This is a genomic window from Tritonibacter aquimaris (assembly GCF_009617595.1).
In the GTDB taxonomy this organism is placed as follows: Bacteria; Pseudomonadota; Alphaproteobacteria; order Rhodobacterales; family Rhodobacteraceae; genus Epibacterium; species Epibacterium aquimaris.
In genome coordinates, this window is sequence record NZ_WIXK01000001.1 from 394,605 (window position 1) to 451,836 (window position 57,232).

Consider the following 57,232-nt stretch of genomic DNA (forward strand, 5'->3'; position numbering starts at 1 on the left):
TTCCTGCCCTGGTGCGCGGCTGCGCGTATTCGCTCTACTGTGCCCACAGGTGATGATGTGGTGATGGAGGCGGATCTGGTGATTTCGTTCAAAGTGTTTCGTGAGCGTTTTGGCAGCCGGGTGGTGTTGCACCCGAATAAGCATGAAATCGACACCGAATATCTGGATGGGCCGTTTCGCTATATGAAGTCGAACTGGGCGTTTTCGGACCGCGAAGATGGCGGTTGTGATGTGTCGTTCTTTGTTGATTTTGAGTTTAAAAACGCGGTGTTACAGGGCATAATTGGTGTGGTGTTCAATGAGGCGATGCAACGGATCGTGCGTGCCTTTGAACGTCGCGCGGCTGAACTTTATAGCTGAAGAAAGCGCTTGACCTCATCCGGGCTTTAAGTGGCATCACTTGGGGCAAAGAGACCTTTTATGGAGGCCCGTATGGAAGAGGCATTTTGGCAGGCCCGCTGGAGCGAAGGCCGGATTGGTTTTCACCAGCGCGCAGTAAACCCTCATCTGCAGTGGTATTTTGAACAGTTCTTGCCGGGCGACACTGCGCGCGGCGGGCATGTGTTTGTGCCGCTGTGTGGCAAGAGCCTGGATCTGGATTGGCTGCTGGCGCAGGGGATGCAGGTCACGGGGATCGAATTTCACGAGGCCGCTGTGGCTGAGGTATTTGCCCGCCTGGAGCGCACGCCTGAGATCACCGATCTTGGTGGTTTAAAACGCTACCGTGCGGGTAAGCTCACGCTTTATGTTGGGGATTTTTACGCGCTGGCGGCGGCAGAGCTTGGCCGCGTGGATCTGGTTTATGATCGCGCGGCTATGGTTGCGGTGGATCCCAAGACGCGGCAGGCCTATGGCAACCAGATCGCGGCATTGGCTGCGGGCGCGCAACAGCTGATTATCAGCTATGACTATGATCAGGCGCAAAAAGATGGCCCGCCGTTTTCGCTGCCAGAGGGGGCGATCCGAACGGTTTACGATGGGCGCTACCTTGTTGAATTGCTTGTAGAAGGCGCGGCTGGGGGATCATTGGGCCAGCAGGTTGCGGCGAAAGAACAGGTCTGGCTGTTACAGCCCAAATGAAAAACGGGCCCCAGTTGGGGCCCGTTGCGTTTTTAAGGGGTGAATCCTGTTTTAGCTTGTCAGCTCATAGGCGCGTTCACCGTGCGACGACAGATCGAGCCCGTTGGTTTCCGCCTCGTCGTCCACCCGGATCGGGGTGAAGGCTGCAACCAGTTTGACCAGTACAAGCGTGACCACAAAGGTGAAGACACCCACAACAGCCAGCCCGCCAAGTTGCGCAAGCCAGGTGCCCTGACCAAAGACCGCAATCATGATGGTGCCAAAGATGCCGCCAACGCCGTGCACCGCAAACACATCCAGCGTGTCGTCGATTTTTAGCATATTGCGCACAACATTCACCGCTTCCTGACACAGGATGCCAGCGATGGAGCCGATGATCAGCGCTTCAACCGGGCCAACAAAGCCAGACGCAGGGGTGATAGAGGCAAGACCTGCAATGGTGCCGGTGACCAGCCCCACAACCGAGGCTTTGCCGTATTTGATCCGCTCCCACAGAACCCAGGTGAGCGATGCAGCCGCCGCTGAGATATGGGTGACGGTGATTGCCAGTGCTGCACCACCATCGGCCGCCAGCTGTGAGCCGCCGTTAAAGCCAAACCAGCCCACCCACAAGAGCGACGCGCCAATCACCACATAGCCAGGATTGTGCGGCGGTTTGTTTTGCACTTTGCGCGGGCCAAGCACCACAGCAATGATCAAAGCAGCAAGTCCCGCGGTTTCATGCACCACAATACCACCGGCAAAGTCACGCACGCCCGTTTCGCCAAAGATACCACCATCGGCCAGCATACCGCCGCCCCAGATCCAATGCACCACGGGCGCATAGCACAAGAGCATCCACAGGCCGGAAAACACCATGACAAAGCCAAAGCCAACCCGCTCCACATAGGCGCCAACGATCAGCGCCGGGGTGATGATGGCAAAGGTCATCTGGAAGGCAAAGAACAGGATCTCGGGCAGGGTGCCTGAGAGGCTTTCGGTGGTGACACCAGAGAGCATCACCTTATCAAAGCCGCCCCAGTAACCGCTTTCACCGCTGCCAAAGGCAATGGAGTAGCCAAAGGCGAGCCAGAGAATGCTCATCAGGCAGGCAATGGCGTAGCAATGCATAAAGACGCTGAGCACGTTGCGGGCGCGCACAAGCCCACCGTAAAACAATGCCAGACCGGGCAGGGTCATTAGCAGGACCAGCGCAGTTGCGGTGATGATCCAGGCGGTATCCGCTCCATTCATCGGGGAGTTCCTCCAAACGATTGATGTTTGGGAGCCCAAAGAAACTGAATTTCGGGATTAAAAAAGGAGCAAGCGGGTTTCGGGCGCTTAAAATCGGTGCAAAACACAAACTGCGTAAAAAATATGCAGCTTTGATGGGGGCGTGTTTAAAAACTGATCACCCTGCGGACAGCGCCTGTTTGATGAGCGCAAGTGCATGTGATTTGGTCGCTTTGCGCACATTGTCCCGCCCGATTGCGCCAAATTCCACCGTTTCAACCTGTGTGACGTGCCCGCGCCGTGCGAGGCCAAAACACACCCGGCCTTCGGGTTTGAATTCAGATCCACCGGGGCCTGCAATGCCGGTAACAGAAACGGCAATCGCTGCGTTTGAGCGGCTGAGCGCACCTTCGGCCATTTGCACCGCCACCTCTTCGCTGACGGCGCCCACCGCATCAAGCGTGGCTTTCTGAATGCCCAGCATCTCCATCTTGGCGGCGTTGGAATAGGTGACAAAGCCACGGTCGAACACCGCAGAGCTGCCCGCGATTTCTGTCAGCGCCGCAGCGATCATGCCTCCGGTGCAGCTTTCGGCGGTGGTGAGCATGATGTTTTGCGCCTGTGCGTCCTGGATCAGCTGGCTCAAATCGATGTCAGGGCTATCCATTAAATATGTGCTCCGTCTTTACAGGCTCAGATTGGGGCAGGGTGGGTTGCCAAAGGCCCTTATAGCCCAAGCACACCATGCCAGATCCCGGCAAAGATCATAGTGCCAATGGCTGCAAACACACCTGCAATAACATCATCCAGCATCACCCCCAACGCATCCCCACGTCGATCCGCCCAGCCGATTGGGCCGGGTTTGGTGATGTCAAACAGCCGAAACAGCAAAAACGCAGTGATCCAGCCGGGATAAAGCGCAAGAGCTGGGATGTCGTGAATATGCGCAGCATAAAGCGTTGGCAGCAGCGCGATCCACTGACCGGCAAGTTCATCGATGACAATTTCAGAAGGGTCATGATCATCCTGACCCTGGGTGGCAACAGATGTGGCCCACCAGCCCAGAGCAAAAGCAATCAGCGTGCCAAGCACCAGCGCCCAGAAACCTCCTGCGATATAAACAGCATAGGCCAGCGGCAGCGAAACCAGCGAACCCCAGGTTCCGGGGGCAGGGCGCAGGTGGCCAGCACCAGCAACGGTGGCAATGAAATTCGCAATCGGGCGCATCGTGATCTTCCTTATTGGTGCAGTGCGCGGGCAGCCTACATGTTGGGGCAGCAAGCGTGAGATTTAGCCGGGCGCAGGTGGCAATGTTTTTATGAGGTGATGCGAAAGGAGGCAATGACCCCTGTATAAGTGATTAAAAAATAGGCATAAGCATTTTTTCGAGGCGTTTTTCACGGGGCTTTCGTTGTGGGCGCGAGTCGCTTTCGGCTAATTTGGCCCCAATTGCACAAGGATTATGCAGTTGTCGTTTGACATTGGATCTACATCACTCAACCCGCCGATTGCTTTGGCACCGATGGCCGGTATTACCGATCGCCCGTTTCGCGATCTGGTGCGCTCCTTTGGGGTGGGGCTGATGGTGAGCGAGATGGTGGCAAGCCAGGAAATGGTTCAGGCCAAGCCCGGCGTGCGTGAACGCGCCGAGTTGAGCGCGGATGTGGAAAACACCAGCGTGCAGATTGCAGGGCGTGACGCCCAATGGATGGCTGAGGCCACGCGGCAGCTGGTAGACAATGGCGCGCGGTTGATCGACATCAATATGGGCTGCCCGGCCAAGAAAGTGACCAATGGCTATTCCGGCTCGGCGTTGTTGAAAACGCCCGATCACGCGCTGAGCCTGATTGAAGCGGTTGTTGCTGCTTCAAGTGTACCGGTGACGCTGAAAACCCGGCTGGGCTGGGATGAAGACAGTCTGAATGCGGCAGATGTGGCGCGCCGCGCCGAGGATGCGGGCATTCAGATGGTGACAATCCATGGCCGCACCCGCTGTCAGTTTTACAAAGGCAGCGCAGATTGGGCCGCGATCCGGACCATTAAGGGCGCGGTCACGATCCCGGTTCTGGCCAATGGCGATATTGTTGACACCAACACTGCGCGCAGCGCTTTGGCGCAATCTGGTGCGGATGGGGTGATGATTGGCCGCGGCAGTCAGGGGCGGCCCTGGGTTCTGGCCGAGGTGGCCCATGATATCTGGGGCACGGATGCGCCCGAGGTGCCCCAGGGCGCCGATCTGGTGGATCTGGTGGCACGCCACTATGAGGCAATGCTTGCGTTTTACGGGCTTGATCTGGGGCTGCGTGTCGCGCGCAAACATCTGGGCTGGTACGCCGAGGGCGGCGATCCCGTTTTGCGCAAACGCCTGCTTACGGCAAAAACACCCGCTGAGGTTTTGCAAATTTTACCGGATGCACTGGAGCCCTATGAGGAGCGCGCCGCATGACCCTGAGTGATAGCGCCATTTGGTCTGCTTTGCCTGTGCCGATCTTTGTTGTGGATGGCGACAATGCCATCCTTGAGGCAAATGCAGCGGCAGAAGGTTTTACCAACGCGTCCAACAAAGCGTTGCGCGGCAAGGGGTTGTGGCAGATCCTGGCGGTGGATTCTTCAATTCACGACGCGTTTGAACGGGCGCGGGCCCATACCAGCACCTTGTTTGTGAACGATCTGGATGTGGGCACCCGCGAGCGTGCACCATTGCAATGCGGGGTGCAGGTGGCGCCGGTACAAGGGGATCAGCCGGGGGGGATGCTGTTGATGCTGTCCCCGCGTGAACTGGCGGGGCGGATGACCCAGAACCATTCGGCAAAATCGGCGGCGCAATCGGCGATTGGCATGGCGGAAATGCTGGCCCATGAGATCAAGAACCCGCTGGCCGGGATCACCGGCGCGGCGCAATTGCTCAGCATGAACCTTGGTCCGGAAGATCTGGAAATGGCAGAGCTGATCGTGTCTGAAAGCCGCCGGATCGTGAAGCTGCTGGAGCAGGTGGAACAGTTCGGCAATCTGACTGAACCTGCGTTTAAGCCTGTGAACCTGCACGATATTCTGGATCGTGCCCGTCGTTCGGCCCTGTTGGGGTTTGGCGCGCATATGAAGATCATAGAGGAATACGATCCATCTTTGCCCCCAGCCTGGGGCGATGGGGATCAGCTTTTGCAGGTGGTGTTGAACCTGCTCAAGAACGCCTCTGAAGCCTGTATCATGGGCGGCACCATTCGCATTCGCACCTTTTATGAACATTCTTTCAACCTACGCCGCCGCGATGGATCCGGTGGGGCGCTGCCTTTGCAGGTTGAGATTATCGATGATGGCCCGGGGCTGCCCGCCAAGATCAAGGATGACATCTTTGATCCCTTTGTATCGGGTCGTGAAAACGGCACCGGGCTGGGGCTGGCACTGGTGAGCAAGATCATCGCTGAACACAACGGCTGGATTTCGGTGAAATCCAAGCCAGGCGAAACCCGATTTAGACTGTCGCTACCGCGCGAGCCGCGTGGGCGCAAACCCAAGCAGGAGTAACACCATGGACGGCACCGTACTTGTTGCAGATGATGATCGCACCATCCGCACGGTTCTGACGCAGGCTTTGACGCGGGCCGGATGTAAGGTGCATGCGACCTCGTCGCTGACCACGCTGATGCGCTGGGTTGGCGAAGGAAAGGGCGATGTCGTCATCTCGGATGTGATGATGCCCGATGGTAATGGTTTGGAAATGCTGCCAAAAATCGCAGAAGATCGCCCCGGCCTGCCGGTGATCGTGATTTCGGCGCAAAACACCATTATGACCGCAATCAAAGCGGCCGAGGCGGATGCTTATGATTATCTGCCCAAACCCTTTGATCTGCCTGAGTTGATGAAGCGCACCTCTAAGGCGTTGAATGAAAAACGTCTGGTGTCTCAGGTGAATGCGGCGGATGCGCAGGAGCGCCCGGAAGAGCTGCCGCTGGTGGGGCGCACAGAGGTGATGCAGGCGCTGTATCGTCTGATCGCGCGGGTGATGAATTCTGAAATTCCATTACTGATCACTGGCGAAAGCGGAACCGGTAAATCGTTGATTGCGCGCGCAATTCATGATTTTTCCGACCGCCGCACCCTGCCGTTTGTGACCGCCGGTCCCGCCAAGATGAACGCAATCGATGGCCCGTCAGAGCTGTTGCGCCAGGCCAAAGGTGGCACCATTCTCGTGGATGCGGTTGAGGATCTGCCAGACACGGTGCAGGCGCGTCTGGTGCGGATGATTGATGCGCCGGGTGAACATGCGCCGCGTTTCATGGCGACCTGTCAGGACAATGTAAGCAACCTGCTTGAAAGCGGTCAGCTGCGTCAGGATCTTTATTACCGGATCTGCGGTACCGAGTTGCATGTGCCAGCCCTGCGCGAGCGGGTGGAAGATATTGTGCTGCTGGCCAACCACTTTTTGACCCGCGCCGAGCAGGATGGCGCGCCGATGCGCAGCCTTGAAGATGACGCGGCCGAGATGCTGCGCCATTTCTCATGGCCGGGCAATGTGCGCCAGCTGGAAAACATGGTGCGTTCACTGGCGCTGACGGCGCGTGGCGAAGAGATCACCAAGGCTGAGGTGGCGCAGGCGCTTGGGCCGCAGGCGGGCGTCGAACCCGTAAGCGGTGGCACGATCAGCAACGAAAAACTGTCAGAATCAGTTGCGCGCCATATGCAGCGTTATTTCGACCTGCATGGGGATATGTTGCCGCCTCCGGGCCTGTATGGGCGCATTTTGCGCGAAGTTGAGGCCCCGTTGATCGAGATTGCACTGGCTGCAACTGGCGGGAATCAGGCGCGATGTGCCGAACTTTTGGGAATCAACCGCAATACGCTCCGGAAAAAAATTACAGATCTCGATATTCAGGTGACACGTCGCCGTAAACTGATGTAATATCGCCACAGAGCAGTGGCCGCCCATTGGGGTCGCTACCAGATATGGCGGTTGGGTTCAGAAGAATCCACATCAGTACGAGGGGATCACGTGGCGTATAAGTCACAACTGCGGTCGGCCTATGGCTTGTTCTTGGCACTGGACCAGTGGCGCCGCAGTCGGCGCGCGCGCAATATGTCTACCTTCGGTTTGGTGTTGCTGGGTCCGGTTCTGGCGATTCTGACTTATCTGATCACCGGGCCGCTGCGACTTGATTCCGCGTCGCCCTCGCTCAGATTGGTGCTGCTGGCGGATCTGATCTACATCCTGACCATTGCGGTTCTGGTGCTGACGCAGATTGTGCGGCTGCGCTCGGCGCGGCGTTCAAAATCTGCGGGCTCAAGGTTGCACTTGCGTCTGACCGGAACCTTTGCGTTTTTGGCGCTGGTGCCTGCGGTTATTGTCGCCGTCTTTGCGGTTTTGTCCGTAAACGTCGGGATGGAGGGATGGTTTTCCAGCCGGGTGCGGGATGCGGTGGGCAGTTCACTGTCGGCGGCTGAGGCCTATCACGAGGTGCAGCGTGTTGATCTGACTGATGATGCCCGCGCTTTGGCGCGGTTTGTGGAAAACAGCCGCCAGCGCAGTTTCTTTATCAGCGACGCAGAACTGCGAGAGGTGCTGACACAGGGGCAGCTTCTGGTGCAGCGTGGATTGCGCGAAGCCTATATTGTTGATGGGATCGGCGCGATCCGGGTGCGCGGTGAACGCTCATATGAGTTTGATTTTGAAGCGCCGTCGCGCGCGGATATTGCCGCAGCCGAATCTGACGGGCTGCTGATCATCGAGGATTGGGACAACAGCGAGCTGCGCGCGCTGGTGCCGCTGGCCAATTTTGTTGATCGCTTCCTTTATATTAGCCGTGATGTGGAAGGTGATCTGCTGAAACTGCTGGATGAGACCCAGAAAACTGCAGATCTGTACAACCAGCTGGAAAATGACCGCGGCCGGGTGCTGTTTGAATTTGGGCTGCTGTATCTGGGGTTTGTTCTGATCCTGGTGCTGGCGGCGATGTGGCTGGGCATGTGGTTTGCTGAACGGCTGTCGCGCCCGGTGGGTCGTCTGACGGTCGCGGCGCAACGGGTTGGTAGCGGCGATTTGAACGCCAAGGTGCCGCCTTCGGATGGTGGTGATGAGATCGCCCAATTGGGGCAGTATTTCAACCAGATGACGCGCAAGCTTAAGGTGCAGCGCGACGAGCTTTTGCAAAATACCCGCCAGATCGAAAGCCGCCGTCGCCTGTTTGATTCTGTTTTGAGCTCTGTCACCTCGGGGGTTGTTGGGCTGGATTCCGAGGGGCGCGTGACCTTTGTGAACCGCTCTGCTGAACGGCTGCTGGATTGGACACAAACGCGCAACGCGGTGGCGATTTCGGTTGCCGTGCCTGAGTTTGGCCCCCTGTTTGAGCGTCTTTTGGACGGAAAACATGAGGTGCTGCAGGAAGAGGTCAAAGTCACCCGTCAGGGGCGGCTGGAAAACCTGCTGGTGCGCATGTCGCTTAGAACCTCGGAAGAGGGCGATCTTGAGGGCTATGTGGTGGCCTTTGATGATGTGACCGATCTGGTCAGCGCGCAGCGTATGGCGGCCTGGGGCGATGTGGCGCGCCGGATTGCCCATGAAATCAAAAACCCGCTGACCCCGATCCAGCTGAGCGCGGAGCGGATCAAACGCAAATTTGCGCCCAAGCTTGGCGAAGAAAACAGCGATCAGTTGCAAAACATGACTGATGTTATTGTACGCCAAACCAATGATTTGCGGCGTATTGTGGATGAGTTCTCTAAATTTGCCCGCATGCCGGAGCCCAAGTGCCGCCAGGAAGATCTGGTGCAATTGGTGCAGGGCGCGGTGCTGTTGCAGCAGGCAGGGCAGCCGGATCTGAAGATTTCGGCCGATCTGCCGAAGGTGCCAATGCTGGCGGATCTGGATGCAACTATGATAGGGCAGGCGTTGACAAATCTGATCAAAAACGCGGGCGAAGCGGTGGAAAGCGCCAAAGGCACCGAACGTGCTGCCGGGCTTGTGCCGGAAATCCGTATCAATGTTTGGCAGGAGGGCGAGATGCATCACATCACCATTGCGGACAATGGCATTGGCCTGCCAGAAGACCGCGCCCGATTGTTTGAGCCCTATGTGACCACGCGCGACGAGGGCACCGGATTGGGGTTGCCGATTGTGAAAAAGATCATCGAGGAGCATGGCGGCAGCCTTGCCCTAGAAGATGCGCCGGTGTTTGCCGGGCAGAGCCATTATGGCGCAATGGCAGTTATTAAGCTGCCTGCGCAGGTGGAGAATATGAATACTGAGAAAAATTTAGTAATGACGGGTCTGACATGAGCGATATTCTGATTGTAGACGATGAGCGTGACATTCGGGAGCTGATCTCGGATATCCTCGAAGACGAAGGCTTTGCGACCCGAAAGGCAGGCAATTCCGATGAATGTATGGCGCAGCTGTCTGAGGCGCTGCCATCCTTGCTGATCCTCGATATCTGGCTGAAAGACAGTCAGATGGATGGCATCGACATTCTGAAAACGGTGAAACGCGACACGCCTGAGGTGCCTGTAGTGATCATCTCTGGTCACGGCAATATTGAAATTGCGGTGGCGGCGATCAAACAGGGTGCCTATGATTTCATCGAAAAACCCTTTAATATCGACCAGTTGATGGTGGTTATTCGCCGCGCGATGGAGACGTCGCGCCTGCGTCGGGAAAACACCACGCTGAAACGTAAAGAATCTGGCGCCAGCGAGATGATCGGCAATTCCTCTGCCTATCGTGCGATGGTCAGCCATCTGGAAAAGGTCACCAAATCCAACGGTCGGGTGATGCTGTCGGGGCCTGCGGGCAGCGGCAAGGAAATTGCGGCGCGTTATATCCACGCCCATTCCAACCGCGCATCGGCCCCATTTGTGACGGTGAACTGCGCCAATATCGATCCGGATCGGATGGAAGAGGTGTTGTTTGGCAAGGAAAGTGCTGAGCGCGGGATTGAGCCGGGGCTGCTGGAGCAGGCCAATGGCGGGGTGATCTTTTTTGATGAGGTCGCCGATATGCCGATGGGCACCCAATCCAAGATCCTGCGGGTACTGGTGGATCAGCGCTTTCAGCGGGTAGGCGGCGGTGAAAACATCGAGGTCGATCTGCGGGTTATTTCCTCAACCAACAAAGACTTGGACCGTGAAATTGCCAAGGATAATTTTCGTCAGGAGCTGTATCACCGTTTGAATGTGGTGCCGATCCACGTGCCATCGCTGGCAGATCGTCGCGAAGATATTCCAACGCTGGCGGCGCATTTCCTGAAGCATTTCAACGATACCCAGGGCCTGCCGCTGCGCAGCCTGTCAGAAGATGCAGAAGCGCTGCTGCAGACCATGATCTGGCCCGGTAATGTGCGTCAGTTGAAAAACATGATGGAGCGGGTGCTGATCCTTGGTGATGGCAACGGTCTGATTGAGGCAAAAGACCTGCCGCGCGAAGATGAAAAGGCCAGTTCGGATGGGCGTACGGGCCTGTCTGGCGGGCTTGCAACCCTGCCGCTGCGTGAGGCGCGTGAAGCCTTTGAACGTGAGTATCTGCTGACCCAGATCAATCGCTTTGGCGGCAATATCAGCCGTACCGCCTCATTTGTTGGGATGGAACGGTCTGCATTGCACCGGAAGTTGAAATCGCTGGGGGTTGTGACCTCAAACAAAGCGGGCGCGCGTATCGCCCATGTCGAGGAAGAAGACAGCCCGGCATAGGCTTGATTTTCAGTCGGTTTCTATAGATGCGTCCCATGTGATTGGGGCGCATTTTTCATGTGATGGCCGTTGTATCACAAGGGTTGCAGCACCCGTGGGCCGTTTTGCACCGCTACGGCGCATTCATTGCCTGTGGGTGTTACCAGCCTGCCGAGATTGCCGCCATTAGGGCGGGGCGTGCCTGCGGGGCAACGCCGGGCTTCAATCTCGCTGTAGCCGCGATCACGCATACAGCTGCTCTGAAGCCGCAGCCGCAACGTGCGGTTTACATCAACGGTGTAGATATTGCCGGGCACCCAGTGGCCACTTGTGTGATAGCAATTGCCATCTTCGCAGATGCGTCGCCCCGGTCGAAAGTAAGACGGAGACTGGCGGATTTCATTGGCGACCGGTGCCTGTTTCAAGGCGCTGGTCTGACATTCCAAAACATCCCGGTCTAGCTGCGCAAAGCTTGCGTCTGGCTTGTGATATACGGTGACGGGTCCGCATCCTGCGAGCACAGCCGCAAGCGCGAACACGATATGTGCAGTTCGCTGTTTGACCATGCCCATAGTATGCTGGGTTTTGCAGGTGTTTACAATTGGATTGACCGGTGGGGCCGCTTCTGTCATTCAATTCAGGCAGTTTTGCGCCAAGGGATTAAAAACATGAAGGTAATCATCTGCGGCGCGGGTCAGGTGGGGTGGCAGATCGCCCGTCATTTGTCCGGCGAACACAACGATGTGACCGTCGTCGATAGCAACCCCGAGCTGGTCCGTCTGGCCACTGATACGCTGGATGTTCAAGGGATTGCGGGCTTTGCTTCATACCCGGATGTCTTGGATCGTGCGGGCGCGCGGGATGCGGATATGGTGATTGCCGCCACCCATTCCGATGAGGTCAATATGGTGGTGTGCCAGGTGGCGCATTCGGTGTTTTCAATCCAGCGCAAGATCGCGCGGTTGCGGGCCAAAAGCTATCTGCATGCAATTTATACCGATCTGTATCGCCGCGATCACCTGCCGATTGATGTGGTGATCAGCCCCGAGCGCGAAGTTGCTGCGGCCGCGATGCTGCGTCTGTCGGCGCCCGCGGCCTTTGATATTGAGACCTTCATGGAAGGCAAAGCGCAGCTGCTGGGGATCCAGATCGAAGAGGATTGCCCCATTGTCAACACGCCGCTGCGTCAGCTGAGCGATCTGTTTTCCACCCTGCGTGCAATTGTGGTGGGGATCCGCCGCGACGGCAGCCTGTTTGCGCCAGAGCCGGGCGATCAGGTGTTTGTGGGCGATGCCTGCTATGTGTTTTGCCATTCAGATGACGTGAGCCGCACCATCGAAGTGTTTGGTAAGAAAGAAAAACGTCAAGATCGCGTTGTGCTTGTTGGCGGCGGCAACGTGGGGCTTGAAGTGGCCAAGGCGCTGGAAGGACGTGAATCGCGCGTCCGCGCCAAGGTGATTGAGAAGAACCGTAAATCCGCGGAACACGCGGCTGAGGCGCTGGAGCGTACCATTGTTTTGAATGGTGACGGGCTTGATCGTAATCTGATGTCTGAGGCGGGGATTGAACGCGCCGATGCCATGCTTGCGGTGACGGACGACGATAAAACCAACCTGCTGGCGGCGGTGCGGGCCAAGGCGCAGGGCTGTCCATTTGCCATAGCGCTGATCAATGATCCAACCCTGGTGCCGCTGACCAATCACCTGGGTATTGACGCCTATATTAACCCGCGCGCAACCACCGTAAGTTCGATCCTACGCCATATTCGTTATGGCCGGGTGCGTCAGGTCTATTCGCTCGGCGATGCCGAAGCCGAGATGATCGAGGCGCAGGTGCTATCGACCTCACCGATTGCGGGCAAAGCCATTCGTGAGATCGACTTCCCCGAAGGGGCATTGGTGGGGGGCATTGTCAAAGGTGATAAGCTGTTGCGCCCACGTGGCGATCTGCGCATCGAAGAAGGGGATGTGATCGCGATTTTTGCCGTGTCCAGCGACGTGCCCGAAGTCGAACGGCTGCTGCAAGTTTCAATCGACTATTTCTAGCATGAAACGGCGGGTCCCCAAAAAAACGCGTGGTATTTTGCGACTGCCGCTGTTTCTGCTGATCTGGGGCATTGCCTCATTGGCGATGTGGGTGCCTGCTGTTCATGCGCTGGTTCTGAATGATCACCCCAGCTCGCAGAGCTTTTTTTACGCAGGCGTTGTGGGGCTGATGCTGGTCACAATGATTGGCCTGTCGATGGGCAACCGGGTGCCACAATATGGCATGCCGGGGCAGTTGCTTTCCTTGCTTGCAACCTTTGTTGTGCTGCCGGTTTTTCTGGCTATTCCCGTGTCAGATGCGCTGGGTAATACTCGGTTTTTGAACGCTTATTTTGATATGGTGAGTTCGGTCACCACCACCGGGGCTGCGATTTTTGGCGATGGCGACCGGCTGCCGCCAAGCGTGCATCTGTGGCGGGGGCTTGTGGCCTGGCTGGGGGGGCTGTTGATGCTGATTGCGGCAGCGGCCGTGCTGGCGCCCTTGTCGCTTGGTGGCTTTGAGGTGACGGCACGCGGTGCTCAGGGCAGCGGCACAATCTCGCGCCAGATGGAACGCAGTGATCCGCGCAGGCATCTGGTGTTTGTTTTCAAAAATATCGCGCCGATCTATGTGGGGCTGACGGCGGCCCTATGGGTGCTGTTGCTGATCACCGGAGGCGGGCTGACCACCTCTGCCATTCACGCCATGTCGGTGATGTCGACCTCGGGGATTTCGCCCGTGGGCGGGGTGGAAAACGCCCAAAGCGGCCTTGGCGGTGAGATGATCATGTTTTTGTTCATGTTCTTTGCGCTGTCCCGGCTGACGTTTTCCTCTGACACCTTGAGCAGTGAAACCCGCCATCTGGAAGAGGATCCAGAATTTCGCATGGGGGTTATGCTGGTGATTGCGGTGCCTTTGATGCTATTTTTGCGCCATTGGGTTGCCGCGCTTGAGGTGGATGCAAGTGCCGATCTCTACAGCGCGATTGGTGCGCTTTGGGGCAGCGTGTTCACGGTCTTGTCGTTTCTGAGCACAACCGGGTTTGAAAGCGCCCATTGGGGGGCAGCGCAGGATTGGTCGGGCCTGGAAACACCGGGCATGATCCTGATGGGGATGGCGATGATTGGTGGAGGTGTTGCCACCACAGCCGGCGGGGTGAAACTTTTGCGGGTTTTTGCGCTTTATCTCAATGGGGTTAGGGAGATGGAACGCCTTGTTCATCCGTCATCTCTGAGCGGTGCAAACCGGTTTACCAAGCGGATCCAGCGTGATGGGGCCTATGTGGCCTGGATCTTTTTCATGCTGTTTGCGCTGTCTCTGGCCGTGATTGCCACCGCGTTTTCGGCGGTTGGATCGGATTTCGAAGAGGCGATGATCCTTGCGGTTGCGAGCCTGTCAACCACCGGCCCGCTGACCCAGATTGCGGGCGGTGAGGCGATTGAACTGGTGCTGTTGTCACCCGCGGCAAAATTGATCCTATGTGTTGCCATGGTGCTTGGCCGGCTGGAAACTTTGGCTTTCATCGCGCTTTTGTCACCCAAGCTCTGGCGCGGCTAAACAATCATGGTTAACCATATGGTGTATGAGACATTTTCTGGTGGAAACTCCTGCCGTCTGCGTCCATACTAGCTAGAAACCAGGCGCGTTGGTCCGCAGCGCGTGGCACAAGAACAAAAGCGAGATAATAAAAATGGCTTCGGACAGACAGAATCTTCAGGACGCATTCCTGAATCATGTTCGCAAAACCAAAGTTCCCGTGACAATCTTTCTTATCAACGGTGTGAAGCTTCAGGGAGTGATCACCTGGTTTGATAATTTCTGCGTGTTGCTGCGCCGGGATGGTCAATCGCAGCTTGTTTATAAACATGCGATTTCGACCATTATGCCATCGCAGCCGATCAGCCTGTATGAAGGTGAAGACGCCTCTTGATGGAACACGACAGGAAGCGCACCCGGGCCTGGGTGCTGCATCCGGATATCAAATCTGAACAGGCGCGGCGGGATCCTGCCGCTGCGCTCGAAGAAGCAGTTTCCCTTGCCAAGGCTTTGCCCGATCTTGATGTGATCGGCTCTCAAGTTGTGCGCTTGCCCAAGGCACAGCCAGGGATGCTGTTTGGCTCCGGTAAAATCGAAGAGCTGGCGCAGCAGCTTAAGGGTGATGAGATCGAGCTGGTGCTGATCGACGGCCCGGTGACACCCGTGCAGCAGCGCAATCTGGAAAAAGCCTGGAAAGTAAAGATCCTGGACCGCACCGGGCTGATTTTGGAGATCTTTTCCGATCGCGCCCGCACCCGTGAAGGGGTGCTGCAGGTTGAGATGGCCGCGCTTAGCTATCAGCGGACCCGGCTGGTACGAGCCTGGACCCACCTGGAACGGCAACGGGGTGGTCTTGGCTTTGTTGGGGGTCCCGGTGAGACTCAGATCGAAGCAGACCGTCGCGCCATTGATGATCAATTGGTGCGTCTGCGCCGTCAGCTGGAAAAAGTGGTAAAAACCCGCACGCTGCACCGCGCCGCCCGTGCCAAAGTGCCTTATCCAATTGTGGCGCTGGTGGGTTATACCAACGCTGGAAAATCCACATTGTTCAACCGGTTGACCGGGGCGGACGTGATGGCAAAAGACATGCTTTTTGCCACGCTGGATCCCACCATGCGCCGGGTTGAGCTGGTTGATGGGCCTGAAATCATCCTGTCTGACACCGTGGGTTTCATATCTGATCTGCCAACCGAGCTGGTGGCGTCGTTTCGTGCCACACTCGAAGAGGTGCTGGCGGCTGATGTGATCTTGCACGTGCGCGACATCAGCCATGAAGAGACGGTCACCCAATCTGAGGATGTTCACGCGATCCTGAATTCGCTTGGTGTGGATGAAAACCGCACCATGATCGAGGTCTGGAACAAGATCGATCAACTGGATCCGGATGAGCGCGACGCGCGTCGTGATCGCGCGGCGCGTGAAGAGGGTATTCATGCGATTTCGGCGATCACCGGCGAGGGGCTGCAAGGGCTTCTGGATGAGATTGCGCTGCATTTGCAGGGAAAACGTTTCGAGGAGACCCTCGAACTTGCATTTTCGCAAGGTCGCGCCCGCGCCTGGCTGTTTGAACAGGATGTTGTGCAATCTGAAGAGCAGGGTGAAAACGGGTTTTCTGTGACGGTCCATTGGACCGAAAAGCAAAAAGCCCAGTTCAAAAAGCTTTAACGCGGCAGCTGGTCGAACCAACGCCAGCTGTCGTGGGCAATCTGCGGCCCGATTTCATAAAACCAATGGGTGTGATTGGGGATCACATTGACTGTGACCACATGGCCTGCGCGGGCCATGGCACGGCCAGTGGCTTCGGCGTTTTCGACAGAAAAGATGTGATCCTGATCACCCAGATAGATGCGGAAGGGTTTGCCCTGCGCATTGGGGAGAATATCTGAGGCTTGCGCATTGCCGCCATGTACCGCGGCGGCGCGCCAGGGCCCCTCCAGCCGATTATTCATCCAGTTTGCCATCAATGCTCCGCTGGAATGGCCAAACAGATAGATCCGGTTGCGATCGACCGGTCGGTTCCGCTCCAGCGCGGCGAGCATGATGTCAAAATCCAGTTGGTCAAAATCCTGAAGTTGCCAGTTTTTGCCGCCAGTGTTTGGCGCTAGCAGCAAAATGTCGTTTTGCTGCGCAACTTCTTTCCACATATCAATCATCGACAGGCCAGAGCGGCCCGCGCCGTGAAACAGGATCACCAAAGGTGCAGCTGTACTGCCAGAGGGCGCGAATTGATACCAATTTCGGCTGCCGGACGCCTGGCGTTTTGCAATGGATCGCGCGGCTTTTGAGGGTTCATAGGCATATTCACGCAAAACCTTGCCGCGCAGTGTGTTGCGCGAAACTGTGGCATAGCCGCCTTCGGGAACGGGGCTTGTTGGGGCTACAGCAAAGGGCTGGCGGGCCTCAGGTTCTCCCAAGAAAACAGCAATCCCGATCAAACCAATCAGCAGCAAAACCACAAGGACAAGACGCGACATGTTCAGACCTCAGGGAGAACGTGGCGCGATTTGCACCACTATTGCGGGAGTATCCGTGTAATACCAACTGCCGCTGCGCGTGCAAGTTCTTCGTCAAGTGACATTGGAATATATTCACCGCGGCGCCAGAGCTGGGCCTGATCGTCATAATAGCGCGACAGGAAATGGCCGGACTGCCCCGTGGAAATCACAAAAACAGAGCTGTCGGGATCGGCAAAATCATAAACACCGCGATAGCCAGAGGCGTGGATGTTGGTGAACGGATCGCGCCCCTCAGCAGAGGTGAGCCCGCGTTGCAGAGTATTGTCACCGCCGCTGGTGGATTGGCGAATATTGACAAAATAGCGCAGGATCGGAATGCCGCCGAGGGCCTCGTGCCGGTGAAGCGCCTGATGGGCATCGCCCCAGCGCAGGGATTCCAACGCGGTGCCGTAACGCTCTTCGATCCAGAGGATGGCATCATCCAGCGCCAGACGGGAAATATCGGCGCAGCTTTCTTTCAGCGCGCTTTGGTGAATGTCGCACCAGGCCGATGCCCCATCAATATCGCGGAACACCCGTTCTAGAAACAGGGGCTCAACCCGAGAATATTCAAAGGCCAACGGGCCAAGATCATCTTCGATCAGGCGTTTTTGCAAAGCACGCACCCAAGCCGCATAAAGCAGCGGTTCGGGTAGGTGTTCGTTCATTTCGCCATTCCATTGCGCCAGCAGATCAAGCGCAATTCTGCGCTGGCGGGCGGGGGTGCCTTCGGGGGCGGCTTCACCGGTGAACCAGAGATCGGCCCCAATCAGCGGCAGCAAGGTGCGTGCGGCAAAGGAAACCGTGTCTTGTTGCGCCTCAATGAAACTGTCACGGGTGTGCACTTCGCGCGATTGCATCAGCCGTTGCCAGCGGTTGATCCGCTGCGCATCGCCCCAATCAAACGATACGTGGTTGGGGAAGGGGCGATCCACCATCTTGTTGTTTGTATTGCCCAAAATGCCGCCGATGGGATTGCGAAACACCGGATTGGCCGCATAGGGCGCGCGGCCCTGCCAGCGGTTGTCGCGCAGCCAACCGGGGCTAGGCAGGCGGCCCTGGCTTTGATGGCGGCTGCTGCGTTGCGGCAGCGCGCCGATGGTTTTCATCGCGATATGGGTTTCATCTGCCAGTACCAGATTGAACGAGGGCGCAACAAAGGGTTCGGCCGCTTTGATGGCGTCTTCTACCGACTGGCTGCGCATCAGGTCCTGTGCGGCTGTAAGGCTGGCGTCTGCGGGGCTCAATGCGCTCCAGGCCAAGCTGACCACATGACCGGGCGGGGTGATATCTGCGAGGTTTGCCATGCCGCCGGGCAATACCGGGCCGTTTTCGCTCCATCGCAGGGTGACGGTGACGGGGGCGCTGTCTTTGACATTGATGATCGCGCGGCGGGTCTGAAAAGGTTTGAAGCCGCTTGGGGTCAGGTATTCTTCAGTGTTTTCCGGGTTCAGCTGTTCGATGAACAGATCCTGCACATCCGCAAAGGATGCAGTGATACCCCAGCCCAGCCCATCCGAACGACCAGAAAGAACCGCGGGGATGCCCGGCAATGTGGCACCAATGATGCCGCCGGTGCCAAGCTCAAGCCGGGCCAGATACCATGAGGTTGGCGCGGCGAGCATGGAATGCGGATCATTGGCGAGCAGCGTGCCCGCAGTGGTGGAGCGTTCAGGCGCGGCGGCCCATGCGTTTGAAGCGCCACCAAAGCCAAGTTGTGCCAGCGGATGCGGCAGCGGCTGCGTTGTGGAGTGCGCAAGTTTCACCACATCCGGAAACAGGGCGCTGTATTCTGGCAGGGTTGAAAGGCCCTTGCCGGGAGCATCGGGCAAGATGTCGACCAGTCGATCCTGGTTATCAAGTGCAAGCGACGTGCGGGTGCGCAGGATCTCGCTTTGCATATGGGTGGCGGACTGCACTGCAAGGAGTTTCAAAAGCGCAATACTGTCAGCAGGTTGCCAGGGTGCGATTGGGGCAGGAAACAGGAACATCTCTGGTGCGCCCCGACCCAGAGCGCGGTCGTTTACCTCGGTAAGGCGGGCGTTGACCCCGGCGGAATAGGCCCGCAGCGCTGCCAGGGTGTTTTCTGACTGGCTGGCAACCGATCTTTGCGCCAGACGGTAGATATCAAGGCGGCGCATCAAAATGTCAGATTCCACTGCACGAGGGCCGAATGCCTCGGCCAGACGCCCCTGTGCGGTGCGGCGCAGCACTGTCATTTGCCACAGGCGATCCTGCGCATGCGCATAGCCAAGCCCGAAATACACATCCTCGTCACTGGCGCCAAAACTGCCAAAAACATGGGGCACATTGGCATTGTCGCGCACAATTTCTATGGGCGCGGATGGGCCGGGCAGGGTGATTTCTTTGTCATATTCCGGCAGCGATTGCGAGGCGAGAAAATAGACCACAATGACTGCAAGCAGGGCGAAAAGAACGCTGAACGCGGTGAGCCGCAGCAGCCAGTTAACAAGTCGTGCCATGGATGCGTTGTGTCCTTGCCTTTGAGGGATTTCTTGCGCCTGCTGCATATGCTGGTAGGGTCAGCGCCAACATAAGGCAAGTCATTCGAAGGGAAAAGCAAATGGCGAAGGTTGCATTTTTGGGGCTGGGGGTCATGGGGGCTCCGATGGCGGGGCATCTGCAAAAGGCGGGCCATGATGTGACGGTCTATAACCGCACCTCTGCAAAGGCTGAGGCCTGGGTAAACACCTATGGTGGCGCAATGGGCGCAACTCCGCGCGTGGCAGCTGAGGGTGCGGAATTTGTCATGTGTTGCGTGGGAAATGACGATGATTTGCGCGCTGTATGCCTCGGCGATGACGGTGCTTTTGCGGCGATGGCGGCGGGTAGCGTGTTTGTGGATCACACCACAGTCTCAGCCCAAGTGACGCGCGAGCTGTATGACGCGGCCAAAGAGCGCGGCATTTTCTTTGTGGATGCGCCGGTGTCTGGTGGTCAGGCGGGCGCGGAAAATGGCGTATTGTCGGTGATGTGCGGCGGAGATGCGCCTGCTTACGCGCGTGCAGAGCCCGTGATGGAGGCCTATTCACGTATCTGCCGCCGCATTGGGGACACCGGCGCGGGCCAGATGACCAAGATGTGCAACCAGATTGCAATCGCCGGTCTGGTGCAGGGCCTGTCTGAATCGCTGCATTTTGCCGAGAAAGCCGGGCTGGATGGCCGCGCGGTGGTTGAAGTGATCTCGCAGGGCGCGGCGGGCAGCTGGCAGATGGCGAACCGGTTTGAGACCATGCTGGATGATCATTTTGAGCACGGTTTTGCGGTGGATTGGATGCGCAAGGATCTGGGCATCTGTCTGGATGCAGCTGATGAAAATGGCGCAAGCCTGCCGGTCACCGCACTGGTGGATCAGTATTATAAAGACGTGCAGAAAATGGGCGGCGGGCGTTGGGATACATCCAGCCTGTTCAAACGCCTGCGCAAGCTTGGATAAGAAAAACGCCCCGGTTTTGGCCGGGGCGTTTTCAATTTAGGTTGATTTACACGCGCTTAGGGGATGATGCGTGTGTATTTGGTACCTTCCAGCGTGGCCCCAACGCGCAGACCAGCCTGGGCAAAGATCGCCGCCAGAATGGGTGATGTCAGCGTATTGGTGTCAGTGGCCAGCGCGTTGCCTTCGTTTTGGATGACATATTCCAGATCCGCGCCCGCAGCCCAACCAGAGGAACGGCGGAAATCTGACAGCGCGTCCTGTGTCATGAAGAACAGCACATGCGCATATTGCTGTGCGCCGATCTGCAGGCCCGCGTTGCCTTTTAGGGTGGAATAATAATCGACGGTCACGTCATTGATGCGCAAGGCACCACGGCCAAAGGCCCCACCAAAGACAAAGCCTGCCTCGGTCACCAGAGGCATCACCAGCATGCCGGTTGCTTTATTCGCAAGATCGCGGGTGTTGGGGTAAAGGCTGTACATCTGTTGCAGGGTGGCATCCACCCGAGCATCGATTTTAGGGGCGTTGGAATTACCAACACCATTGCCGCAGGCTGCGGTGACACCAAGCCCGGCCAGTGCCCCGGCGGCAAAGCCACGGCGTGTCAAAGTGGAATTCTGATTACTGCTCATACTGTTGCCTGTCCTGTTTCAAGCATGGCCGTTCAAGCGGCCTTAAGCCGGTTTATACGCGCGTTTTTGCTGATTGTCATCCGCATCAATATTGAAACAGCAATAATTTGCCCATGTTTGATGCGGATGGAGCTTGGGGTCAATCGTTTAGGATTTTTGCCACCTCTGGCGCAAAATAGGTGAGGATACCGTCGCAACCTGCGCGTTTGAAAGCCAAAAGGCTTTCTAGTGCAACCTGTTCGCCGTTAACCCATCCGTTTTCAGCAGCGGCTTTGATCATCGCGTATTCGCCCGAGACCTGATAGGCAAATGTGGGAACCCCAAATGTGGTTTTGACCCGATGACAAATGTCGAGATAACTGATGCCGGGTTTGATCATCACCATATCTGCGCCCTCCGAAAGGTCGCGCTCGACCAGGCGCAGGGCTTCGTCTGAGTTGCCGGGATCCATCTGATAGGTTTTCTTGTCGCCCTTCAGCGCGCCAGAGGCGCCAACGGCATCGCGGAACGGCCCATAAAAGCCAGAGGCGTATTTTGCGGAGTAAGACAGGATCGCAACATTATGATATCCGGCGCTTTCCAGCGCTGCACGCATGGCGCCAACACGGCCATCCATCATATCAGAGGGGCCAATGATATCCGCGCCCGCATCCGCCTGCGCGAGTGTCATTTTTACCAGCGCTTCAAGGGTGGCGTCATTGACGATCTCGCCATCGACAACAAAGCCATCGTGACCATGGATATTATAAGGATCAAGCGCCACATCCGTCATCACCGCCACATCAGGGGCTGCGTCTTTGATTGCGCGGATGGTGCGGTTGGTCAGATTGTTGGGGTTCCAGGCCTCAGCACAATCTGCGGTTTTGACCGCGGGGTCGGTATAGGGAAACAGGCAGATCGCCGGAATGCCAAGGTCCTGCGCAAGTTTTGCGGATTTAACCGCATTGTCGACCGATTGGCGCGCCACACCCGGCATGGATGCAATGGGTTCCAAGATGTCTTCGCCGTCGCGAATGAAAATGGGCCAGATCAGATCATCCACCGCCAAGCTGTTCTGTCGCACCAGATTGCGCAGAGCTTGGCTTTGACGGGTGCGGCGCAGACGCGCGGTGGGAAAGGTGGCAACAGTCGGTTTCATAACAGGCTTCCGATTTCAGCTTTTCCCTTGGTTTGCATGGAAATGTGCGAAAAACAAGGTGGACAGGCTGATACAAATCGTCCTCCCTATCTCTGTTCTTGTGTCTGGAGGCCTGAGAGGGGATATAGGGACAAGCACGCGTGGTGGCTCGCGCGAAAGTAATAAGGAATACAGGCGTGACACTGTTTCAAATCCTGTCGGAAATGATTGATATGCGGTCATTTTCCAATCTTTGGTATTGGATCGTTCTGGCGATTGCCTGGTCAAGCGCAAGCCATTGGATTTTGGGCGTGCCCTTTGATCTGGTTGGGCGCGCGCGGCGCAAAGGTGGCCAGAGCACGCAGGATTTCGAAACCCTGGTCCATATTAACGTGACGCGCAGGCTGTATGTTATGCGCACTGCTGGTGCCTGGTTGGTGGCCTTGGTGAGCTTTGTGCTGAGCGGGCTGTTGGTTTTGGGCTTTTGGTATGCGGTTGAATTTGCGCAAGCGGTGTTGTTGATCGCTTTTCCCATGACGATTGTGTCGCTGTTTGGATTGCGTCTGGCGGCAAAGGTTGAACGCGAGAACCTTCAGGGGGAGGCGCTGATCAAATCGTTCAATAACCTGCGCATGGTTACGCAAGCCATTGGTGTTGTTTCTATTTTTGTGACCTCTATGTGGGGTATGTGGCAAAACCTGCAATTGGGCGCGATTTAACGGAGACAGACCATGGCTGGCCAACTGATCAAAATGGGCGGCGTGCCTGAAGGTTTTGATGCGCGCCAAATCCTGAAAGAGCTTGAGCGCAGTTCGGGCGCGGTGGTGCATGTGGCACGCGATGATCGCCGCCTGGAAGCCACCCGCGCCGCGCTTGCGTTTTTTGCCCCGGATGTTCCGGTTCTGGTGTTTCCGGGTTGGGATTGCCTGCCCTATGATCGGGTGTCACCAAACCCGGATATTTCGGCCGCGCGCATGGCAACTTTGGCGACGTTGCTGCATGCGCCGCCGAAACAGTTTATCCTGCTCACCTCGCTCAATGCGGCGACCCAGCGTCTGCCCGCGCGTGACGTGCTGAAAGAGGCGGTGTTCTACGCTGAGGTAGACCGCCGGATTGACGAAGACGCGCTGCGTAAGTTTTTGGTACGCATGGGGTTTTCGCAAAGCCCTACGGTGATGGAACCGGGCGATTATGCCATTCGTGGCGGCATCATCGATATTTTCCCACCCGGTGAAAGCGGCCCGGTGCGATTGGATTTGTTTGGCGATGTGCTGGACAGCGCGCGCCGGTTTGATCCGGTGTCGCAACGTACAACCGAAAAACTATCGTCAATTGAGCTGGCACCCGTGTCAGAGGTTATTCTGGATGAGGCCGCGATTACCCGGTTCCGCCAGAACTACCGGATTGAGTTTGGCGCGGCGGGCAGTGACGATCCGCTATATGAAGCCGTAAGTGCGGGGCGCAAACATCAGGGCGTTGAACATTGGTTGCCGTTTTTCCATGAGCAGCTGGAAACCCTGTTTGATTACCTGCCACAGGCAACGGTGACGCTGGATGACCAGGTGACACCGGCGCGTCTGGTCCGTTGGGACAGCATTGCTGATCAATATGAAACCCGCCAGCACGCGATGAAGCAAAAGGGGCGGATGGATTCGGTCTATAAACCTATTCCGCCTGCGCTGCTTTATCTGGATGATGACGCGTGGGAGGTGGCGACAGCGCCGCATCGGGTTGTTCAGTTTCACCCGCTTGCGCAGGCGTCCGGGCCCGGTGTTGTTGATGCAGGTGGCCGTATTGGGCGCAATTTTGCACCGGAACGGCAGCAGGAAACCATCAGCCTTTTTGGGGCCTTGGCGGATCATATTAAATCAAAGCTTTTGTCGGGCCCGGTGGTTATTGCCTCTTACTCCGATGGTGCGCGCGAACGCCTGTCGGGCTTGATCGAAGATGAAGGACTGGCCGAAACCATCGCCATCACCGATGGCACCAGGGTCGGAAAACGCGGGCTGCATCTGGCGGTCTGGGCGCTGGAGCACGGGTTTGAAGCACCGGATATGACGGTGATTTCCGAGCAGGACGTGCTGGGCGATCGTCTGATCCGGACGCCTAAGAAACGGCGCAAGGCTGAGAACTTCCTGACGGAAACCCAATCGCTATCGCCGGGCAATCTGGTGGTGCATGTGGATCACGGTATTGGCCGCTACAAAGGTCTGGAAGTGGTCACGGCTGCGGGTGCGGCGCATGAGTGTATTCTGTTGGAATACGCCGAAGCCGCCAAGCTTTACTTGCCGGTGGAAAACATTGAACTGCTGAGCAAATATGGCCACGATGAGGGTCTGCTTGACCGTCTGGGTGGCGGCGCTTGGCAGGCGAAAAAGGCCAAGCTCAAGGAGCGCATTCGCGAGATGGCGGATCGTTTGATCCGTATCGCGGCTGAGCGTGCGCTGCGCAAAGCGCCGATGATTGACCCTCCGCCAAGCGCCTGGGAAGAATTTGCCGCGCGCTTTCCGTATCAGGAAACAGATGATCAGCTGCGGGCGATTTCCGATGTGATGGATGATCTGCAATCGGGCAGCCCGATGGATCGTCTGATCTGTGGCGACGTTGGCTTTGGCAAAACCGAGGTTGCGATGCGGGCAGCCTTTGTTGCGGCGATGTCGGGGCTGCAGGTGGCAATCGTTGCGCCGACCACCTTGCTTGCACGCCAACACGCGGCAGGGTTTAAGGAGCGGTTTCGCGGCTTTCCCTTAGAAGTCAGGCAGTTGTCGCGATTTGTTTCAGCAAAAGAGGCCAGCAAAACCCGCGAGGGTCTGGCCCGTGGCACTGTTGATATTGTGGTCGGCACCCATGCGCTTTTGGCTAAAAATATTCGGTTTCAGAACCTGGGTCTGCTGATCATTGATGAGGAACAGCATTTTGGCGTGGGCCATAAGGAACGACTGAAACAGATGCGCAGCGATATCCACGTGCTGACGCTGACGGCGACGCCAATCCCCCGGACGCTCCAGTTGAGCCTGACAGGGGTGCGCGATCTGTCGATTATTGGCACACCGCCGGTGGATCGTCTGGCGATCCGCACCTATGTGAGCGAGTTTGACGCGGTGACTATTCGCGAGGCGTTGTTGCGCGAACATTATCGCGGCGGGCAAAGTTTCTATGTGGTGCCGCGCATTTCTGATCTGCGCGAGATCGAAGAGTTTCTGAAGGAACAACTGCCAGAGCTGAGCTATGTGGTGGCGCATGGACAGCTTGCTGCTGGTGAACTCGATGATCGAATGAACGCCTTTTATGATGGTAAATACAATGTGTTGCTGGCGACAACGATTGTAGAATCCGGGCTCGATATTCCCACCGCCAACACAATGGTTGTGCACCGCGCCGATATGTTTGGTCTGGCGCAGCTCTATCAGATCCGCGGGCGCGTGGGCCGTTCCAAGACACGGGCCTATGCCTATCTGACCACCAAACCGCGGCAGAAACTGACCGATACGGCCGAAAAACGTCTGCGCGTTCTGGGGTCTCTCGATACGCTTGGTGCGGGTTTTACGCTTGCTTCGCAAGACCTTGATATTCGCGGCGCGGGCAATCTGCTCGGTGAAGAACAATCTGGTCAGATGCGCGATGTGGGCTATGAGCTTTATCAATCGATGCTGGAAGAGGCGATTGGCAAGATCAAATCCGGCGAAGCCGAAGGGCTGAGCGAGCAGGATGATCAATGGGCGCCGCAGATCAATCTGGGTGTGCCGGTTCTGATCCCGGATGATTACGTGCCGGATCTGGATGTGCGCCTTGGGCTGTATCGTCGATTGTCGTCGCTTTCGACCAAGGTGGAACTGGAAGGTTTTGCCGCAGAACTGATTGACCGATTTGGAAAATTACCGCGTGAAGTCAACACGTTGATGTTGGTTGTTCGCATCAAAGCAATGTGCAAACGCGCGGGTATTGCCAAGCTGGATGGTGGACCAAAAGGTGCAACCATTCAGTTCCACAATGATAAGTTTGCCTCTCCGCAGGGGTTGGTAAGCTTTATCCAGGAGCAAAACGGCCTGGCCAAAGTGAAGGACAACAAGATTGTTGTTCGTCGCGATTGGCGATCAGATGCGGATAAGATCAAAGGTGCCTTTGCCATTGCCCGCGATCTGGCTGAAAAAGTTGTAGCCGAGAAAAAACGCGCAAAAGCAAAAGGCTAAGCGACTACGTTGCCGAGGCGATCTGCGCCTCGGCCATCGCCAGGCGTCGCATCAAATAACACGACAACAGCGCCAGCAGCAGCACACCACCAGCAAGCGGGCGCAGGCTGCCATCAAACAGCTGCCCCAACGGGCCTGCAATCAGCACAGCGCCAACGGTGGAAATGGCACCAATCACCGAGGCTGCAAGACCCGCGATATGGCCCATGGGTTCCATCGCGATGGCATTGAGATTTCCCATCGTGGTTCCGACCATGAAGAAAACCGTGCACTGCCATATAACAAAGGTGAAAAACGGAACCTGAGCTGCGGGCAGGACAAAGGCAAGCGCAACCATCACGCCGCTGAAACCCACCTGTGACCAGAGCGACGTAGCCGCGATGCGGCGCATGCCCAACCGTGCAACCAATAAACCGTTGAGCAGGCTGCCGCTGCCCGCGATCAAAGCGGTGAGGCCAAACCAAAGCGGGAAGGTCTCGGCGCGTTCATAGATCACATCATAGACCGGTTGCACCGTGGTGATCATGGAAAACAGGATGCCGAGGCAGAGTGTTTGCACAAAAATAGCGATGCGTGCGCTGGGGTGGCGCAGAATTTCTACAGATGCGTGGCGCAAAGCACGCAGCGATAGCGGGCGGCGGTGTTCTTTTGCCAGAGTTTCCGGCAGTCGCAGCCCGGTCCAGACGAGGATCCCGATGGCAAAAAGGATGAAACTGGCAAAAATCGCGCGCCAGCTGCCAAAGGTGAGGATTACCGCTCCCAAGGAAGGCGCAATTGCGGGTACCAACATGAAGATCATCATCACATAGGACATGATCTGCGCCATTTCACGGCCCTTAAATCGATCTCGCACCAGTGCCAGTGCAGCAACGCGGGGGCCAGCGGCCCCAATCCCCATAAGGAAACGTGAGACGATCAGCATCTCAAGCGAGCTGCTGATAACAGCAAGCGAAGCTGCCAGGCCATAGAGCACAGCCCCAACGAGGATCACCCGTCGCCGCCCAAAGGCATCTGACAGCGGGCCGCTAAAGAAAATGCCTAACCCCATGCCCAAAATAAATGAGGTCAGCACCAATTGCGCCTTGTTAGGGTCTGTTTTTGTCAGCTCTTCGGAAATTGCAGGAAAGGCTGGAAGCATCGCATCAATCGATAATGCGATGGTTGCAAACATCATGGCGACCATCGCCGTCAATTCGGCTTTGCCAAGCACGGGGGGCTGAGTGGACACGGGGGCGCACCTATTTGGGGAAAGGATAGATGCCGGGGCACCATTCGTGGCAAACATAGAACATGTTAAGTGAAGCTGCTATGCTAAACTTGTGCGTTCAGTTTGAATGGTGCCCAGTCTGGTCTATTTTTCTGCCGCCTCAAGCTGGTCGGTGATGTCTTTGATCACCTGCGCCCAAAGTTCGGGCGGCTGCGCGCCGGGGACCGCGTGTTGGTTGGCAACAATAAATGTGGGCACCGATGTTACGCCCATTTTGCGCGAGTGGTTATCCCGATCACGGATGGTGTCTGTGTCGCTGTCGCCGTTCAGGAGGTTTTCCAAAACGTCGCGCTCCATCCCGGCGGCTGCGCCAATATCTGCAAGCGTCGCAATATCGCCGATATCTTTGCCATCAACAAAATAGGCCTGAAACAGGGCGTCCACCACAGCGTTCTGTTTGCTCTCAATCCCTGCCCAGTGGATTAAACGATGCGCGTTCAAAGTGTTAGGGGTGCGTTTTATAGCATCAAGATTGATGGTGATGCCCGCTTTTTCAGCATGTTCCACAACCGGAGCATAGGCACGCACAGCGCCGTCTTTGCCGCCAAACTTGTTTTCGAGGTAGGCGCGCCGGTCCATGCCTTCGGCCGGCATTTCGGGGTTCAGCTGAAACGGATGCCATTCAATCACAAACGGATGGTCCTGCACTGCGGCAAGTGCCTTTTCGAGATTGGTCTTGCCGATATAGCACCAGGGGCAGATCGGATCCGAGAGGACGTCGAGTTTTACAGTGCTCATAATGGGTTATCCTTTGAAGTTATCCGCAAGCGCGCGCCGGTTCAGTTTGCCATTGGGGTTTGTTGGCAGCACATCCACACGCTGGTAGAGCTTGGGGCGCTTATACTCAGCCAAACATGTCTTGGCAAAATCGGAAAGCATCTCAGCATCAAGTTCTGGTGAACCAATATAGAAAGCGGCGATGATCGAGACGTCTTCTTTGATGGACACGCTGGTAACAGCGATCTGTCCAACACCTTCACAACGTGAAAGTGCGGTTTCAACCTCTTGTGGTGAAACTCGAAAACCGCCTGCATTCATCATATCATCGCTGCGGCCAAGGTAATGGATTGAACCGTTTTCATCCATCTTGCCGTGATCACCTGTCAAAAACCACTCGCCCTGAAAACGCGCCTTGGTGGCTTCTGGCGCGTTGAGATATTCACGCATGAGGCCGGGGTCAGTGCGATGTATGGCAATGGTGCCAGAGGCTCCCCGCGGTACCACACCGCTATCATCGACAATTGCGATGCGGCGACCAGTTTGGGGCGCGCCAAGACTGTCAGCGGTGGTGTCGCGCGCGGGCCCGTGACAGATAAAGGTAGAGCATTCCGACATGCCAAAGGCTTCATAGATCGGCGTTGTGCTGGCTGTTTCCCAGGCGCTGCGGATCGCGGGGGAGAGTTTTTCACCCGCGCTTAACGCATGACGCAGGTCCGGCAGGTCTAACGTAGGATTTTGTTTGAGGATCTTTCTGTAAATGCCTGGTACAGCGGCAAAAATACTCACGTTTTGGTCTTTGATGATCTGAGGTAGATTTTCAGGCGTGGTATTTGGAGCCGGGATCACAGCGGTGGCGCCGACGGCCCAGGGATCCATCAGACCGGTGCCCAATGTGAAGGTCCAGTTAAACGCCCCGGCATGCATCATGCGATCGCTTGCTTGCATCCCATACCAGTCTCGCAGCATCATCTGACGTGCCCAGATGGCGCGGTGGGCATGGGCAACGGGGCGCGGCACGCCGCTGGTGCCCGAGGTGTAAACCACATAAGCGAGCCGGTTGGGATCATCAAGATCATAGGCACAGGCCGGGCCGGTCCACATGGTGCGCAGCTCCTGCTGGCTGATCGTGCGGTCATGCGGCGCACAGGCAACATCATCCGCTTTGATCACCAGTTTGGGTGCAAGGTCTTCGATCATCTTCTGCGTCTCGGCAGCGGTGAGCTGGGCTGATGTGGGTACGGGCACCAGACCGGCTGCGATGGCCCCAAGAAACGCGATTGGGAAATCAACAGTGTTGCTAAGCCGCATAAGGACCAAATCGCCCTTATTTAGACCCTGATTTAGCAGGCCTTGCCCGGTAGCACGCACTTTTTGCGATAGCTCAGCAAAGCTCATATCCTGTTGGCCGTTGTCTGACACAATGGAGAGCGCTGTCTTTTCGGGGTTTTCTTCTGCTTTTCCCAACACATAGGCGCTGAGGTTGAACTGCTGCGGGCAGGGCGGATGGGGGGTATTATCTGAAACAGAAAGCATAAACAGGGGCTAGCGCGGTGCTCGACACGTTGCAAGCCCTTCGCGGCTTCCGTATAGATGTCGAATGACAGAGAAAGATCCCAAATCCTTGATCTCAATTGCGCGTGAAAACGGCGGCACCAATGAACCGGAGCCGTTGGACCTTGGCGCACGGGTGCGTGAGCTGCGCAAGGCGCGCGATTGGACGTTGGAACATGCGGCCAATCAGGCTGGGCTGGCACGTTCAACCCTATCGAAGATCGAAAACGGTCAGATGTCGCCCACTTATGAGGCGCTCAAAAAACTGGCTGAAGGGTTGGAAATCACCATTCCGCAGCTGTTCACGCCGCCCAAGCGCGAACAGATCAACGGGCGTTTTACTGTTACCAAAAGCGGAACAGGCGCGGGTCATGCCACCGCGACCTATGAGCATGAGATGCTCGCAGACGGGCTATCGCGCAAGCAGATGCTGCCGTACCGGGCTCGGGTGCGGGCGCGTAATATGGATGAGTTCGACGGTTGGGTGCGCCACGATGGGGAAGAGTTTCTCTATGTGCTGACCGGTGTGGTCAAACTTTACACCGAGTTTTACGAGCCCATTGAGATGCGGCGCGGCGACAGCGCCTATTATGACGCCACCATGGGCCACAATGTGATCTCTGTCAGTGATGAGGACGCCACCATTCTTTGGGTGACGTCCCTGGCTTGATTTTACAAGCTGTTACGCATCTTCTTTAAAGAGGGTGCGCAACACGATGTGGCCGATAAATACGGCGATGATCTGCATCACGATGAACATCACGATGTGACCTGGATAGATGCCCGCAAAGGTGTCGGAAAACCCACGTGCAATGGTCACCGCTGGATTGGCGAAGCTTGTGGAAGACGTGTACCAATAGGCACCCGTGATATAGAGCGCGACCAGCGTTGGAATGGCCTCAGGACGTGAGCGCAGGCCACCAAAGATCACAAACAGCAGGCCGAAAGTTGCAACAATTTCGGACCACCATTGCGCAACGCCAGTGCGATGCATTGTGGAGGAGACTTGCAGAATGGGCTGATCAAACATCAAGTGGCAGGCCCAAACGCCGAGGATCGCGCCAATAATCTGGATCACCACATAGGCTGGGACGTCTTTCCAGGGCAAATCGCCGCGCAGCGCAAAGGCCAGGCTGACAGCTGGGTTGAAATGGGCGCCGGAGATCGGGCCAAGTGTGGTGATGATGGCAAACAGCATGCAACCGGTGGCGATCGCATTGGCCAAAAGCGCCAGCGCGACATTCCCCTGTGCCAGTGTTTCCGCCATAATGCCCGAGCCAATCACGCTGATCAGCAGAAAGGCGGTGCCTAACCCTTCGGCAAGGAGTTTCTGTGGGTTCATAGCAGATCTCCGATGCGTTTGAGTTCGGCGGTCAGCGCCGGTTGGCTGAGGTTTTCGAAATCCGTTGCCAGCAGCGCTTCGGCACGTTTTTTCAAGATGTTATAAGCCGTATCGAAGGCTTTTTCCCACTCTGGCTCAGCTGCGGCGGCCGGGTCTTCAACGCCCCAGTGGCAGCGGATTGGTGCGCCGGCCCAAATTGGGCAGGTCTCACCTGCAGCAGAGGCGCAAACGGTGATCACAACGTCCATACGTGGGGCATCAGCGCCGCCAAATTCATCCCAGGATTTGGAACGTGCGTCGCTGATATCATGACCTTCGCGTTCCAGTAGGATCAGCGATTGTGGGTGCACTTTACCAGCCGGTTGGGAGCCTGCGGAAAAAGCGGTAACGCGGCCCTTGCCAAGCGTGTTGAAGAGGCTCTCCAAGAGGATGGATCGCGCCGAGTTACCGGTGCATAAAACAAGGATATTCATTGGGTTACTGTCCTGTTCCAATGTTAGGTTGGGGCAAGATGGCCAATTTCATCTAGCCGGTTTTGCAAGGATTGCCGATCAAGCCGATCAAATGGCAACCAGGTGAAGGTTTGGATGCGCAGTTTCAGAGTCTCGAATGCGTCGCGCATTGTTGTGGGGCTGTCTGGGTGCAGTGGATCGATCACCCCCCAATGGGCACGCAATGGGTGGCCGGGCAGCGGCAATGCTTCGCTGTTGGCGGCGCGATTGCAGACGGTGATCACCAGATCCATCTGCTGTGCATCCGTGTGTGAAAACGCACTCAGATCTTTGGAGTGCAGATGTTTGGTGTCATACCCGCGTGCCACAAGGGTTGAAATCGCGTCCTGATGCGGTGCATCCGCGGGGGCCACACCCGCAGAGAATGCGCGAAACCGACCGCCACCTTCGGTGTTCAGCAGGGCCTCGGCCAGGATGGAACGGGCAGAATTTCCGGTGCAGACAAACAGCACATTGAACGGGCGATCTAGCGCTGGGAGCGGCGGTTGCGTTTGGCACACATCCGGGCGGTTCTGGCAGCAATCTGACAGCAGCGTATCAAACATACCCTGCAGCCCCTGCAAGCTGGCCTGATAGTTGAGCGAGGTGCCCATGCGGGTTTGCACGATCAATCCGGCATTGCGCAGGATCGACAGATAGGTGGAGGTGGTGTTGGGCTTAAACCCCAATGCATCTGCGATTTCACCTGCGGGCACCGCATCGGGATAGCGGCGCACCAGCAAGCGAAACAGCGCCAGCCGATTTTCATGTGCAAGGGCAGAGAGCCGGGTGATGATTTCTATTTCCATATTTCGTGAAATATAGAATAAAATTGAAAAGGCAAGAAAAAACCGCGATATGGATCAAATATCGCGGTTTTAGGAAATAAGGTTTTTTAGCGCTTAGTTTGGATCGTGCCACCAGACATGAGGCATGAAATTCGTGGCGCTATCGCCGTAGATGGGCGTGTGCTCTGGGAATTTCAGATCGCTGTCGTGGGCAATATAGGCAGCGCTATATTGCCAGATCGGGATCACATAACGCCCGGCCGTGAGCAGGCGATCCAGGGCGCGGGTGGCTGATTGAAAATCCTCGGCCTCGGTTGAGGACAGCATTTTATCAATCATCGCGTCCACTGCGGGCTCTTTTATGCCCGGCAAATTGCGGCTGCCTGCGGTGTCAGCGGCGCGGCTGCCCCAATACAGCCGCTGTTCGTTGCCCGGGCTGAGCGAAAGCGCACGACGAATGGGGATCAGATCGAAATCAAACTGGCTTTCGCGTTCAACAAATTGGGCGCTATCAACCGTTTCAATTTCAAGGGTGATACCTAGGCGTTTCAACGCCTGCGCGTATAGCTCAACAATGGCTTTGTTTTCAGTGTCACCTTGGCGCAGAACCGCTGTTAGGGTCACTGCGTCGTTCCCGTTGCAGTGCAAGCTGCTGTCGACAACCTTACATCCCGCGTCTTGCAGGAGTTTCACCGCTTTGCGCAGGTTGCGGCGATTGCGCAGGCTGCCGTCACCTTTGGGCAGTGTGTAACCGTCGATAACGCCGGGGATCAGATCAGACGCATAGGGGGACAGGAATTCCGCCACTTTCCCCTTGGCGTTCCCCGGCAAGAAACCCAAAGAAGATCTTGAGAAATAGGACGAAATTCGCGGCTGGCGCCCGCCTGTGATGGTTTCGTTGATATATTCAAAGTTAAACGCCAGGATCAGGGCTTCGCGCACGCGCCAATCATCCAAAGGTGCGTTGCGTGTGTTGATCGCAAGGCCTGTAATACCGGTGGGCTTTTGATGGGGGATTTCACTTTGGATGACATCACCCGCACTGGCGCGGGGGAAATCGTAATTGCTGTCCCAGAGATTTGTATTGTATTCGCGATAGGTGCTCAGCTCTCCGGCCTTAAAGGCTTCAAACATCACTGTGCCATCGGCAAACAGATCGACGCGCAGCTCATCAAGGTTCTGGGTGCCGCGGCGAAACGGCAAATCCTTGCCCCAGTAATCCGGATTGCGCCGCATCACCAGAAAGCGATTGGGCTCATATTCCGCGAGCTGATAAGCAGATGAGGTGATAAGGGGCTCACTCAGGCCGGATTCGGCAAAATCCTTGCCGTCCCATTGCGCCTTTTTCAGGATCGGCCGCAGCCCGGCGATCAGGGCAAGTTCACGGTTGTCACTGTTAAAACTGATCCGCACCTTGCCCGGTCCGGTTGTTTCGATCTTGGAAACATTTTGCCAGAAACTGCGGTAGCGCACATTGCCTTTTGTGCCCAAAGTTTCATAAGACCAGATCACATCTTCCACTGTGACCGGAGAGCCATCAGCAAATCGCGCCGCGGGATGCAAGGTGAATTCCACCCATGAGCGATCCTCTGGCACCTCAATCGATTCGGCCAAAACCCCATAAAGGGTGAAGGGCTCATCCAGGCTGCGGCCCATCAGGCTTTCGGCGGCCCAGAACCGATAGGGCCAAGGGGAGCTGCCTTTCTGGGCAAATGGGTTCAATGTGTCAAAGCCCCCAGTCACGCCAAACACAGCTTTTCCGCCTTTGGGAGCGTCGGGGTTGGCATAGGGCAGGGACACAAAATCCGGTGGTAGAGCAGGGCTCCCATACATAGCAATGCCATGAGATGATTCTGCCAGCACGGTTTGCGCTGTCAGAAAAGTGGTGATTCCCGACATCACGCCGAGGAACTTTGGGAAAAATTTAGATCTCAATTTAGCAACAATCCCGCATGCGCCTTATTTACATAGCTACGAACGCTAGCCAGTTGGGCGTCTCAAATCAAACTTTTAGCTTGGATGGAAGCTGGAAATTGCTTATAAAGGGATCACTGCTCGATAGGTTTCTTGCCTGTATGAAACCTGCCTCAATAACTCAACGCCCGCTTCGCGCGGGCGTTTTTTTTCTGCGCTCCCATTGTACCTGTAACGCCCGGCCCCATTGCGCGTATTTCTACGCATCACTCTGGGGCCAGTTGGATGTTGGCAGGTTGTGTCATTCTGTGCTCTTTTGCATGTGCAGAATAATCCATGCTGCACTATTCACTGCGGCGCACAGAGAGAGGGGCGAGACACATGTCACTTAAGGGAAAGACAGCGGTAATTACAGGATCCAATTCCGGCATTGGTCTGGGGGTTGCGCGAGAGATTGCCCGTGCGGGCGCGCATGTGGTTTTGAACTCTTTCACCAATCGCGACGAAGATCACGCGCTGGCGGAAACAATCGCCAAGGATTTTGGCGTCGAGGCTCGCTATATTCAGGCGGATATGTCGGATGGTGAGCAGTGCCGCGCGCTGATTGAGCAGGCAGGCTCCTGTGATGTGTTGGTTAATAACGCAGGCATTCAACATGTGGAACCAATCGAAAGCTTCCCGGTTGAAAAATGGAATGCGATCATTGCGATCAATATGAACTCGGCCTTTCACACCACGGCTGCTGCGCTGCCTAAGATGCGCGCTGCCGGTTGGGGACGGGTCATCAATATCGCATCGGCCCATGGTTTGACCGCATCACCTTATAAATCGGCCTATGTTGCGGCCAAACATGGGGTTGTGGGCATGACCAAAGCGGTCGCGCTGGAAACCGCGGAAGAGCCGATCACCTGCAATGCGGTTTGCCCTGGCTACGTATTGACCCCACTGGTTGAGGCGCAAATTCCTGACACGATGGAAAAATACAACATGGGCCGGGAAGAGGTGATCAAGAAGGTGATGCTTGAGCGCCAGCCGTCGCGTGAATTTGCAACGGTTGAACAGCTGGGGGGCACAGTGGCGTTTCTGGCATCAGATGCGGCCGCACAAATCACTGGCACCACCATCAGCGTCGATGGCGGCTGGACTGCGCTTTGATTTGAGAAGATAAAATATCGACATTAAAAAAGGCGCCATTTGGCGCCTTTTCAGTAGGTTATGATCCGTTCTTTGGTGCGGTTGGATCTTTTTCATTCGGGTAGACCAACCCGGCTGAGATCACCAATTTAGCGGCGTCTTCCACGCTCATGTCGAGCTCGATGACGTCTTCTTCAGGGAAATACAGCAAGAACCCAGATGTGGGGTTTGGTGTGGTTGGGACAAACACGCTTAGCAATTTGCCACTGGTTTCGGCCCGTTCCGACACTTCGCCCTTGGCTGGCGTCGAGATAAAGCCAATCGCCCAAATACCTTTGCGCGGGTATTGGATCAGGCAGGCGCGTTCAAATGAGCGTTCCGACTGGGCAAACACCGTTTCCGAGATCTGTTTGATGCCAGAATAGATGGAACGCACCACCGGCATGCGGTCTACCAGACCTTCGGCAAAGCTAATCAGCGAACGCCCCAGAATGCCTTTGGCGATCCAACCCACCACAATGGTGAAGAGCAAAAAGATAATCAAACCAACGCCGCGCAGGTTGATGCCAATGTATTTTTCCGGCTGGAAGGTTTCCGGTACCAACGGCAGCACAACGCCATCGATCCAGCCCATACCGCTCCATAGCAGCCAGATCGTAAGGCCAACAGGGGCAATGACCACGATCCCGGTCAGAAAGGAAGACCGCAGTCTGGAAAACAATCCGGGTCCGCGGTGCGGCTCTTCATCAAAAGGCGTCGTCATTGATCACTTATTCCGTTAGACGTCTGCAACTTAGGGACGGATCCAGCGCACGGCAATGGTGTGTTGTGCGCAAAGTTTGCTCATTGTTTTAACGCAACAAGCTCCTGCGCGATGCGGGCGGCCAGTTTGGCGTTATTGCGCACCAACGCGATATTTGCCGTCAGCGAACGCCCCTCAGTCAGCTCATAGATACGTTGTAGCAGAAACGGTGTAACCGCTTTGCCCGCAACACCCTGCGCGTCTGCTTCAGACTGGGCCTGGGCAATCACTGGCGCGAGCTCCTCGGCTTTGATTTCTGCGTCTGCTGGAATGGGGTTGCCCACCAGCTGGCCTCCGGGCAGGTCGATTTCTTGTCGCAGCAGCTGTGATTTTGCAATTGTTTTGGCATCATTCATCCGCAGCGGCGCGGCCAGACCGGATTGCGCAGACCAGAACGCCGGGAAGTCATCTTGACCATAAGAGATGACTGGAACCCCTTGAGTTTCCAAGTATTCCAGCGTTTTGGGAATATCCAGAATTGCCTTGGCACCTGCTGCAACCACGGTCACTGGTGTTTGTGCAAGCTCTTGCAGATCGGCAGAAATATCAAAACTGGTTTCAGCCCCCTTATGGACGCCGCCAATCCCGCCCGTGGCAAAAACCTCAACACCAGCAAGGCGAGCCGCGATCATGGTTGCCGCAACGGTGGTTGCACCCGTGCCGCCCTGGGCAATGCAGGCGGCGAAATCAGCACGCGAAACCTTGGAGACATTTTGCGCCTGACCCAAGGCATCCAATTGATCCGCCTCAAGGCCCACATGAAGCGTGCCGTTCAAAATTGCCATTGTGGCTGGCGTTGCACCTGCTTCGCGGACATCTTGTTCAACCAGACGCGCGGTTTCCACGTTTTGCGGATAGGGCATACCATGGGTGATGATGGTGCTTTCCAGCGCTACAATTGCGAGGTTTTTCTCTTTTGCGGCCAGTACTTCGGCGGAATAGATAATGTCCATGGTTCAGTAGGATCCTTCGGAAACATAGCGCGCGGCACTTTCCAGTGCGCGCTGCAAAGCAATGTCTGGGGTCGCGCCGGTGGCCTCAGCAGCGATATGGGCCGCCATAAAGGTATCACCCGCGCCGGTAATACGTGTGACAGTCACTGCAGGCGGTGTGTGGGATACGCAGATTTCTGCATCGGCAAAGCTTGCATCGCGGCCGCCGTCGGTCACCAGAACCCGCGCGGCCCCTTTGGCAAGCAGGGCTTTGGCGGCCAGTGTGCTATTGTCGAATTTCTGCTGGCAGAGGATTTCCGCTTCGATCAAATTCACATAAAGCGTTCCGCGGCTGTTTTTGACAAAGGGCAACAGGCGTTTTGCCTTACCGGGAGAGGCCGGGGCAATGCGTAGATCCGCGTTGCAAAACAGCGGGCTTTGGGACATTTCATCCAGCAGCTCTGCGGTCAGATTGCCATCAAGCGCCACCAATCCAGCGTAGGGCGCTTTCTCACTGCCCAAACGCCCATCTGACAGCGGTGCCAGAATGTGGTCGCCCGCTTTTTCAAGCGAATGCGCATCGGCAATGGCGGCAACCAGCCCGTTTTCTGCTTCTATCGCCATATATTGATCGGTGGGCAGATCTGTCGGGCGATAGAGCAGTTCTGTTCCAAGCCCCATTGCGATACATTGATCAACCAGCGTAGAGCCATCCAGATCCTGACCAACCGCGCTCAGCAAGGTGGAGGACAGGTTCTGGCTTGCCAGTGCCATGGCTATATTCAGTGCCACACCACCGGGACGGCGTTCAATATGGCCGGGCACGTCATGGGATAGCGCCATATTGCGCGAGCTGCGGCCCACAATGTCCCACAGAACCGACCCGATGCAGACCACGTGCTGCGTCGCTAAAGATGAATTCATGCTCATACTTTCGTATTGCAACCTTTCAACACCTTCGCAAGTTGCTTGCGACAGTCGTGGGAAATAAATAAATGCTAAAGCGCTGATCTATTTGATTATGGGCGTAAAAACACTCACCTGCTGGTGTTTTTGGCGCTGGTGCAACCCTAACGGGACACGCTATAATCACCTGTGGTTTGGGTGATCTATTTCGGTATCAACAACAAATCGGGCAAATGAGGCAGCACATGGCAGGTATATACCGGATTTTCTGCGGCTGGATCATTTGGGGGATTTGTTCTGTTGCGGCCTTTGCGCAAGACGGTGCGCCAACGGTGATTGATTTTCGTCTCAACGAGCGTGAACTCGCGGTTGAGATGAAGCTTTCGCGAAATCTGGTGGCCGAACTTATGCGCCCGGAAACCTCGGTCAAAGACGCCGTGTCTGATGCCTGGCAGTTGCGGTTTGATCAGCTGGTGCAGGGCTCAGATCAACAACCGCTTGAGTTTGATCTGACGCGGATCACGCTCACCCGGCCTGATCAGCCCAATGCGCCACAGGTGGTCTATCTTTCGCTACGTGCGCAACAGAACGCAAACACCGGTTCAATTCGTATTCACTGGCCCTTTGGGCTTGGGGATATGGTTTTGCGCCAGCACGGGGTAGATGATCCGTTTTCCGGCTATTTCTCTGCCGGGCAAAGCACACCCAGTATTGCGCTCTCGGGCGGTGCTGCACGTGCGGAAGTCGATGTGTTTCTCGACTATGCGCGCGATGGCCAACAACAGGTGATGACACTGCCCTATGTGCTGTTTGCAATTGCGATGTTTTTGCAAAGTGGCCGCCTGACCTCTTTGTTTGTTCAGATCGGTTCCTTGCTGGCGGGGGCTGCGGTGGCGCTTGTTTGTATCTCTTATGATGTGCTGATCCCACCGCGCGTGGTGCTGATCTGGGCTTTGCCGCTGCTGGCTGCTTTGCTGTTTCTGGATAATATTGCCCTGCGCAGATTGCATTTTGCACGGTGCCTGGCGTTGTTTTTCTTTGCCGCTTTGCAAAACTTGGGGTTTGCAGCGGTTTTGAAAAACGTTGGTCTTGCGCAGGCGCAGGTGTTTCCTGCGGTCGCGGGCTTTGGGCTGGGGCTCATCGGCAGCTTGGCTGCGCTGCTGCTGGCGGCCTATGTGGTGATTGGTCTGCAATTGGGACGTTGGGCGAAATACCGGGGCAGGGTGATCATGCCTGTCAGCGTCACCCTTGGTGGTATTTCGCTTTATCTGGGGCTTTCAAGCCTGCCGTTATGATCCCATTGCTGATTGGAACCGCTGCAATGCGGCCAGCGGATCTTCGCAACGCCAGATTTCATCGCCCACGCCAAAGAAATCAGTAAAGGGCGCAATCTTGCGGATGGTGTCTTCGGTCAGGCCACCTTCGGCGACCACCGGAACCTCGATCATCTGAGACCACCACTGAAACAGATCCGCTTCTGCCTGCGCGCCATCGCCAAGGCCGGATGCGCCGATCGGGCCAAAGGACACGTAATCCGCACCGGCTTCGCCCGCGGTCATGCCATCATGGCTGGATGCACCGCAAAAGCTGCCAATGATGGCATCATTGCCAAGCGCCTTGCGCGCGGTGCGCACGGATTTGGACGCATCGGTCAGGTGTACCCCATCAAGGCCCATCCGTTCGGCCAGAACCTGATGGTCAGAAATTACCAGAGCGACATCGCGCGCAATGGTCACCTCACGCAGCGCATCGCTTGCGCGGCTTAGCATGTCTTCGTCGCGGCTCGCCAGATCAAGGCGCACACAGGCCACATCCACGGCGTCCAGGACGCGCGAAAGCTGCTCGCTGAAACGGGCCAATTCAAAGCTTGGCGGTGAGATCAGATAGACCTGGGGCTGTTCTGTCTGCTCTTGGGCCTGGTTATCCATTCCGCGGGCTCCTGTTTGATGATTGATCGGTATTTACCCGATTTGAGGCAAGACGCAAGGATCTGTCCCACCAAAAGATAGGTTTCACATCCTAATGGACCATCTCAGATCTTGCCCCCAAGCCTGTGGACCAGTAGAGCAGAGCGGATTTTGCGGAGACAGTGATGCCAAACCCAACCCCTCAGCCTTCCTTTGTTCTGGTGCGCCCACAGATGGGTGAAAACATCGGTGCTGCCGCCCGTGCCATGTGGAATTTCGGTCTCGACCGGATGCGCATTGTGGCTCCGCGCGATGGCTGGCCCAACCAAAAGGCTGTGGCAATGGCATCGGGCGCCGGGCGTTTGCTGGATGAAGCACAGCTTGCAGGTGATCTGGCTGAGGCACTGGATGATTGCACATTTGTCTTTGCCACAACCGCGCGTCCGCGCGAGCTGACAAAACCGGTCTATAGCCCTGAGGCGGCGATGAAACTGGCCGCTGACAAGATCAAAGCCGGTGAAAAGGTTGCTGTGCTGTTTGGCCCAGAACGCGCCGGGCTTGAAAACGAAGATGTGGCCAAGGCAAACGCAATTATCACTGTGCCGGTCAACCCGGAATTTGCCTCGCTCAATCTGGGCCAATGTGTGCTGCTGACGGCCTATGAATGGCGCCGCCAGGCAGAAACCATTGAGCATGAAGTGTTTGAAATCGGCAAATCTGACTGGGCCACCGGGGCGGAGATCGAGGCGCTTGTGACCCATTATGAGGATCGGTTGGAAGACGCCGGTTATTTCTACCCGCCGGAGAAGGCTCCGGGGATGAAAGTGGTGTTTCGCAACCTCTGGAGCCGCATGCGCCTGACCCGTGCCGATGTGCAGATGCTGCATGGGGTGATGCGGCAGATGGTCCGCTGGAAAGAAAAAGGCGACTGATCTGCATGTCTGCGGACTGGACGTGACGGGCCACGCGCCCTAGCTATGTGCGAAATGACATGAGGCGAGCATGAGCAAACGCAGTATTTTTGAAGAGGTTGACGGCTCCAAGGCGGAGAAGGCGACACCCCAATCCGGCCTTTTGGAGCGCGATAACAGCGGCGCACGCTTTGCCATTCGGATCTGGCTCGGCGTGCTCTTTGCGCTGGTGGTGGCGATGATCGCGGTTGGTGGCCTGACCCGGCTGACCGACAGCGGTCTATCAATCACCGAGTGGCGGCCAGTTACAGGCGCGATCCCGCCCCTGTCAGCCGAAGACTGGCAATCGGAATTTGATAAATACAAACAGATTGACCAATGGGCGATCGACAATCAGTGGATGGAACTTGCTGATTTTAAACAGATCTATTGGTGGGAATGGGGGCATCGCCAGCTTGGCCGTATCATCGGGCTTGTGTGGTTTGTGGGTTTTGCTGGTTTTGCATTATTGCGCAAGATCCCAACCGGTTGGGGCATGCGTCTTGCAATACCAGGGCTGCTGGGCGGTGTTCAGGGCGCGATCGGCTGGTGGATGGTCCATTCTGGCGTGACCCAGGGTGAAGGGGTGACAACGGTTGCTTCCTACCGTCTTGCGGTGCATCTCGGGCTTGCGTTTCTGATCCTTGGCTTCATCACCTGGGCCATGCTTGGTCTTTCACGCAGCGAGCGTGATCTGATGCAGGCACGTCGGGCCAAGGAGGCAAAACAGTTCAGCCTAGCCACCGGGCTTTTGCATTTTTCGATGCTTCAGATCCTGTTGGGCGCATTGGTTGCCGGTATTGATGCAGGACGCTCTTTCACCGATTGGCCTTTGATGAACGGTCAGTTCTTCCCGCCACAGGCGTTTGATCTGGAACCCTTGTGGGTTAATTTTGTTGAAAATCCGGGACTTGTACAGTTTATCCACCGGATGAGCGGCTATCTCTTGGTGATCTTTGCAGTGATCGTCTGGCGTCGGGGCCAAAAAAGCGCGCATGCCTCAACTCGGTTTGCCTTTAACTGCGTGATTGCCGCGATGGGCTTGCAACTTATGCTTGGGATTGTCACGGTGCTGCAAGCTGCGCATGTGCATGTGGCGATTACCCACCAGCTGGTTGCGGTTCTGCTCTGGGTGCTGATCCTGCGGGCGCGGTTTTTGTCGGGTTATCCGAAGGCTGTTTCAATTAAGGATCAATAAGTTATGCGTGCATTTGATGAATTGATGGCGTTTCAGCGCGATACTGAGGCGCTGTCACAGGTGGCAGGCCGTCTTGGCTGGGATCAGGAAACCGTGATGCCCCGCGGTGCGGCTTCGCAACGGGGCGCGGAAATGGCGGCGTTGGAAACGGTTTTGCACGCCCGCCGCAGCGATCCCAAGATTGCTGAGTGGCTGCAACAGGTTGAGCCTGAAAATGATGTTGAAACGGCACAGATTCATCATATCCGCCGCAGCTATGACCGGGCTGTAAAGGTCCCTGCCGAGCTGGCAAGCACGCTTGCGCGCGTGACATCAGAGGCGCAGGGCAAATGGGCCGAAGCTCGCGCCAATGAAGATGTTGCGGCCTTTGTGCCAGTGCTCGAAGAGGTGGTTGCCCTTAAGCGTGAAGAAGGTGCAGCACTGGCGGATGGCGGCGATGTTTACGACGCTATGATCCAGGACTATGAGCCGGGCACCACTGCTGCGGAAATCGCTGCGATTTTTGATGCAATGCGCCCGGAGCTGGTGGCGTTGCGCGCGGCGGTGCTGGAGCAGCCCGCGCCTAAACCTCTGCAAGGTCGCTTTGATGCGGCCGACCAGATGGCGCTTGCCACTACGCTGGCCGAAAGCTTTGGCTATGACCTGTCGCATGGTCGCCTTGATAAAGCGGTGCATCCGTTTTCATCGGGCAGCGGGCTTGATGTGCGCATCACCACCCGCACCAGCGAGAGCGACCCATTTAATTGTTTTTACTCAACAATTCATGAGGTTGGCCACGCCTGCTATGAGCAAAACATCTCACGCGATTATCTGCTGACACCTCTGGGTCGCGGGGTGTCGATGGGTGTGCACGAAAGCCAGAGCCGGATCTATGAAAACCAGCTCGGCCGTAGCCGCGCCTTTACCGGGTGGCTGTTTGAACAGATGCGTGCGCGCTTTGGTGATTTCGGCGTGGATAACCCGGATGCGTTTTATAAGACCGTCAACGCAGTGCAAAATGGCTATATCCGCACTGAGGCCGATGAGCTGCAGTATAATCTGCATGTGATGCTGCGTTTTGATCTGGAATGCGCGTTGATGCAGGATGATTTGGAGGTCAAAAATCTGGAAGAGGCGTGGAACGCGCGTTTTGCCGCTGATTTTGGCTATAGTGTGGACAAACCGTCTAATGGTTGCCTGCAGGATGTGCATTGGTCTGTTGGCCTGTTTGGCTATTTCCCGACATACTCGCTGGGCAACGTCTATTCCGGCTGCCTGTATGAGGCGCTGCGAAATGCGGTTCCAGGCTTGGATGCGGATCTGGCCAAAGGCGATACAGCTGCCGCAACAGGGTGGCTGCGGGAAAACCTGCAACAACATGGCGGGCTGCGCAGCCCGGTTGAAACCATCAAACATGCCAGCGGCGTAACACCAAGCCACGCACCGCTGATCAGCTATTTGAAAACAAAGTTTTCAGATCTCTACGATCTTTGAACAAAAGCCGGGCCAATTGCCCGGCTTTTTCTTTTAAACCAGCGCCATACGCTCTGCGCGTTCGGGATCGGGGAAGGGGCGGTATAGCCCAACGTCCACTTTTGCAATCAGGGATGACACGCCCGCATAAAGCCGCTCCACATCCTCATCGCTTTCGCCCAGGACCTGAAACGCACTGTCGAGCTGGGTCATATTGTCGAACTCGACCTCAAGCAGGAAATCGCGGCAGTTGCCGCTTGCCAGTGCAAGTTTGCGGCGCATCAGGCGCCAGTCCTGCACGGTGCCACGTTCCTTTAGATAATTCATCCATTGCTCAACCGCATTGGCAAAGGCCAGCGCCTTGGCTTCATGCACCAGATCGATGGAGCAGTGATAAAGATTCATCGGGGCCTCTCCCGTTGATTGAACATCGCGCAACTATAACGCTAACTCTCTTATCACTTGGTAAAGCGCTTCAGTCTGGATAGCCCGTCATTTCAAGATATCCGCGCCCGCGGTGGCTGCCGCTGATCTGCACCGGCCCCTCCCAATAGGAAAAACGCGTGTCCATCCAACTGCCTGGGTTGAGCGCGCTGACAGAAATATCAACGTCCTTCTGCGGAAGCTTTACGTTCCATGTCGTTGGAATGTTTTTGTTTTTATCCCATGCGTATGCGCGGGGCGCGGCCTGAAATGCACCATGCGGCAATGGGGTCGCGCCGCCATCCGCATCAATCCATGTACCTGAGGTGAAATTCTCACCTGCGCCACGTAGTACAAATCCCATCAGTTTGCTGCCATCGTCAAAGTTCAGTGAAAACCAATCCCAACCGCTTTGATCCGCCGCAAGCGGTTGGCTGGACCATTCCCGATCAAGCCAGGCGGTGCCGGTAACATCAATGATCTCACCGTTTTCAACCACTTGGCCACTGACCTTAAAATGCGGTTGTGAGTAGTAATAGCTTGCCTGCCCCTGGCTTGATTTGACCGAATATCCCTGATCACCCTGAAACACCAATGGGCCATCAGCTTTGAGCGTCAAATCATAGGAAAACCGATCACCGGTGGCGCGCAGGGTAAGGTGATTGAAATCCTGGCCCGCCATTTGCCAATCATCGATCCAAGCCGCAAAGGGATCAGCAATAACACCGGCTTGGCCAATCCCTCCACGTGAGAGTTTTTCTGCGTGATAGTGGGCGTCAGGTGTGGTGAGTGCGGCATGGGCCAGCCAAAACTGTGGGCTTTGCCAATCGAGCTGTTCAAAGGGCTCCGTCGCCGAGCGAAATAACGTCCACTGTACGCCCAGATCTCGGCCTGATGCATCTTTAAGGTTTGCGGTTAAGTACCACCATTCAATACGAAAATCAGGGTGCGCTCCATGATCTCGGGGGAATGAAAATGCTGCGCCGCGTTCGGGTTTGGAAAACCCGTCCTGACCTTGTCCGAGGCCCGCAAACCCCTGCGCCAAGCCAAGAGACGGGAGCAGCAATAGCAGTGATATCAGCGTTTTAACGTTCACTGGAAAACACCTTGAGCAAAGTGGAAGGAGACAACCGTCTGAGCCGCAACGCGCCGGGCAGACAGGCGAGTGCAGCCGCACATAGCGCGAGCACAACCGTTTTCCCCCAAACGAGTGGGAAGAGATACATGGGCAACTGCCAGCCAAAGGCCAGTACATTTGTGACGGCCAGCAATACCCATGCGAGCACGAGGCCAAGCGGCACAGAGAGGATCGCAGTAAACAGCGCAAGACCAAGGCTGCGGATCATATCAATCTGCGCAATTTGCGACATTGGCACTCCCATCGCCCAAAGAGGCGCAATCTGTGGCAGACGCTGGTTCCACAACGCGAGGAAGCTTGTGAGTAGCGCAAACCCAGCAACACCAAGGGTCAGTATGTTGAGCGCTGCAGTGATAACAAAGGTCTGATCAAAGACCCGGATCGATTGGTTGCGGATTTGATCCTGGTCGAGAACAGTACTTATTCCTAAGTTAGGTAATTCGTTTATCGCTTTGATAATACGATTTTTATCATCTGTATGGATTGCGATGCTAGACAGTGAAATTTCAGGTGAGATCTGCCGTGCAACCGTATGTGACATCATGATCTGATGCGATGGGTTGCCGTAGTCAGGATAGACACCCAGTACCACAAGCGGCGGATTTTGCATCAATTGATCACCAGGCCAGAGATTTTGTGCCCGCGCCATCTGCTCGTTTATCATCGCACCCTGTCCCCGATGCAGGCGGGCCCAGCTGTCCTTGGCTTCTGCGATCATTGGCCAATGCTGTGCGTAGGACGGGTCTTTTACAATGCCCCAGATCCGGGTTGGATGCGCGGCTGAGGGGAGATCCGCGCTATAAAGCTGGCGGTTACGGATGTTTTCTGCCCCCAGCCAGCGCTGTAGTTCTGCGCCGTCATCAGCGTCTGTGATCGGAATATAGAGGTCAGCATCAAAGCGTTGATTTATCCAGCCTACAAAGGTGAGCCGGAAGCTGGATGTCATTGTTTCCACGCCGATATTGGCCGCGATTGCAAGTGATAGTGCCATCAAAGGAACGCTGAGATTGACAAGCTGTGCCCGCATGTCTGCCCAGAACCACTGCGCCAGTCCCGGCAGGGCCCAAGCCAGGAACATCGTCAGCAGTGCTGATAGAATGCGTGGCAACATCAGTACCGCGCCGAGCAGGATTGCTCCCATCAGTATAAAACCCGCAATCAAGGTGTTGGAGAGCAGAGTGAGTGGTGCAAAGATCACCAAGGCTAGGCCGATGAAAAAGCCACGGTTGCGGATTTGTTGTGCAGCTTGCCCCCTTGCGCTGAAAGCAGGGCCTTGCAGTACCGGCAGTTTGTAGATCTGCCAGAGCGATGTTGCTCCTGCTATAAATGTTCCTGCTAAAGTCATGAAAAAACCGGACAATGCCCAGGACGCCTGCGCCGTAAGCTGCCCAACCGCAGGTGCATCGTATAGATCTGTCAACGTTGCATTCACGCCGGGCAACAGGGCCGAGGCGATAACATGCCCCAATACCAACCCAAGCCCGCCGCCGATGAGGGCAAAGAAGCCAAGTTCAAGCGTGAGCAATGAAATCAATTGCTTCAGTGGTAAACCTATACTGCGTAGCGTGCGGATGACTGGGCGTCGATGTTCAAGCGCGAGCTTAATCGTGCTTTGGACAATGAACAGTCCAACAACAAAGGCCAATAGCCCAAAAGCGGTGAGGTTCAGGTGGAAACTATCGGTCAGTTCAGCCGGAGAGAGCAGCGGTGCAGACGCTTGATAGCGAAGATCCTCGGGGATATCAGAAAGGGGTGCCGTAACAATCAGATAGCTGAGTGTGCTGATCTCGCCAAACAGCTCTTGTGCGCGGGCAAAATCCATCAAAAGCAAACCAGGGGCGATGGCGTCATTGCGATTAATATTCGAAAGGTTCAGTTCTGGCGCAATTTCGGTTTCGGGGTGGGCTAAAACCGGCAGCGTCTTGAGCGAAAACTGCGCTTCCTCGCTTGGTTCAAGCGAGCTGAGTATGGGATGGCTCAGCATATCGATCGCCATAATGGCTTGTGGTGCATTGCGCTCCCAAACCGGGGATACCGCATAGCCCTGACGCCGCAGATCAACATAGCGAGAGAGCGCTATGTGGTCAGAATTTTTTGGCAGCAACACATCATATGACGCTGAATTTAATTGGCTTTCTGCCTGTGCATAGCTGTAACGCGCGGCGGCGTTGATCGCCTGAACCGCCGACCAGAGCGCGGTCGACAGCGCCAGACCAAAGACTATAGCAACAAGCTGAACCAGTGCGCGCCGCCAATGCGACAAAAGCGCCCTCGCTGCGGCCCATATCATGCGAGCATCCCATTGCTCAAATGCAGGCGGCGGCTTAGGCGGTTGGCGATCGCTTCAGAATGGGTCACGAGCAACAATGCGGTGTTTTCTTGCTCCACGAGCTCCAGAAGATTGTCCATCACGGTTGCGCTGGTGGCTTCATCAAGGTTTCCGGTCGGCTCATCCGCAAGCATCAGGGCAGGGCGCAAGGCCATCGCGCGTGCGATGGCAACCCGCTGTTGTTGTCCGCCCGAAAGCTGGTCTGGAAAGTGATTGCGCAGATCCGCAAGACCAAGGGACGCGCAAAGTTCAGCACACCAATCGGGATCAAATCGGTTGCCCATTCGCGCCTGCAACGCAACATTGTCCCAGACCGAAAGCGAAGGCACCAGATTGAACTGTTGAAACACCACCGCGATCACATCACGTCTGAGCTTGGCGCGGGATTTTTCGCTTAGGCCGGTAAGTTTCTGACCACAAACAGAAATATCGCCACTTTCGCAATCGTCAAGAGCGGCCGCCAGATGTAAAAGCGTGCTTTTGCCTGAGCCACTTTCTCCGGTCAAAGCCAGGGTTTCCCCAGCGGCAAGCTGCAAGGACACATCCTGTAGAACCGTCTTTTTCTCGCCCCCAATGGAATAGGACTTTTGAACATGGCTTATTTTGAGAGTCACGATGCGCTCCAGCGGGTGTTGGCCTTCCTTAGGGATAGGACGCTGTGATTGAAATGAAAGGAAAAATAGCTAATGTCGCAATGATTTGTACAGCTGTTGGTCGCGTAAAATAGGGGGGCTTTTGCCATGAAAATTCTGATCAGAGCTTTCTGGCGCGCGCTTGCGCGGTTTTCTGGCAAACGCGGCTGGGTGCTGAGCAGCCATATCGCCATGTCGATGATGATGGCGTTGTTTCCATTTGTGCTGTTTACGGTCTCGCTTGCGGGGGCTTTGGCGGAGCTGTCGCGCCAGTCTTTTGATCTGAATGCGGTGATGGATCTGGTGTTTGGGGCCTGGCCAGCGGCCGTATCCCAGCCGATCCAGCAGGAGGTTCTAGCGGTTTTGGAAAACTCTGGTCTGCGGCTGGTGACCTTTAGTGGCTTGGTGACGCTTTATTTTGCCTCAAACGGGGTGGATGCGGTGCGGCTGGCGATGGTGTCCGCCTATCACGAAGAAGATGCGCGCGCCTATTGGAAGAGCCGCCTGATCTGTATCGGCTTGGTGTTGTTGGGTGGTTTGGGCATTTTGGCCGCTGCGGTGTTTGAACTATTGTTGCCACTGGTACTAACCCAATTGGACGTGGTGGCGCTGGGAGTTCCGCAGCACTGGGTGGAGCAATGGCAAAACGGGCTGAGCGGTGGTTTGGTGATCGCGTTGCCGTTGATTGGGGTGACGCTGTGCCATTTGGTTCTGCCGCACCGGTTTCATGGGTTACGCGAAATCGCGCCGGGGGTGATTGTGACCTTTGTGCTGTGGTGGCTGGGCGGCATTGGGTTTGCCATCTATGTCAGCGGTTTTGCGCAGTATTCAGCGACATATGCCGGTTTGGCCGGCGCGATGGTCGCGCTGGTGTTTCTCTATCTCAACGCGGCTATCTTGATACTGGGGGCGGAATTTAATGGCGTTTTGGTTGAAATGCGCCAAGCGCGCGTCAAAACCCCGTAAAATACACGGATCGTTTCGAAAAAAGAGACAATAAGGCGGGCCCGCCTTAATTGGGCCATTACCTGTCCACACTCATTGTTCAAACACTAAAGGAGAAGCAGTTAAGAGCCAGGAGAGCTTGTTATGTCCATCGTTGCACTGACCCTGAACGCGATCAAATCCGTTGTGGCCGCACCGCGCGCAGAGCAGCGCCCAGCCATCTGGCGGCTGAGCAATGATGATGAAGATCTCTCTAAGTTGCAGCGCGACACGGCGGCCCATTCACTGCGCCGGATGTGATCCAGTTCCGTCAGGACGCATCAGAGCCGCGGTATCCCATTGCCACCACGAATTTTTCTGAGCTGTCAGAACGTGAGGAGGGTGGTTTGACGTTGGCAACCTTAGTGAATTTCTGTTTCAAAAGCTTTTGCAGCTCCCCTTCGGCACCACCGGCCAGAACCTTGGCCACAAATGTGCCGCCTTCTTCGAGCACGTCGAAGGCAAAGTAGGCCGCAGTTTCACACAGTGACATAATGCGCAGGTGGTCGGTCTGCTTGTGGCCGGAGCTTGATGCGGCCATATCTGACATCACCACATCCGCGCGGCCGCCAAGCCACTCCTTGACCTGATCATCCGCACCATCGGACATGAAATCGAGCTGATGCAGTTCAGCGCCCGCCAGCGGCTCAATCTCTTGCAAGTCGACGCCAACGATGCGGCCAACGGATTTACCGGCGCGCTCCCCGAGCGAATTGATGCGTTTCACCGCAACCTGGCTCCAGCCGCCGGGGGCGCAGCCCAGATCTACCACTCGGGCTCCTGGCACGAGAAAGCGGTATTTATCGTCCAGTTCCATAATCTTAAAGGCAGCACGCCCACGGTAGCCTTCCTGCTGCGCGCGGCGCACATAAGGATCATTCAGCTGCCGCTGCAGCCAGAGGGTTGAGCTCATCGTGCGACCGCGTGCGGTTTTGACCTTAACCTTGAGATCGCGCATGCCGCGCCCAGAGTTATTTTTGCCAGTTGGTGTTTTTGCCATTGTCTCAACCATTGCAGGCAGCGCGTCTGGCGCTGCGGTGCTGTTTAAATTCTACATATTCGTCAGGCTCAGAACGGCCCATCTTCCAGAACGCCATTGGCGCTCATCTGCGCATAAAGCAGCCCTTCGCGCAGGCCCCGATCCGCAACCGACAGCCGATCCGTCGGCCAGCAGCGCAGCAAAGTCTGCAAAATCGCCGATCCCGACATAATCAACGCCTGACGATCATCGCCAATGCGTGGATCACTGCGGCGACCGCTGGGGCCGAGGTCTAGATAACCTCGTATCACTTTGTCAATCTGGTCAGACGTCATGCGCAGACCATCCACCTTGGTGCGATCATAGCGTTTAAGCCCCAAATGCGACGCGGCGACCGTTGTTACGGTGCCAGATGTGCCAACAATCTGAAAGCCCTCACGCAGCTGTTCGTTCTTATATGGGGCAAAATCTGCAAGGCATTCTTCAAAATACCAGCTCATCAACGCAAAGCGGGCAGAGTCATCTTCCACATCGTTGAATTGATCGCGCAATGTGGCAACGCCCAAAGGTACGCTGATCCAATCCACCACCTTGGCCGCAGGGAAAGGCGTGTCGTTGCTGTGAAAGCCCGATTGCAGCCGCATAATGGCGCTGGGGCGATCCCGGCGCGGCACGGATGACAGATCAATCCACACCAGTTCAGTAGAGCCACCACCGATATCAACCACCAGCAGCTGTTCTGTTTTGGTGGACACCAGCGGCGCACAGGAGATCACGGCCAGGCGCGCTTCTTCTTCTGGCTTGATGATTTCAAGCTTAAGACCGGTTTCGCGTTTGACCTGATGGATGAAATCCCGCGCATTGCGTGCGCGGCGGCAGGCTTCGGTTGCTACAAGGCGCATATTGCGCACTTTGTGGCGTTTTAGCTTTTTCTGACAGATGCGCAGCGCCTGAATAGTGCGTGACATTGAGCCACGCGACAAGCGTTCAGACTTCTCCAGCCCGGCGCCTAGCTGCACCGATTTGGAAAAGCTGTCTACCACATGAAACCCGCTGCCCTTGGGTTGGGCAATGAGCATCCTGCAACTGTTTGTTCCCAGATCCAGCGCCGCATATAGCGCATCAGGATCAGGGCGGGCCGGTGCGAGGGTTTCAACCGCGCGGGGAAACGCACGCGCACCTTTTGAACGCCTGGGCGCCATGATTCACGCCCTCCGATTATCGTGTTAAGATAAGAATATGTCGCGCATCACCGCTGTGCAAGTTGGCACAGGGATAATCTGGTTGATTTGATGGGATTTCTTCGGCGGCACCACTCAAATGCGAAACGTATTGAAAAGCCTCAGTCTGGCTTTCGAGCTGTAAACCTCGTAGTTCAGTTATGCAAAAGGTCGCTCACATCTCGCGTCGTGTCGAAAAATGACAGTCGACGGCGCACAGCGTTGGTTAGAACTTAAAAATACCCAGATAGTTAAGGGGATCAGGGAACATGCCCGACGTCACAATTGTATATTGGCGCGATATTCCAGCGCAGGTCATTGTTGGGAAAGGCAGACGCGGCACCAAAAAGGTGCTGCACGAGCGTTTCGAGCAAGCCATTGACCGGGCTGCCATGAAAGTTGGTGCCAAGGACGCAGATGCCTATCTTGCGGAATGGCGCAAAGCTGACCCCTTTACGGTTGAAGGTGAGGCAGAAGATATTGCCACCGCCGAAGTCGAACGTCTGGAGACTGAATATGATCGAGAGCGTCTGAAAGCGCTGATCGCCAATGATGGGCGGGCTTAAGCCCAATTCTATAGGGGAGGTCTTGATGGCTGTGCTGAACTTTATGAGACGCGACACTGAGGTACAAACCGTCAGTCCTGAAATGGAAGCCTTTTTGCAAGGGTACTCCATTGAGGTCATGCCGCGTACTGCCGCAAAAGTTGATGATTTCCGCGACTTGCTGCCAAAGGGAACCCGCGTGTACATCGCGCATATCGAGGGCACACCCATTGAAGATATGGTGGCCACGGCCAAGCGCATCAAAGGCGAAGGCTATGATGTTATGCCCCATTTCCCGGCGCGTATCATCAAAGATGAAGCGACGCTGGCGGATTGGATTGCCCAATATCAGGGCGAAGCGGATGTGAAACAGGGTTTGATCCTGGCTGGGGGCGTTGCCAATCCGCATGGCGATTTTCACTCGTCGATGCAGCTTCTGGAAACCGGTCTGTTTGACAAAGCAGGCTTTAGCAATCTGCACGTTGCAGGCCACCCAGAACCCAACGCCGATATCGACCCGAATGGTGGGCGCGCCAACACCTATGCGGCACTGGACTGGAAACAAGAGTTCTCCAAGCGCACCGATGCCAGCATGGCGCTTGCGACACAGTTCTGTTTTGAGGCGCAGCCGGTCATCGAATGGGTGGACGGGATGAAGGAGCGCGGTCTGAATATTCCGGTTCACATCGGGATTGCAGGTCCTGCGAAACTGCAGACCATGATCAAATTCGCAATCGCTTGTGGGGTAGGGCCGTCGCTGAAAGTGCTGCAGAAACGTGCTAAAGACGTCTCCAAACTGCTGTTGCCGCATGAGCCGGGTGAGATCCTTGCAGATCTTGCAGCGCACAAGGCAGCCAACCCCGAGTTTGGTATCGAAAAAGTGCATTTCTTCCCACTGGGCGGCATTAAAACCAATGCAACTTGGGCCATGAACAATGGTGGCGACGCCGCAAAACCTGTGAACTCCTAAGGATCAGCTATGACCCGTACTATTATTGAATCTAAAACAAAAACAACGATCATGGGTTTTGATCAACCCTTCACAGTTATTGGTGAGCGGATCAACCCAACTGGCCGTAAAATTCTGAACGAAGAGCTGGAACGCGGTGATTTTTCCCGCGTGGAATCTGACGCGCTGGCGCAGGTTGCCGCAGGTGCAACCGTGCTGGATGTGAACTCTGGCGCGGTGTTTTCCAACAAGATGGCTGAAGATCCGCGTTACGCGGACAACAACTTTGTTGAGCCTGACCTGATGACGCAGTTGATCAAAACCGTGCAGGCGGTGACAGATTGCCCGCTGTGTATCGATTCATCGGTTCCTGGCGCGCTTGAAGCTGGTCTCGCAGCCGCAGAAGGCCGTCCGTTGCTGAATTCTGTTACCGGTGAAGAAGAACGTCTTGAGCTGGTTCTGCCGCTGGTGAAAAAGTACAATGTTCCGGTGGTGGCGATCTCCAACGATGACACCGGGATTTCTGAAGATCCAGAAGTGCGCTTTGCTGTTGCGAAAAAGATCGTTGAACGCGCTGCAGACTTTGGCATCCCAGCCCATGATATCGTTGTAGATCCGCTGGTTATGCCAGTTGGTGCAATGGGGTCCGCTGGTTTGCAGGTGTTTGAACTGAACCGTCGTCTGCGTGACGAGCTGGGCGTAAACACCACATGCGGTGCCTCAAACATCTCATTTGGTCTGCCAAATCGCCACGGCATCAACAACGCATTCCTGCCGATGGCGATGGCCACTGGTATGACATCGGCGATTATGAACCCGGTGGCGCTGCCAATCGGGCCAAAGAAAATCGCAGCTAAAAAAGCTGAAATCGAAGCTGCAGGTATCGTGCTGCCAGAAGGTATGGATGACGAGACTTTTGTGAAGCTCTTTGGCATGGGCTCGACCAAGCCACGTGCAGGCAAAGAGATGGAAGCAATCCGGGCTGCAAACTTCCTCACCAACAATGACGAAGGTGGCGCGGAATGGATCAACTTCAACAAAAGCGATGATGACGCTGCCGCAGGTGGCCGTGGTCGCCGTGGCGGCGGCCGCCGCCGTCGTTGATCTAATCTACATGAGAACAAAGAAACCGGGCCGTAGAGCTCGGTTTTTTTGTGTGGTTTTCAGAAAAAGAGCGCCACGCGTTTCATGGGTATATACGTTGTATAATGTGTATTATGGTAAATTAGCAGTAGGCGGAAGCGATATCTAGTCGAGCTTTGTTAGTTAAGCATCTGACTAACCAATGATTTCAACTCGGCGCGCGATGAATATGTGCTGGATGGTGAAAGCTGGGTGAAGAAAATCACCTGCAGATCACGGATCGGATCGATCCAAAAATAAGTCGACGCAATGCCACCCCAGCTGAAATCACCAGCAGAGCCAGCAAGCTTTGCACGTGTGCTGTCTAGTAAAACAGATCCGCCCAGCCCAAAGCCCATACCGTGCATCGGTTGTTCGGCAAAACTGGTTGGGCCCATAGATGCGATGTCGCCTGGCAGATGGTTCTGCATCATCATATCTATGGTCCGTGCCTGAACCAATTGGCTGACGCCAACCTTACCTCGGTTGCGGATGAGCTGCAGGAAACGCGCATAATCATCAATGGTGCCGATCAGGCCGCCACCTCCGGAAAACAATGTGGTCGAACTGAATTCTGATGCCTCGCGGCTGTCATGTAGCGCCAATCCCGATATGGGTGCCGCATCGCGATGTACAGCGAAGGCGTTGTCCAATTCCTTAGGTATGTATAGCGATGAAAATGACTTTAAATTAGCATCTTCGATCTTAAACTTCGTGTTTTTCATCCCCAGCGGCGCAAAGATTTCAGTCTGGAAAAACTCGTCCAGTTCGCAGCCCGAAACCCGTTCGACCACATGGCCCAACACGTCGCAAGACACAGAATATTCCCAACGCGTTCCTGGTCGAAATGCCAGCGGCAGCGCGGCCAGGCGCGCCACCATATGTTTCAATTGGCCTTGCCTGGGCTGAAAAAACAGCTCTGCCTTATCCATGGCTTCAGGCAGCACGCCGGGATTAAATGCGTAGCTCAGGCCAGCAGTATGGGTGAGCAGCTCTTGTACAGTTGGTGCACGCACCGGTTCACATTGTTCGATATGTTGCGCGCCACCGATCAGCGCCGAAGGATTTGAAAACTCAGGTAAAATCTCATCCAGAGGCGTATCAAGCCGCATTAAGCCACGCTCGATCAGCATCATAATGGCCAAGGAGGTAACGGGTTTCGTCATCGAATACAGACGTACCAACGTGTCGCGTTCAAACGGCAAACGGTGTTCAATGTCGCGCAGGCCAACAGCGGAAAAGAAACGCTCTTCTCCGCCATGTTGGATCAGAATGGAGCTGCCGGGATATTTGTGTGCAGCGACATATTCATGTTGCCAATCAATGATTGGTTTAAACCTGTGCTCGGACACCTCATCCCCTAATCTTGGCCGTTTTAGCCTGTATTTTGGCTGGTCGCTTCCAGCGGGTTATTCAATAGCTTTTTGACGGCCGCAAAATGATCGACAGGCACCGCCGCAAATGTTTTGGCCTCACGCAGCGCAAACATCCATAGATCTTCCTGGTCCTCGGCAACAAGATCAATAATGCCGTAATTTCGAGCAGCGACCGGGCCGATTGTCTGCCCGGTCAGCAGCAGTCGACGCGCTACATTCGGGTCGAGCTTTTGATGCAGGATCTTTTGCTCAGCTGCGGTTGGGCTGCGGCGGGTATGGACATATGGCAGCCCATATCCGGTTTTTGTCACGCCAATCCGGCTATCACAGGCCAGCGCCAGGCACAGCCCCGCGTCTAAGATATCGCCATTGATCACGGCAATGGTGGGTTTGCCACAAGACAGCAGCGCGTCGATGGCAGATTGCACACCATCCGCAAATTCAGCGCTGTTCTCTGCCACCTCAGCACCGCTGCAAAAGCTGTGAAAGGGGCTGCTGATCAGAATAATCTGAATGGCGCTATCTTCTGCAAGCGATTGAACTTCTGCGCTGAAATCCAAAAGAAACTCCGCGTTCAAACCGTTTGAAGGGCCTTTTCCAAGCTGCAGTTCAACGATCCCTGCCCCATGGCTTCTGCGGTTTAGCCAGTCTTGCGCACTCATTTTATCTCTCCGCTGGTCGGTGCATCTTGCGTGGATTACATCACTGGGTCGAGCCATTTTGCGATACGTAAAACCACTAGCGCCATTTTGGCGCAGGAACATGTGCAAAGCCTTACGATTGGGCGCAATTCTTTGCTTTAATTGTTAAATTAAGAAGCAATGCTGCATCAGTTCAATGGGCAGCAGAGATAGTTTTGATCATATCTGTGCAGCCTTTCTTTCCTAATCTCATGAACTTCTGTACAAAAGGTGCCAGTCCGGTTTGATGTTAAGATCAAAGCAGAGACATTGGGCGCTTTGTGCCAATTTGATACTATGGGAATAAAAATGCCGCATCTATTGATCCTGAATGGCCCCAATCTCAATCTCTTGGGCACGCGCCAGCCTGAAGTCTACGGCAGCGAAACGCTGGAAATGGTTGAACAAGCCTGTCACGAACACGGCAAAGCTCGCGGGATGGATATCACCTGCGTGCAGTCCAATCACGAAGGTGTGCTGCTTGATACGATCCACGCGGCCAAAGGTGTGCAGGACGGTATCATTTTGAATGCAGGCGCTTATACCCATACGTCGATCGCCTTGATGGATGCGCTCTACTCAGTTGAATTGCCCGCAGTTGAGGTTCACCTCTCAAACATCCACGCCCGTGAGGAATTCCGCCATACCTCTTATATTTCGCGTGCTGTCGTTGGTCAGATCTGCGGTTTTGGCTCCTTCGGTTATCTGATGGCAATCGATGCCATGGCCACCTATCTGGGACATAATTAAACCGATGTCTGTTGTTGATTTTCTCAACTGCGTCGCCAAATATCGCAGTCTTGAGCAGCTTTGGGATGGCTATCAGGAGAAGATGGCCGAATATGGCTTTACCCGGCTGATTTACGGTTACACGCGATATAAGACCGAAAAATCGCTGGGAGATCCGGATGATTTTCTGATCCTTTCCAACCATGGCAAAGACTATATGGATGGTTTTCTGCGCAAGGGGCTTTATTTTCATGCGCCCATGGTTCGCTGGGCCTTGGAAAATGAAGGCGCTTGTAGCTGGAGCTATGTGCATGCGCAGCTCGCACAAGAGGCTTTGAGCCCTGAGGCGATGGAAGTGGTCGATTTCAACCGC

The 57,232-nt window shown here is 55.8% G+C and carries 54 protein-coding genes (2 of these 54 only partly in view); 27 read left to right on the plus strand and 27 right to left on the minus strand.

Features of this window, described 5'->3' with window-relative positions; all coding sequences use genetic code 11:
* A protein-coding gene (locus GG681_RS01905) for a type II toxin-antitoxin system RatA family toxin (RefSeq protein WP_153544502.1) crosses the window boundary here: on the plus strand, positions 1–360 show its 3' portion. Its footprint begins 87 nt before the window's first position; 360 of the gene's 447 nt are visible here — the last part of the coding sequence; the start codon falls outside the window, past its left edge; its stop codon occupies positions 358–360.
* 72 nt (positions 361–432) lie between these two features.
* Positions 433–1,080: a class I SAM-dependent methyltransferase gene (locus GG681_RS01910; RefSeq protein WP_194287121.1), complete on the plus strand. Its 648-nt coding sequence runs from the start codon at positions 433–435 to the stop codon at positions 1,078–1,080.
* Positions 1,081–1,131: 51 nt separating this feature from the next.
* Here the strand turns inward: GG681_RS01910 and GG681_RS01915 are convergent, their stop codons facing one another.
* From GG681_RS01915 to GG681_RS01925, 3 genes are all read right to left on the minus strand, one after another.
* Positions 1,132–2,313 (minus strand): ammonium transporter, encoded by a 1,182-nt coding sequence (locus GG681_RS01915; protein WP_153544506.1) that lies wholly within the window; start codon positions 2,311–2,313, stop codon positions 1,132–1,134.
* Between the two features lie 157 nt (positions 2,314–2,470).
* Positions 2,471–2,959 (minus strand): CinA family protein, encoded by a 489-nt coding sequence (locus GG681_RS01920; protein WP_153544508.1) that lies wholly within the window; start codon positions 2,957–2,959, stop codon positions 2,471–2,473.
* Positions 2,960–3,018: 59 nt separating this feature from the next.
* Positions 3,019–3,519 carry a phosphatidylglycerophosphatase A family protein gene (locus GG681_RS01925; RefSeq protein ID WP_153544511.1) on the minus strand — a complete coding sequence of 167 codons (501 nt, stop codon included), beginning with the start codon at positions 3,517–3,519 and terminating at the stop codon, positions 3,019–3,021.
* A gap of 241 nt (positions 3,520–3,760) precedes the next feature.
* Here GG681_RS01925 and dusB point away from each other — a divergent pair, with 241 nt between their 5' ends.
* The 5 genes from dusB to ntrX all read left to right on the plus strand — a co-directional run bounded on the left by dusB (position 3,761) and on the right by ntrX (position 10,968).
* Complete coding sequence (gene dusB / locus GG681_RS01930; protein WP_153544513.1) at positions 3,761–4,738, plus strand: tRNA dihydrouridine synthase DusB; 978 nt, start codon at positions 3,761–3,763, stop codon at positions 4,736–4,738.
* Positions 4,735–5,817 (plus strand): two-component system sensor histidine kinase NtrB, encoded by a 1,083-nt coding sequence (locus tag GG681_RS01935; RefSeq protein WP_153544515.1) that lies wholly within the window; start codon positions 4,735–4,737, stop codon positions 5,815–5,817. Before dusB ends, GG681_RS01935 begins: the two co-directional genes overlap by 4 nt.
* A 4-nt stretch (positions 5,818–5,821) precedes the next feature.
* Positions 5,822–7,192, plus strand: a complete 1,371-nt coding sequence (locus GG681_RS01940; RefSeq protein ID WP_153544517.1) for a response regulator — start codon at positions 5,822–5,824, stop codon at positions 7,190–7,192.
* Positions 7,193–7,282: 90 nt separating this feature from the next.
* Positions 7,283–9,562, plus strand: a complete 2,280-nt coding sequence (locus GG681_RS01945) for a sensor histidine kinase NtrY-like (RefSeq protein WP_328593228.1) — start codon at positions 7,283–7,285, stop codon at positions 9,560–9,562.
* The gene (gene ntrX, locus GG681_RS01950; RefSeq protein ID WP_153544519.1) at positions 9,559–10,968 is read left to right on the plus strand and encodes a nitrogen assimilation response regulator NtrX; all 1,410 of its coding nucleotides are present in this window, start codon (positions 9,559–9,561) and stop codon (positions 10,966–10,968) included. The genes GG681_RS01945 and ntrX overlap by 4 nt, the downstream gene beginning before the upstream one ends.
* Positions 10,969–11,042: 74 nt before the next feature.
* Here the strand turns inward: ntrX and GG681_RS01955 are convergent, their stop codons facing one another.
* Positions 11,043–11,579, minus strand: coding sequence for a hypothetical protein (locus GG681_RS01955; RefSeq protein WP_194287122.1), 537 nt, complete (start codon positions 11,577–11,579; stop codon positions 11,043–11,045).
* A 36-nt stretch (positions 11,580–11,615) separates the two neighbouring features.
* Between GG681_RS01955 and trkA the strand changes: the two genes are divergently transcribed.
* From trkA to hflX, 4 genes are all read left to right on the plus strand, one after another.
* Positions 11,616–12,992: a Trk system potassium transporter TrkA gene (trkA, locus tag GG681_RS01960; protein WP_153544523.1), complete on the plus strand. Its 1,377-nt coding sequence runs from the start codon at positions 11,616–11,618 to the stop codon at positions 12,990–12,992.
* Between the two features lies 1 nt (position 12,993).
* Positions 12,994–14,529: a TrkH family potassium uptake protein gene (locus GG681_RS01965; protein ID WP_153544525.1), complete on the plus strand. Its 1,536-nt coding sequence runs from the start codon at positions 12,994–12,996 to the stop codon at positions 14,527–14,529.
* Positions 14,530–14,662: 133 nt separating this feature from the next.
* Positions 14,663–14,902 carry an RNA chaperone Hfq gene (hfq, locus tag GG681_RS01970; protein WP_007119530.1) on the plus strand — a complete coding sequence of 80 codons (240 nt, stop codon included), beginning with the start codon at positions 14,663–14,665 and terminating at the stop codon, positions 14,900–14,902.
* Positions 14,902–16,173 carry a GTPase HflX gene (gene hflX / locus GG681_RS01975; protein WP_153544527.1) on the plus strand — a complete coding sequence of 424 codons (1,272 nt, stop codon included), beginning with the start codon at positions 14,902–14,904 and terminating at the stop codon, positions 16,171–16,173. The genes hfq and hflX overlap by 1 nt, the downstream gene beginning before the upstream one ends.
* Here the strand turns inward: hflX and GG681_RS01980 are convergent.
* Positions 16,170–16,982 carry a dienelactone hydrolase family protein gene (locus GG681_RS01980; protein ID WP_153544529.1) on the minus strand — a complete coding sequence of 271 codons (813 nt, stop codon included), beginning with the start codon at positions 16,980–16,982 and terminating at the stop codon, positions 16,170–16,172. The two genes, hflX and GG681_RS01980, sit on opposite strands and share 4 nt — an antisense overlap.
* Positions 16,983–17,020: 38 nt before the next feature.
* The gene (locus GG681_RS01985) at positions 17,021–19,486 is read right to left on the minus strand and encodes a penicillin acylase family protein (RefSeq protein WP_153544531.1); all 2,466 of its coding nucleotides are present in this window, start codon (positions 19,484–19,486) and stop codon (positions 17,021–17,023) included.
* A 101-nt stretch (positions 19,487–19,587) separates the two neighbouring features.
* Here GG681_RS01985 and GG681_RS01990 point away from each other — a divergent pair, with 101 nt between their 5' ends.
* Complete coding sequence (locus GG681_RS01990) at positions 19,588–20,460, plus strand: NAD(P)-dependent oxidoreductase (RefSeq protein ID WP_153544533.1); 873 nt, start codon at positions 19,588–19,590, stop codon at positions 20,458–20,460.
* Between the two features lie 56 nt (positions 20,461–20,516).
* On the opposite strand, the gene GG681_RS01995 is transcribed toward GG681_RS01990, so the two are convergent.
* Complete coding sequence (locus GG681_RS01995) at positions 20,517–21,092, minus strand: lipid-binding SYLF domain-containing protein (RefSeq protein ID WP_153544535.1); 576 nt, start codon at positions 21,090–21,092, stop codon at positions 20,517–20,519.
* Between the two features lie 139 nt (positions 21,093–21,231).
* A complete protein-coding gene (gene hemB / locus GG681_RS02000; RefSeq protein ID WP_153544537.1) occupies positions 21,232–22,230 on the minus strand; it encodes a porphobilinogen synthase in 999 nt (332 codons plus the stop codon).
* A gap of 176 nt (positions 22,231–22,406) precedes the next feature.
* Between hemB and GG681_RS02005 the strand changes: the two genes are divergently transcribed.
* Positions 22,407–22,928, plus strand: a complete 522-nt coding sequence (locus GG681_RS02005; RefSeq protein WP_328593229.1) for a component of SufBCD complex — start codon at positions 22,407–22,409, stop codon at positions 22,926–22,928.
* A 12-nt stretch (positions 22,929–22,940) separates the two neighbouring features.
* Complete coding sequence (gene mfd / locus GG681_RS02010; protein ID WP_153544539.1) at positions 22,941–26,399, plus strand: transcription-repair coupling factor; 3,459 nt, start codon at positions 22,941–22,943, stop codon at positions 26,397–26,399.
* A gap of 4 nt (positions 26,400–26,403) precedes the next feature.
* Here mfd and GG681_RS02015 read toward each other — a convergent pair whose 3' ends face one another.
* From GG681_RS02015 to GG681_RS02025, 3 genes are all read right to left on the minus strand, one after another.
* Positions 26,404–27,627 (minus strand): multidrug effflux MFS transporter, encoded by a 1,224-nt coding sequence (locus tag GG681_RS02015; protein WP_328593230.1) that lies wholly within the window; start codon positions 27,625–27,627, stop codon positions 26,404–26,406.
* A 123-nt stretch (positions 27,628–27,750) separates the two neighbouring features.
* Positions 27,751–28,404 carry a DsbA family oxidoreductase gene (locus GG681_RS02020; RefSeq protein WP_153544543.1) on the minus strand — a complete coding sequence of 218 codons (654 nt, stop codon included), beginning with the start codon at positions 28,402–28,404 and terminating at the stop codon, positions 27,751–27,753.
* 6 nt (positions 28,405–28,410) lie between these two features.
* A complete protein-coding gene (locus tag GG681_RS02025; RefSeq protein WP_153544545.1) occupies positions 28,411–29,919 on the minus strand; it encodes a class I adenylate-forming enzyme family protein in 1,509 nt (502 codons plus the stop codon).
* Between the two features lie 64 nt (positions 29,920–29,983).
* Between GG681_RS02025 and GG681_RS02030 the strand changes: the two genes are divergently transcribed.
* Positions 29,984–30,607 (plus strand): helix-turn-helix domain-containing protein, encoded by a 624-nt coding sequence (locus GG681_RS02030; RefSeq protein ID WP_153544547.1) that lies wholly within the window; start codon positions 29,984–29,986, stop codon positions 30,605–30,607.
* Positions 30,608–30,619: 12 nt separating this feature from the next.
* Here the strand turns inward: GG681_RS02030 and GG681_RS02035 are convergent, their stop codons facing one another.
* From GG681_RS02035 to GG681_RS02050, 4 genes are all read right to left on the minus strand, one after another.
* Entirely contained in the window at positions 30,620–31,279 is a 660-nt protein-coding gene (locus GG681_RS02035) for an aquaporin (protein WP_153544549.1), read from the minus strand.
* Positions 31,276–31,752, minus strand: coding sequence for an arsenate reductase ArsC (locus tag GG681_RS02040; RefSeq protein ID WP_153544551.1), 477 nt, complete (start codon positions 31,750–31,752; stop codon positions 31,276–31,278). The genes GG681_RS02035 and GG681_RS02040 overlap by 4 nt, the downstream gene beginning before the upstream one ends.
* 23 nt (positions 31,753–31,775) lie before the next feature.
* A complete protein-coding gene (locus GG681_RS02045; protein WP_153544553.1) occupies positions 31,776–32,579 on the minus strand; it encodes an arsenate reductase/protein-tyrosine-phosphatase family protein in 804 nt (267 codons plus the stop codon).
* A 93-nt stretch (positions 32,580–32,672) separates the two neighbouring features.
* On the minus strand, positions 32,673–34,493 hold the full coding sequence (locus GG681_RS02050; RefSeq protein ID WP_408057633.1) for an extracellular solute-binding protein: 1,821 nt from the start codon (positions 34,491–34,493) through the stop codon (positions 32,673–32,675).
* A 360-nt stretch (positions 34,494–34,853) separates the two neighbouring features.
* On the opposite strand from GG681_RS02050, the gene GG681_RS02055 reads away from it, so the two are divergent.
* A complete protein-coding gene (locus GG681_RS02055; RefSeq protein ID WP_153544557.1) occupies positions 34,854–35,627 on the plus strand; it encodes a 3-hydroxybutyrate dehydrogenase in 774 nt (257 codons plus the stop codon).
* 58 nt (positions 35,628–35,685) lie between these two features.
* Here GG681_RS02055 and GG681_RS02060 read toward each other — a convergent pair whose 3' ends face one another.
* From GG681_RS02060 to GG681_RS02070, 3 genes are all read right to left on the minus strand, one after another.
* On the minus strand, positions 35,686–36,369 hold the full coding sequence (locus GG681_RS02060; protein ID WP_153544559.1) for a DUF502 domain-containing protein: 684 nt from the start codon (positions 36,367–36,369) through the stop codon (positions 35,686–35,688).
* An 80-nt stretch (positions 36,370–36,449) separates the two neighbouring features.
* Positions 36,450–37,361, minus strand: coding sequence for a pseudouridine-5'-phosphate glycosidase (locus tag GG681_RS02065; protein WP_153544561.1), 912 nt, complete (start codon positions 37,359–37,361; stop codon positions 36,450–36,452).
* A 3-nt stretch (positions 37,362–37,364) separates the two neighbouring features.
* Positions 37,365–38,270, minus strand: a complete 906-nt coding sequence (locus GG681_RS02070) for a PfkB family carbohydrate kinase (protein WP_153544563.1) — start codon at positions 38,268–38,270, stop codon at positions 37,365–37,367.
* A 221-nt stretch (positions 38,271–38,491) separates the two neighbouring features.
* On the opposite strand from GG681_RS02070, the gene GG681_RS02075 reads away from it, so the two are divergent.
* Entirely contained in the window at positions 38,492–39,541 is a 1,050-nt protein-coding gene (locus GG681_RS02075; RefSeq protein WP_153544565.1) for a hypothetical protein, read from the plus strand.
* On the opposite strand, the gene GG681_RS02080 is transcribed toward GG681_RS02075, so the two are convergent.
* Positions 39,536–40,174, minus strand: coding sequence for a thiamine phosphate synthase (locus GG681_RS02080; RefSeq protein ID WP_153544567.1), 639 nt, complete (start codon positions 40,172–40,174; stop codon positions 39,536–39,538). The genes GG681_RS02075 and GG681_RS02080 overlap by 6 nt on opposite strands.
* A 164-nt stretch (positions 40,175–40,338) precedes the next feature.
* On the opposite strand from GG681_RS02080, the gene GG681_RS02085 reads away from it, so the two are divergent.
* The 3 genes from GG681_RS02085 (at position 40,339) to GG681_RS02095 (ending at position 43,774) form a co-directional block, all read left to right on the plus strand.
* Positions 40,339–41,085 carry an RNA methyltransferase gene (locus GG681_RS02085; RefSeq protein ID WP_153544569.1) on the plus strand — a complete coding sequence of 249 codons (747 nt, stop codon included), beginning with the start codon at positions 40,339–40,341 and terminating at the stop codon, positions 41,083–41,085.
* A gap of 70 nt (positions 41,086–41,155) precedes the next feature.
* Positions 41,156–42,301, plus strand: a complete 1,146-nt coding sequence (gene ctaA / locus GG681_RS02090) for a heme A synthase (protein ID WP_153544571.1) — start codon at positions 41,156–41,158, stop codon at positions 42,299–42,301.
* 3 nt (positions 42,302–42,304) lie between these two features.
* A complete protein-coding gene (locus GG681_RS02095) occupies positions 42,305–43,774 on the plus strand; it encodes a carboxypeptidase M32 (RefSeq protein WP_153544573.1) in 1,470 nt (489 codons plus the stop codon).
* 33 nt (positions 43,775–43,807) lie between these two features.
* Here GG681_RS02095 and GG681_RS02100 read toward each other — a convergent pair whose 3' ends face one another.
* The 4 genes from GG681_RS02100 to GG681_RS02115 all read right to left on the minus strand — a co-directional run bounded on the left by GG681_RS02100 (position 43,808) and on the right by GG681_RS02115 (position 48,257).
* Positions 43,808–44,158 carry a DUF6614 family protein gene (locus GG681_RS02100; RefSeq protein WP_153544575.1) on the minus strand — a complete coding sequence of 117 codons (351 nt, stop codon included), beginning with the start codon at positions 44,156–44,158 and terminating at the stop codon, positions 43,808–43,810.
* A gap of 70 nt (positions 44,159–44,228) precedes the next feature.
* A complete protein-coding gene (locus tag GG681_RS02105) occupies positions 44,229–45,272 on the minus strand; it encodes a lipocalin-like domain-containing protein (protein WP_328593231.1) in 1,044 nt (347 codons plus the stop codon).
* Positions 45,262–47,136, minus strand: coding sequence for an FtsX-like permease family protein (locus GG681_RS17855; protein ID WP_235899696.1), 1,875 nt, complete (start codon positions 47,134–47,136; stop codon positions 45,262–45,264). Before GG681_RS17855 ends, GG681_RS02105 begins: the two co-directional genes overlap by 11 nt.
* A 464-nt stretch (positions 47,137–47,600) precedes the next feature.
* Positions 47,601–48,257: an ABC transporter ATP-binding protein gene (locus GG681_RS02115; protein WP_328593232.1), complete on the minus strand. Its 657-nt coding sequence runs from the start codon at positions 48,255–48,257 to the stop codon at positions 47,601–47,603.
* A 126-nt stretch (positions 48,258–48,383) separates the two neighbouring features.
* Here GG681_RS02115 and GG681_RS02120 point away from each other — a divergent pair, with 126 nt between their 5' ends.
* Together GG681_RS02120 and GG681_RS02125 are read left to right on the plus strand one after the other, a co-directional pair.
* Positions 48,384–49,241, plus strand: a complete 858-nt coding sequence (locus GG681_RS02120; RefSeq protein ID WP_153544581.1) for a YihY/virulence factor BrkB family protein — start codon at positions 48,384–48,386, stop codon at positions 49,239–49,241.
* Between the two features lie 123 nt (positions 49,242–49,364).
* On the plus strand, positions 49,365–49,520 hold the full coding sequence (locus tag GG681_RS02125) for a hypothetical protein (protein WP_153544583.1): 156 nt from the start codon (positions 49,365–49,367) through the stop codon (positions 49,518–49,520).
* Between the two features lie 10 nt (positions 49,521–49,530).
* On the opposite strand, the gene GG681_RS02130 is transcribed toward GG681_RS02125, so the two are convergent.
* Together GG681_RS02130 and GG681_RS02135 are read right to left on the minus strand one after the other, a co-directional pair.
* Positions 49,531–50,259 (minus strand): RlmE family RNA methyltransferase, encoded by a 729-nt coding sequence (locus GG681_RS02130; RefSeq protein ID WP_153544585.1) that lies wholly within the window; start codon positions 50,257–50,259, stop codon positions 49,531–49,533.
* Between the two features lie 68 nt (positions 50,260–50,327).
* On the minus strand, positions 50,328–51,440 hold the full coding sequence (locus tag GG681_RS02135) for a Ppx/GppA phosphatase family protein (RefSeq protein ID WP_153544587.1): 1,113 nt from the start codon (positions 51,438–51,440) through the stop codon (positions 50,328–50,330).
* Positions 51,441–51,727: 287 nt separating this feature from the next.
* Between GG681_RS02135 and GG681_RS02140 the strand changes: the two genes are divergently transcribed.
* The 3 genes from GG681_RS02140 to GG681_RS02150 are packed head-to-tail and all read left to right on the plus strand — an operon-like array spanning position 51,728 to position 54,056.
* A complete protein-coding gene (locus GG681_RS02140) occupies positions 51,728–52,024 on the plus strand; it encodes a virulence factor (protein WP_153544589.1) in 297 nt (98 codons plus the stop codon).
* A 25-nt stretch (positions 52,025–52,049) separates the two neighbouring features.
* Complete coding sequence (locus GG681_RS02145; RefSeq protein ID WP_153544591.1) at positions 52,050–52,973, plus strand: methylenetetrahydrofolate reductase; 924 nt, start codon at positions 52,050–52,052, stop codon at positions 52,971–52,973.
* A 9-nt stretch (positions 52,974–52,982) separates the two neighbouring features.
* Complete coding sequence (locus GG681_RS02150; RefSeq protein ID WP_153544593.1) at positions 52,983–54,056, plus strand: dihydropteroate synthase; 1,074 nt, start codon at positions 52,983–52,985, stop codon at positions 54,054–54,056.
* Between the two features lie 158 nt (positions 54,057–54,214).
* Here GG681_RS02150 and GG681_RS02155 read toward each other — a convergent pair whose 3' ends face one another.
* Both GG681_RS02155 and GG681_RS02160 read right to left on the minus strand, forming a co-directional pair.
* Positions 54,215–55,426: a serine hydrolase domain-containing protein gene (locus tag GG681_RS02155; protein WP_328593233.1), complete on the minus strand. Its 1,212-nt coding sequence runs from the start codon at positions 55,424–55,426 to the stop codon at positions 54,215–54,217.
* Between the two features lie 23 nt (positions 55,427–55,449).
* Entirely contained in the window at positions 55,450–56,112 is a 663-nt protein-coding gene (locus tag GG681_RS02160) for an enoyl-CoA hydratase/isomerase family protein (protein WP_194287124.1), read from the minus strand.
* Positions 56,113–56,439: 327 nt separating this feature from the next.
* Between GG681_RS02160 and aroQ the strand changes: the two genes are divergently transcribed.
* On the plus strand, positions 56,440–56,880 hold the full coding sequence (aroQ, locus tag GG681_RS02165) for a type II 3-dehydroquinate dehydratase (RefSeq protein WP_153544597.1): 441 nt from the start codon (positions 56,440–56,442) through the stop codon (positions 56,878–56,880).
* A gap of 4 nt (positions 56,881–56,884) precedes the next feature.
* Positions 56,885–57,232 carry the beginning of a LuxR family transcriptional regulator gene (locus GG681_RS02170; RefSeq protein ID WP_153544599.1) on the plus strand. It continues 408 nt past the right edge of the window, so only the first 348 of its 756 coding nucleotides appear in the window; its start codon is at positions 56,885–56,887; its stop codon lies off the right edge, out of view.

Bases quoted from the DNA above. Each gene is read 5' to 3' on its own strand.
- GG681_RS01910 (WP_194287121.1), top strand. From the start codon at position 433: ATGGAAGAGGCATTTTGGCAGGCCCGCTGGAGCGAAGGCCGGATTGGT.
- GG681_RS01915 (WP_153544506.1), bottom strand. From the start codon at position 2,313: ATGAATGGAGCGGATACCGCCTGGATCATCACCGCAACTGCGCTGGTC.
- GG681_RS01920 (WP_153544508.1), bottom strand. From the start codon at position 2,959: ATGGATAGCCCTGACATCGATTTGAGCCAGCTGATCCAGGACGCACAG.
- GG681_RS01925 (WP_153544511.1), bottom strand. From the start codon at position 3,519: ATGCGCCCGATTGCGAATTTCATTGCCACCGTTGCTGGTGCTGGCCAC.
- GG681_RS01935 (WP_153544515.1), top strand. From the start codon at position 4,735: ATGACCCTGAGTGATAGCGCCATTTGGTCTGCTTTGCCTGTGCCGATC.
- GG681_RS01940 (WP_153544517.1), top strand. From the start codon at position 5,822: ATGGACGGCACCGTACTTGTTGCAGATGATGATCGCACCATCCGCACG.
- ntrX (WP_153544519.1), top strand. From the start codon at position 9,559: ATGAGCGATATTCTGATTGTAGACGATGAGCGTGACATTCGGGAGCTG.
- GG681_RS01955 (WP_194287122.1), bottom strand. From the start codon at position 11,579: ATGACAGAAGCGGCCCCACCGGTCAATCCAATTGTAAACACCTGCAAA.
- trkA (WP_153544523.1), top strand. From the start codon at position 11,616: ATGAAGGTAATCATCTGCGGCGCGGGTCAGGTGGGGTGGCAGATCGCC.
- GG681_RS01965 (WP_153544525.1), top strand. From the start codon at position 12,994: ATGAAACGGCGGGTCCCCAAAAAAACGCGTGGTATTTTGCGACTGCCG.
- hfq (WP_007119530.1), top strand. From the start codon at position 14,663: ATGGCTTCGGACAGACAGAATCTTCAGGACGCATTCCTGAATCATGTT.
- hflX (WP_153544527.1), top strand. From the start codon at position 14,902: ATGGAACACGACAGGAAGCGCACCCGGGCCTGGGTGCTGCATCCGGAT.
- GG681_RS01980 (WP_153544529.1), bottom strand. From the start codon at position 16,982: ATGTCGCGTCTTGTCCTTGTGGTTTTGCTGCTGATTGGTTTGATCGGG.
- GG681_RS01985 (WP_153544531.1), bottom strand. From the start codon at position 19,486: ATGGCACGACTTGTTAACTGGCTGCTGCGGCTCACCGCGTTCAGCGTT.
- GG681_RS01990 (WP_153544533.1), top strand. From the start codon at position 19,588: ATGGCGAAGGTTGCATTTTTGGGGCTGGGGGTCATGGGGGCTCCGATG.
- GG681_RS01995 (WP_153544535.1), bottom strand. From the start codon at position 21,092: ATGAGCAGTAATCAGAATTCCACTTTGACACGCCGTGGCTTTGCCGCC.
- hemB (WP_153544537.1), bottom strand. From the start codon at position 22,230: ATGAAACCGACTGTTGCCACCTTTCCCACCGCGCGTCTGCGCCGCACC.
- mfd (WP_153544539.1), top strand. From the start codon at position 22,941: ATGGCTGGCCAACTGATCAAAATGGGCGGCGTGCCTGAAGGTTTTGAT.
- GG681_RS02020 (WP_153544543.1), bottom strand. From the start codon at position 28,404: ATGAGCACTGTAAAACTCGACGTCCTCTCGGATCCGATCTGCCCCTGG.
- GG681_RS02025 (WP_153544545.1), bottom strand. From the start codon at position 29,919: ATGCTTTCTGTTTCAGATAATACCCCCCATCCGCCCTGCCCGCAGCAG.
- GG681_RS02030 (WP_153544547.1), top strand. From the start codon at position 29,984: ATGACAGAGAAAGATCCCAAATCCTTGATCTCAATTGCGCGTGAAAAC.
- GG681_RS02035 (WP_153544549.1), bottom strand. From the start codon at position 31,279: ATGAACCCACAGAAACTCCTTGCCGAAGGGTTAGGCACCGCCTTTCTG.
- GG681_RS02040 (WP_153544551.1), bottom strand. From the start codon at position 31,752: ATGAATATCCTTGTTTTATGCACCGGTAACTCGGCGCGATCCATCCTC.
- GG681_RS02045 (WP_153544553.1), bottom strand. From the start codon at position 32,579: ATGGAAATAGAAATCATCACCCGGCTCTCTGCCCTTGCACATGAAAAT.
- GG681_RS02055 (WP_153544557.1), top strand. From the start codon at position 34,854: ATGTCACTTAAGGGAAAGACAGCGGTAATTACAGGATCCAATTCCGGC.
- GG681_RS02060 (WP_153544559.1), bottom strand. From the start codon at position 36,369: ATGACGACGCCTTTTGATGAAGAGCCGCACCGCGGACCCGGATTGTTT.
- GG681_RS02065 (WP_153544561.1), bottom strand. From the start codon at position 37,361: ATGGACATTATCTATTCCGCCGAAGTACTGGCCGCAAAAGAGAAAAAC.
- GG681_RS02070 (WP_153544563.1), bottom strand. From the start codon at position 38,270: ATGAGCATGAATTCATCTTTAGCGACGCAGCACGTGGTCTGCATCGGG.
- GG681_RS02075 (WP_153544565.1), top strand. From the start codon at position 38,492: ATGGCAGGTATATACCGGATTTTCTGCGGCTGGATCATTTGGGGGATT.
- GG681_RS02080 (WP_153544567.1), bottom strand. From the start codon at position 40,174: ATGGATAACCAGGCCCAAGAGCAGACAGAACAGCCCCAGGTCTATCTG.
- GG681_RS02085 (WP_153544569.1), top strand. From the start codon at position 40,339: ATGCCAAACCCAACCCCTCAGCCTTCCTTTGTTCTGGTGCGCCCACAG.
- ctaA (WP_153544571.1), top strand. From the start codon at position 41,156: ATGAGCAAACGCAGTATTTTTGAAGAGGTTGACGGCTCCAAGGCGGAG.
- GG681_RS02095 (WP_153544573.1), top strand. From the start codon at position 42,305: ATGCGTGCATTTGATGAATTGATGGCGTTTCAGCGCGATACTGAGGCG.
- GG681_RS02100 (WP_153544575.1), bottom strand. From the start codon at position 44,158: ATGAATCTTTATCACTGCTCCATCGATCTGGTGCATGAAGCCAAGGCG.
- GG681_RS17855 (WP_235899696.1), bottom strand. From the start codon at position 47,136: ATGGATTTTGCCCGCGCACAAGAGCTGTTTGGCGAGATCAGCACACTC.
- GG681_RS02120 (WP_153544581.1), top strand. From the start codon at position 48,384: ATGAAAATTCTGATCAGAGCTTTCTGGCGCGCGCTTGCGCGGTTTTCT.
- GG681_RS02125 (WP_153544583.1), top strand. From the start codon at position 49,365: ATGTCCATCGTTGCACTGACCCTGAACGCGATCAAATCCGTTGTGGCC.
- GG681_RS02130 (WP_153544585.1), bottom strand. From the start codon at position 50,259: ATGGCAAAAACACCAACTGGCAAAAATAACTCTGGGCGCGGCATGCGC.
- GG681_RS02135 (WP_153544587.1), bottom strand. From the start codon at position 51,440: ATGGCGCCCAGGCGTTCAAAAGGTGCGCGTGCGTTTCCCCGCGCGGTT.
- GG681_RS02140 (WP_153544589.1), top strand. From the start codon at position 51,728: ATGCCCGACGTCACAATTGTATATTGGCGCGATATTCCAGCGCAGGTC.
- GG681_RS02145 (WP_153544591.1), top strand. From the start codon at position 52,050: ATGGCTGTGCTGAACTTTATGAGACGCGACACTGAGGTACAAACCGTC.
- GG681_RS02150 (WP_153544593.1), top strand. From the start codon at position 52,983: ATGACCCGTACTATTATTGAATCTAAAACAAAAACAACGATCATGGGT.
- GG681_RS02160 (WP_194287124.1), bottom strand. From the start codon at position 56,112: ATGAGTGCGCAAGACTGGCTAAACCGCAGAAGCCATGGGGCAGGGATC.
- aroQ (WP_153544597.1), top strand. From the start codon at position 56,440: ATGCCGCATCTATTGATCCTGAATGGCCCCAATCTCAATCTCTTGGGC.